We start from the raw sequence: 57,671 nt of genomic DNA, 5'->3' as shown, positions 1-57,671 counted from the left end.
GCGTCCAGCACCTTGCGGGTATCGGTCTTGCTCGTGTCGGTGGTGGTGGCGATATGATCGACCAGATCGGCAATCTTCATGAAAATATCCTTTTGCATTCGGGCCTGTGCCCGTTGCCTCTGCCGTTACGGGGGAATCATGGCGGCATCAAGCCCGCAGGGAGGGGGAAATGACAGATGCGCAGTCATGGGATGCGGGCGATCTGGCCCGCCGTCTGGCCGAGAACGCCGAGGCAGTCTGTCGTCATTACCTCTCTGCCGGGCGGCGGCATGGTAATTACTGGCTGGTCGGCGACGTGCGCAATACACCGGGACGGTCGCTCTATGTGCGCCTGCATGGTCCCTCGGAAGGGCGCGGAGCCGCCGGGCGCTGGACGGATGCCAGCACGGGTGAATTCGGGGATCTGCTCGATCTGATCCGTGAAACCCTCGGTCTTGTCGATTTTCGTGATGTTGCTGACGAGGCACGCTGCTTTCTGGCCCTGCCGCATCCCGAACCGGCCCGTGCGGGGGATCGCCTGCGGACGGGCTCATCGCATCGGCCCGAGACGGAAGGCAGCAACATGGACGCCGCGCGCCGCCTGTGGGATGCCAGCCGTTTCCTGTCCGGCGTCGCGGAAATCTATCTGCGGGGCCGCGATCTGGCCAATCGCTCAGGTCTGGCCGCATTGCGTTTCCACCCCGACTGCTACTATCGCGCCGATGCTGACAGCCCGACCGAGACCTGGCCCGCGCTGATCGCCGGCGTCACCGACCTTGATGGTCGCGTTACCGGCGTGCATCGCACCTGGCTGGCGCGCGACGGACGCGGCAAGGCCCTTGTCGAAATCCCCCGTCGGGCGATGGGCGACCTTGCTTGGCCATGCCGTGCGCTTTGGCGCGGTGTCCGACGTTCTGGCGGCAGGCGAGGGGATCGAGACGGTGCTGTCGCTCCACGAAGTCATGCCCGCTCTGCCGCTGGCCGCCTGCCTGTCCTCGGCGCATCTCGCCGCCATGGTGTTTCCGCCCACACTGCGTCGCCTTTACGTGCTGCGTGACGACGATCCGGCCGGAGACCACGCGGTAGCGACCCTGATGGCCCGGACGCAGGAGGCGGGGATCGACTGTCTTGTGTTGTCATCGCGTCTGGCGGATTTCAACGATGATCTCCGCTATCTCGGGCGTGGCGCGATGCGGGCGATCCTGCATCCCCAGCTTGCCCCGCAGGACGTGGCGCGGTTTTTGCAACCCGTCGCGCACTGAGGCGGGCCGGGAAGGGGGTGTGAGGGTCATCGTCTTTCCCTGCCGTGCGGAGGGCTGTCCCGTTTCCGGATAGGGCGCGCCCGCGGCCTTTCTGGAAGGGGAGCGGGCGTCAGCCAGGCCGGGCCTGCAATGGCGGAGCCGGCTATTTTCCGCCGCGCGGGACTGCGTCCGCGCTTTGCATCGCGAAGCAAAATAGCCGTCTCCCTGCCACCCTCCACTGCGTTCCGGCCGCGCGCTGCGCGGTTCCGGCCCGGCCTTCGTCTGCCGCTATCCGCCCCCGGAAAGGCCGCGAGGGGCGCGGCCAGAACCGGAGGACAGACCCATGACCCGCACACAGGACGATTTCGAACCTGCACACGCCACCTCTTCCACCGCCCATGTGCTGGCCGAACTCCAGCTTTACGGCCACCGTCCCTTCGAGGATGAGCCGGATCCGCGGCCCTTGCCCGACGCCAGCCAGATCGAGGGTGCGGTTGCCGATATCTTCGACGCCCTGTCCGCCACGCTGACCGACACACGGCTGGAACCCGATCTCGAACCGCTGCTCTGGTCCACCGTCAACGTCTTTCACCGCATGGTCGGGCAGGTGGAGCGTGATCTCGACCGCAACGAGGCGGCGCAGAAACGCAGCCAGCAGGAACAGGATGGCAGCGAGATCCGCTCGGTGGAACTGGAACGCCTCATCGCCGAGGGCCTGACCCTGCTGGAACGACGCAACGCGTATGAGATCTTCCGCGACCTCGCCTGCGACCAGTTCGAACGCCTGACGATGTCGCCCTGGCGGCCACGCTCCGGCTCGCTGGTCAGCCGCAGCACCCTGACGGCCTCAATGATCGACAGCCGTGATTTCCTCAACGCCCGCAGGAAGGCCGAGACCGAACTGCTGGTGCCCCCCGGACCAAAGGTCGCGGTCACCGGTGGGCTCGATTACGAGGACCATCACCTGATCTGGAACCGGCTCGACAAGGTGCACGAGAAGCACCCCGATATGGTGCTGCTGCATGGGGGCTCGCCGAAGGGCGCGGAATTCATCGCCTCCCGCTGGGCCGATCATCGCGAAATTCCACAGATTGCCTTCAAGCCCGACTGGAACCGGCACGGCAAGGCCGCCCCGTTCCGGCGTAACGACGCCCTGCTGAAAGTCCTGCCCGTCGGGGTCATGGTGTTTCCGGGATCGGGCATTCAGGACAATCTGGCCGACAAGGCCAAACAGATGGGTATCCCGGTCTGGCGGTTCCGCAGGGAGGCTGGCGCGTGAGCGCCAGTTTTCCTATCGAACATAACGGCATGATTGCGGGTTGCGGGTAACCGACTGGCCAGACAAACATGTCGGGCTTCCCGGTTCCAGCGCGTCCGATGCGCTGCAACGTGCCCATCCGTGCCCGGAAGGCCCCACCCGGAGAGATCGGGTATGGGGCGTGACTTCTCGTCCCATTCCAACTGCGAGGACGATGGATGAGGGAGCGGTGGCCCCCTTCCTCGTCGGTGAACAGGTCGAAACAGTAGTGGCGAAGGAGGGATCGTCCAGCGGGCAACCGGCTGGCCCGCCTTCGTTGGAACGACGGGTCCAGAGGATGCGGCCCGAACCGTTCGCGGCAGGGACGCGGCAGTCGGGGGCGGGTGTCAGGCCGCGATCCGCGCCACCAGCACGTGAGACGGTCGCACCGGGCAATGAGGATTTCGTCCTGTGTCGCACGTTCCCCACCTGTCGGACCGGTCATGCCGGCATCGTCTCTCCAAGGGCTGGCGGGTCCGCACACCATGGCCTCTGTCGGATGGCTGATCTAGCCGAAGACCGGCTGCGCCTCGATCGGCTGGCCGCAACGGCGTGCCAGAACTTTCTTCCCCTGACGGCTGCGCCGTCATTCCTCGCGAAATAAGAAAGTTCCGGCCCTGCCGTCCTCCGCTGCGCTGCGGCCCTGAAGGGTGCTCTGCCGCTCGCCTCCGGCTGGTCGATCGCCATCGAGGCCACGGTGGTCGCGGCCCGATAACAGCATGGAGATACGACAATGGCTAACATCGGTTCCTTCAAGAAGGTGGGCGAAGGCTTCGAAGGCGAAATCGTCACCCTGGCCCTGCAGGCCCGCAACGTCCGCCTGGTGGCCGAAACCAACCGCGCCAACGACAACGCCCCCAACTACCGCGTCTATCTCGGACGGATTGACCTCGGTGCGGCCTGGACCCGCCGCTCCAGCGAAGGCCGCACCTATCTGAGCCTGAAGCTGGACGATCCCTCTTTCGCCGCCCCGATCTTCGCCAACCTGTTCACCGACGAGGAAGGGGAAGGCTACTCCCTCATCTGGACCCGGCCCCGCAGCCGGAACGGGGACTGAAGCTTCCACGATAACCCCGCCCGGTCTCCCCGGGCGGAGCCTTCCGGGCTTTCATTTTCCCACGTGCTTTTCCGGGGCGCGGGCGGCAGCGCTGGTCGCCCGACGTGAGACGCAGGAGGAACACGAGGCTTTCCCTCAGCCTTCCCATTGTACCATGCGCGAGGGCGAACCGCGTCAAGGACGCGTGGTCCCCCCAATTTTGCCCGACGCACCCTTCGGGCGCACCGAACAAAATCGGCTCCCCCACGCGCCGGCGAGCCGGTCGCCTGCGGCGATCCCTGACCCGGTCCGCCCCGGCATGAGCCGTCCGTCCTGTCTTCGAGAAACGAAAGGAGCAGGACGATGACCACGCTACACGACCACATCCAGATGCTGCGCGCCGAACTGACCAGCTTTCACCTGAGCCGCCGCGAGCGCCGGCAGATCGAGCGCGAACTCAAAGAGGCGCTTGTGCGACGCGATGCGGAGCCCCCCGCCTGACGGGGGGACCTTGCTCTTGCGCCCCTTTTGTGGTCAGCCCGGATTTCAACGCTCACGATACCGTCAGGGTGCCCTTGTCAATGAGGATAGTGCCGCATTTTTCCAATGCGCGTGTCAGAAAAGGAAATGTCCCCGGGAAACCGCGGAATCAAAAGCAGTCTTGTAAAAACACACATGTGCCTGCCCCGGGATGCTGCCTGTGTTGCTGTCAGGACGTTACGGTAACGCATCATAAAGAAGGGCGGTGCCCTCTCCACGGTATCTATGCCCGGTCCTTGCCATCCCCGTAGTGCTGGTCGGGAATGGGAGAGAACTGCCATGGACAGCCATCCTGACTGGTACGATCCACGTTTCCGCGCCCATCTGCAGCATCTCGACGCGCCCGGACTGGCGCATGAATTACTGCGCCGGATTCCTGCCTATGTCACCGGGTACCGCGCCCTTGGGCACCAGCCGGAGACCCCGGAGAGCATGCGGCTCCATCATGAACAGGCCGGGCAGTTTGCTCGCCACTGGGGGTTATCCTGTACCGGCTGATCCGGATATCCCCGCATGGATCAAACCGGCACTCTGGACTTCCGAAGTTTATCCAGGCGTCACAATGCTGGTCGAAGTCCCCCAGGGCTTTGACGCCTGGCATATGCCCCCTACCTTTCCTGACGCCACGACCGCGACAGGGCCGGGGTGGGAGGGAACTGCCTATACCCTTCGGCATGGCGACACCCTTTTTCGTGTCGAGATCCGCAATGCGGGCGCCCGGCAACGCGCGGCGGCCCTGATCCCGCTCGATGGGGGAGAGGAACTGCGGATTGCGGAATTACGGCGGTTTATCCGGTATCTGTCCGGATTGCCTGTTCCGCCACTATCGCGGGCATTGGGGTTGCCGCTTTACCGTGCGCGATTCATCGCTGACGCCATCTGCGCCTATGCCGGACGGCGGGCCGGCGCCTCCCAGCGCGAGATTGGCGCGGTTCTCGACCCGTCCGTGCGGCAGATGAATGCACGTCAGTGGGATACGTCCTCTCAGCGCGGGCGTATAGGACGCCTGCTTCGCAAGGCGACGCATCTGGCGGATGAGCGCAAATATCTGACCCTTCTGAGACCCTCCCGTTTCCGACTCTCCCCCTGAAGGGGCTTTCCTGTGGCATCCCGGCCTGAACCGTTCGCGCATAGACGCCGGTGGTTTGCGTACGTCCCCGGCATGACAATTTCCGTCCACGCTGCGCCCTGTTACGCCCCAACCGACGGAGGCCCGCATGACGCCGTCACATTCGCGTCAGGATAATTTTCTCGACGAGCAACTGCTTACCACACCGCAGGCCGCCCATCGGCTGAACATCTCCCCACGGACGCTGGAACGGTACCGCTGCCGTGGCAGCGGCCCGGTTTTCCGCAAGATGGGCGGTCGGGTTCTCTACCATGTCGATGATATCCGCTACTGGATCGAGAACGTCGCCTGCAAATCGACATCCGAGGATTCTTATGAAAAAGCCCGTGTGATCGGAAGCCGCAGGCAGGGGTGCAGGCCATGAACGCGCATCCGGACGGCGGGGTTCTTTCCCCCTGCCTGCTGATCGATCTCATGTCATGGCCTTTCTTCAGTCTGGCCAAATCACCCCGCCATGTGCCGGTCCGTTTCGCCATGGGCCGCGTCACAGTGCAGGTGTCAGGACGCGATGATGGTCCGATGGCAACCATCTGGGATGCCGATATCCTGATCTGGGCTGTCTCCCGTCTTGTGGCCGCGCGCAGGCGGGGCGTGCCGGTTTCACCACGCGTGCATGGCAGCATGGGCGAGGTGCTGCGTTTCATCGGGCGTGACCCGGGTGCAATCCGCTATGACCGGCTTCGCGCATCGCTGGACCGGTTGCACGAAACACGGGTCACGACATCACTGCGCCAGACCCGCGAGGGGGCGCAGGGGTTTTCCTGGCTCGTTGCCTGGCAGGAGCGACGGGGCGAACTCGATCTCATCCTGCCGCAATGGGTGTGCGATGCAGCCGGGCGCCGGGGCGTGCTCACGCTCGATCCCCGCTACTTTGCCCTGACCGGGGGCTTCGAGCGCTGGCTCTATCTGCTCGTCCGCCGACATGCCGGGCAGCAGTCAGGCGGGTGGGCGTTCGACCTGCCCCATCTTTACCGGAAATCCGCATCCCGTTCTCCCTTTCCCCGGTTCGTGTTCGAGATCCGTCGCCTGGTTGCCGCTGACAACCTGCCCGGATACCGGCTGCGTCTCGAAGTGGATACCAGCAATGTGCCGGTGCTCCGCTTCTCTCCTGATCCTGGCAAGGAACCTTATCCACAGGACTCTGTGGATAACTATGTGGAGGACTCCTGATGTCAAACGACCTATCAGGAATCGGTTTCCCGACCTATCAGGAATGGGAATTTCCGATAACTAATTGTAATAAAACAACAAAAACGCGCTCTCTAAAAGTACTAAATAGTACAACTATTCTGTACTTGTATACCGCACGAGAGCGCGCGCGTAAGTCTTCGACTATCACGAAAACAGTCGTTTCCATACTGACATTTTCCGACAGTTTTACGCAGGAGCCTGAGTTTTTGCGACCAGGCACCCTGCTCGGGAAGCAATCCATCCCGATGCGCCTGTCCTGTCGGCAGTCCGCCACCACCATCGTACCATTTCCAGCCGGAGAACGCGCATGACGCATGCATCCCGCGAGGTGCTGACGCATCTCGAACTGACCTGGCTTGAGAAGCGCATCGAACAGTGGCTGCGCTTCGGGCACGCTCTGGAAACACACCCGATCGATCGCTATCGCCGTCGTCTGAGTTTTGCGCCCGGTGCGGTCTTCGCGCTGTTGCGCTGGACGCAGGCGGATTGCGGGACGACGACCTGCTGCATCGACATCATCAGGGCGCCGCTGGCGGGCGAGCCGCGCGAACGCCTGCCATTCGTGCCCACGGGTGCGCAGCGTCTGGTGGTGTTCACGGGCTGGCCGCAGGTTCGTGACGTGCTGTCTGTAATCGAGCGACTGGAACGGCAGGGCGTCAATCCCGTCGATGTTGATCCGGAATACTGGCGACATCTCGGGCGGTCACGACCAGATGGTCTGGATATTCCCCGCTATTCCGCGACCCGACACGCCGCGTGGCAGCGCAGGAGGACCGTGCCATGACACGTCGGGGCTGGTTCTTCACCACGTATTTCGCAGTAATTGGCGTCGGCCTGTCGATGGTCCTGCATCCAAAGCCGCGCCTGATCTGGAACGCCACGGCCAGTGTGCCGGTGGGGCTGTATCGCCTGCACCCGGAACGGGCTCCGCATGTCGGGGACCTGGTCGCACTCCGCCTGCCCGAAGGTGATGCGAACATGCTGGCCCGTGGCGGGTATCTGCCGCGCGGCGTGCCGTTGCTCAAGCCCGTGGCGGCAGTTGGCGGACAGAGTGTCTGCCGCTTTGGCAGTCGCGTCATGATCGACGGCCGGGCTGTGGGTGATGCGTTTTCTGTCGATCATCGCCGCCGCCCCTTGCCCGTCTGGCAGAGCTGTCACCGGCTCGATGCGCGCGAGATCTTCGTCATGAATGCGCGTGAGCCCCGCAGTCTGGATGGTCGGTATTTTGGCCCGGTGCCGGTCAGCAGCGTGATCGGGCGCGCGACACCGCTCTGGATTGGCGCAGGCCCGTCACCTTCTCATGCCGCAAAGGATCACTGACATGGCTCAGATTGGACTCTTCACGCGCACGGCCGAAGGTTTTTCAGGACGCCTGCGCACACTTGCACTGGATGCCGAACTGGCGCTGGTGCGTGTCGAGACACCGGATGGCAGTAACGCACCGGATTATCGCATTCATCTCGGTGACAGCGCCGATGGCCCGGAAGTTGGCGCAGGCTGGACACGCACTGGGGAACGGGCTGGCGAATACATTGTCGTGGTGCTCGATGATCCCTCTCTGGCACAGGGCCTGCGCGCGAGCCTGTTCCAGTCGGGGCGAGGGGGACGGGTCTGGCAGCTTGTCTGGAACCGGCCGCAGAAACGTCAGGGAGCACGCGAATGATGCGCCGGATTGCAGGGGGAGGCAGGTTTGGTTACAGCACCAGCGGTCATAACCGTTCCAGGTTTGTCCGGTTATGTTGTACGGGTCTGGCGGCATCGCTCGTGGTCCTGATGCGTCCTGCCAGCGCGCAGGATATTGACGGGATGATCCGTCTGGCGGCGGAGCGTGTCGCCCTTCCGCCCGAATGGATCCGCGCGGTGATGCAGGTGGAAAGCGGGCGCGATGCCCATGCCATCTCCGCGCAAGGGGCGATGGGGCTCATGCAGATCATGCCCGCGACATGGCAGGGGCTGCAGCGTGATCTCGGCCTTGGTGCCGATCCTTTCGATCCACAGGACAACATCCTTGCCGGTGCCAGCTATCTTCGCCTGTTGCACGACCGCTATGGGGATGCGGGGTTTCTGGCGGCCTATAATGCAGGACCGGGCCGTTATGAGGCCCATCTCGCAACGGGCCAGCCCCTCCCACACGAGACACGGGAATACGTCGCCTCTGTCACGCACCTGCTCGACCAACGCACGTTTTCTGCGGACAGCCTGCACGAAAGCGGCGTCTCCGTTGCACGCGAACAGCCTGAAGATACGCTGTTTGTCGGGCATTTCCCGCGCATGCCCCAAGCGTTGGCTGGTACGTCCGGGGTGTTGTTCGTGCCCGTCTCCATGAGGCAGGTACCATGACCGGACACGCACAGGCGCTGATGAGGCGATGGGCCGGGAAGGCGGGCAAACAGCGATTGCTTTGGGGATCGGGTCTTTGGGGCCTAATGCAAGATAAAAGCCGCAAGGTGCGGCATGGTTGGGGAGGGCGGTTTTTCAGGGTTTTTCGCAAGGTCATTTTACCGTTTCAAGGTTTCTGGCGGTCTGATTGCCCTGTTTTCAATATGTTAGCGCAAGGTGCGGCCCGTCATGGCCCGCGATGACGATTTCCGGGTCCGACCGGGCCGCATCCGCTCGCCCCGTGCCCGCGAGGGACGGTCCTTCATTGGGCGTGTGCTGGCCGCCACCAATCGGGCGGGTGGCATGGGCCGTCCAGGCTCAGGGCGTGCCGGAAAGGGACCATCCACTTTCGGGCGGGGCAGGGGCGCGGCAACCCGTGCCAACCGTCTCCTGTCCCGGCGCACCCGGCTTGCCATCGTCAAGGCACGGGTGGTCAGGCATGGCGCGCGGGCGACACTGCGTGCCCATCTCTCCTATCTCCAGCGCGAAGGGGTGACGAAAGACGGCGAGAAGGCCCGACTGTTCGGGGCTGAGCGCGACGAAGTGCCTGCGCGTGAATTCGCTGAGCGGTGTCAGGACGACCGGCATCATTTCCGCTTCATCGTGGGACCAGAGGATGCAGCCGGGATGGCGGACCTGAAAACTTTCACGCGCGAGTTGATGACGCAGGCCGAACAGGATCTCGGCACGAAGCTGGACTGGGTTGCGGTGTCGCATTGGAACACCGACAACCCCCACATTCATATCATCGTGCGGGGCAAGGACCAGGAGAGCGAGGATCTGGTCATCTCGAAGGATTACATCCGAGAAGGACTGCGTGCCCGCGCCCAGAATCTGGTCACGCTCGAACTGGGGCCGCGCACCGACCATGAAATCCACCGCAACGTCGAGCGCCAGGTCGAGGCGGAACGCTGGACCCAACTGGACCGCCAGTTGCAGCAGGACGCGAACCAGCATGGCATTATCGACATAGCGCCGTCGCCTGACCGGCAGCCTGACGCGTTCGCCGTCATGAAGGTCGGACGGCTGCGGCGTCTGGAACGGATGGGCCTTGCCCATGAGATCGGGACCGAACAATGGCGGCTGGATGAAACGGCGGAAGCCACCCTGCGCGAGATGGGCCAGCGCAATGACATCATCAAACGCATCCATCGTGGTCTGAGCGAACAGGGAATCGAACGGGCCTCGTCGTCATGGGTGCTGGCCGGGGAAGAACTGGCCGAGCCGGTGATCGGACGACTGGTCGCGCGCGGTCTGGATGATGAACTGAAGGGGAGCGCCTATGCGGTAATCGACGGGATGGACGGGCGCACGCACCATGTCCATCTGCCATCACTGGAAGCCGCCGGGGACGTGCCGCACGGCGGCCTGGTCGAACTGCGGACCCATCAGGATGCGAAGGGACAACGACGCGCTACTCTTGCTGTGCGGTCCGATCTGCCGATCGGCGAACAGGTGCGGGCACAGGGTGCGACATGGCTGGATCGCCAGCTTGTCGCCCGCGAACCGGTGGCGCTGGGAGAGGGTGGTTTCGGGGCGGAAGTTCGTGACGCGCTCCGCCAGCGTAGCGCCCACCTGATCGAGCAGGGGATCGCGCAGCGGGACGGAGCGCGTGTGCGCTACCCGCGTGGCATGGTTGCCTCCATGCGCGCACAAGAGATGCGGGACGTGGCCGGGCGTCTGGCGCGCGAAACCGGTCAGCCCATCCAGAGTGCCGAGGCTGGGGAGTATGTCACCGGAACCTAGCGGCAACGCCTGACCCTCGCCTCGGGCCGCTTCGCCATGATTGATGGCGGCCTCGGGTTCCAGCTTGTGCCCTGGACGCCATCGCTCGAAAAGCAGATCGGACGTCATGTCTCCGGCGTCGCGCGGGAGGACGGGGGTGTGGACTGGTCGTTCGGTCGGAAGAGAGACATGGGGATCGGGCTATGAAATCCGCCAGATCCCATAAAGATGGCATTGGGATAAAGACATATCTCTGTCAGGCGCTGGTTGTGCTAGACTGGCGCTGAAGAGTTGGTGAACGAATGGAGATCATCATGTCCGATTATAAAACCCGGAATTCACCTCACTATGCGTGGGCCAGCTTTGAGGCGATCCGTATTGCGGGTGAGCGGGCGCGTGAAATCCGGGCAGCGAGTGGTGAAATCGTGACCTATGTTCAGAACGGGTGGGTTGTGCGTGAATTTCCTGGCGGCCAGGTTGAACGTCTGGCGCCGTTGGACGAGTTTCGTGATGAAGATTTTCCCTATCCAGCGTGATGCGATTGCTGATTTATGCGGGGCCTAACGGCTCTGGTAAGAGCAGCCTGCGGATTGGCACCAGTAGTCAAATTGAGCCGGTCGACGTTGTTATCGATCCTGACCAGATAGCGCGGAGACTTAATCCGGGGAGCCCGCGGGATGCTGATCGGGAAGCCGGGCGCAGGGCAATCGAAATGTTCAATGCGTCGCTGGTCGCCGGGAAATCGATTTCCCTTGAAACGACATTGTCCGGTTACTCCATAATCCGTCGCATCAGGGCGGCGCGGGACGCTGGATATCATATCGAATTGCGCTACGTTGCCCTGGCTTCGGTTGAAATGAATGTTCAGCGCGTCAGGGCGCGCGCAGCACGTGGTGGGCATTTCATTGAGCCGCAAGCCATTCGCAGACGATACGTTGGTAGCCTGGGGAACCTTCCGGCTGTCATTGCCCTTGCTGACCGCGTTGTGATCTCCGATAATTCGGGATCTGTTCCGGAGCCTGTCCTTGAAATCGAAGGGGGCCGCATTGTTCGTCGAGGGGTGAATATACCCCGATGGCTGAACAGCACATGCCCGGATATCTGTCGTTAGGCCGGTTTTTCAAAACATCAGGCAAGTCTGACGTAATGTGCTTAACGGCATGTTTCGACCGACAATTTTACCCCTCTTTGCGCCTGACCGCGCAGGTTGGGCAAAAGGCGTTGAATTCAGTCATTTGTCTTCGTTTCATTTCCTCCACTGCTTATGTGGAAGAAAGTGGTTATGTCCGGATCGAGGATACTATGGACTCAGGTGAGTGTCGTTCTGCTCATGATAGTCCTCTCCTGGTGGGCGGCGACGCAATGGGTGGCATGGAATCTGGGGTTCCAGGGAGAACTGGGGCATCCATGGTTTATTCTGTTCCATCAATGGCCCGTTTACTGGCCACCCATGGTTTTCTGGTGGTGGTATTTTTACGATGCCTATGCCCCGGATATTTTTAACCAGGGAGGCTGGATCGCGGGAAGTGGTGGCGTGCTGGCTTTTGCGGCCGCGGTCACGCTTTCCGTTCGCCGGGCGCGCGAGGCGAAGCGGGCGGCAACTTATGGGAGTGCGCGCTGGGCCAGTCGTGATGAGTTGCAGGGGGCCGGGCTGCTCGATCCCGATGGCGTCATTCTTGGGCAGTATGGGCGCGATTATCTCCGCCATAACGGTCCTGAACATGTCCTGTGCTTCGCGCCAACCCGTTCGGGCAAGGGGGTGGGGCTTGTCATCCCGACCCTGCTGACCTGGCCAGGTTCCGCCATCGTCCATGACATCAAGGGAGAAAACTGGCAGATTAGCGCAGGTTTCCGCGCGCGTTTCTCTCGGGTCATCCTGTTTGATCCGACCAACCCTGCATCGGATCCTTACAACCCGCTCCTTGAAATACGCCAGGGTGAGTGGGAGGTACGGGATGCCCAGAACGTGGCGGACGTTCTGGTTGATCCCGAAGGATCGCTTGAACGCCGGAACCATTGGGAGAAAACGTCGCACTCCCTTCTGGTGGGAGCCATCCTGCACGTTCTGTATGCTGAAAAAGACAAGACCCTTTCTGGTGTCGCCAATCTGCTTTCTGACCCGAAACGTCCGATCGAGGCCACGCTCACGGCGATGATGCAGACAAAGCATCTGGGCCGTCAGGGGCCTCATCCAGTTGTGGCGTCCGCCGCACGTGAACTGCTCAACAAGTCGCCTAACGAACGCTCCGGCGTGCTCTCCACCGCCATGTCGTTTCTTGGCCTGTACCGGGATCCGGTTGTCGCGAAAGTCACCTCACGCTGTGCCTGGCGGATTGCCGATATCGTCAGGGGGGGACGTCCAGCCACGCTCTATCTCAGCGTGCCGCCCTCGGACATCAGTCGCACCAAACCATTGATCCGTCTTATGCTGAACCAGGTCGGGCGTCGGCTGACCGAGGATCTGGAGGCCCATAAACACAATCATCGCCTCCTGATGATGCTGGACGAATTCCCGGCACTCGGGCGGCTTGATTTCTTCGAAAGCGCGCTCGCGTTCATGGGCGGCTACGGTATCAAGGCGTTCCTGATCGCCCAGAGTTTGAACCAGATCGAAAAAGCCTACGGCCAGAACAACTCGATCCTCGATAACTGTCATGTCAGGGTCAGTTTCGCCACCAATGATGAACGGACCGCCAAACGGGTTTCGGACGCCCTGGGTACCGCCACGGAAATCCGGGCGCAGAAAAACTATGCCGGCCACCGCCTGTCACCATGGCTTGGGCATCTGATGGTGTCCAGGCAGGAAAGCGCGCGTCCACTCCTGACGCCAGGTGAGATCATGCAGCTTCCCCCGACAGACGAAATTGTCATGGCAGCGGGTACGCCACCTGTTCGTGCAAAAAAGGCGCGTTACTACAGTGATGCCCGCTTCAGCGCGCGTATGCTGCCACCACCCCGGCCCGGCGCGGAACCCGCACCGGTCGGCGCGCGTCCCGATGACTGGACCCGGCGTCCCCTGCCGGAAGGGGCGGCATGTGGCGTTACGCCCACGCAGCAGGCGCAGGAAGAGGAAACGCCCCTGGTTGCTGGTCACAAACGTACGCCGGATGCCGATCCCGGTGATATCCCGCCGCGCACGGAACAGGATGATACGCGGAAGCAGACCAGGTCACCTGAAGCCGGCAGCCGGGGGGCACGTTGGGACAGGGACTTTCTGGACCTTCAGAAAGTAGTCAGGCTTGCCGCTATTGATCGCGATGATGGCCTGGAGATCGGCGGACCATGAAGCGGGCGCGCAGGAAGCAGCAGATGACGGTGTATCTTGATCCCGGTCTGTTCAGGGCCGTTACCGACATGGCGACCCGCCGCCGCCAGTCGGGATCATTGGTGGTCGAGACAGCGCTTGCCGCATTTTTCTCACCTGAGGATGGGGACGGGGTGATGGCCCTGGCCCGGCGGATGGACCGGACAGACAGGAGACTGTCACGACTGGAACGTGATGCGGGGATCACCCTTGAAACACTGGCCCAGTTTATCCGTTTCTGGATGATCATGACCCCCGCATTGCCCGAAACGTCCTCGGCCGCCGCCCGCGCGCAGGCGGCGGAGCGCTATGAGGGGTTCATTGAAGCCCTTGGCAGACGCCTGGCCAGCGGCCGTCGCCTGTATGAGGATGTCCTTCCCCCTGATACGCCTGTCGGCGATCCGGATATGTCCTGATACGCCAAGGCAGCGGGTGAATTTGTCACATGACGTCTGGTGGTCCAGGGGGTATCGGTTGCGGCCTCGGGAGACGCATTGCCCCTGCATTCCTGCCGACAATTTTACGCTCCGCTCCGCCGCGCTGCGCAGTGACACAAAACACTATTGAAAAGTGCCGGAACCATCCTTTCTTAATATATCCCGCAACTGGGGCGTGATTCCCAGGTATTCAACAGAGCGGGGATTCCCATGATACTGCATCAGTCTCGGTCACCGGGAGCGGTACGGAGTTCCGCCATGCTGCGAACGGCCATGGGGCCTGCCATAGCCGGGCATCTCGCCGATCCGTCCACGATCGAGGTCATGCTTAACCCGGACGGTCGGTTGTGGACCGACCGTCTGGCAGGCGGGATGGCTGATACGGGCGAAGTCCTCTGTGCGGCCGACGCCGAACGCATCGTACGTCTGGTGGCCCACCATGCCGGGATGGAGGTTCATTCCGCCGCGCCACGGGTGTCCGCCGAACTGCCGGGTGGCGAGCGGTTCGAGGGGCTGCTGCCCCCCATCGTTACCGCCCCAAGTTTCGCCATACGGAAACCTGCTGTCGCGGTCTTCACGCTTGAGGATTACGTAGCTTCGAACATCATGACACAAGGACAGGCCGTATGGCTGCGCAAGGCCGTCATGGCGCGGAAGAATATCCTTGTGGTCGGCGGCACGTCGACCGGAAAGACCACGCTGGTCAACGCGCTTCTGGCCGAGGTCGCGAAAACCGGTGATCGTGTCGTGCTGATCGAGGATACGCGCGAACTGCAATGCATGGCGGCCAATCTTGTCGCCATGCGGACGAGGGATGGTGTCGCAACCCTGTCCGCGCTGGTCCGGTCTGCACTCCGCCTGCGGCCCGATCGCATTCCCATTGGTGAGGTTCGCGGCCCCGAAGCCCTTGATCTGCTCAAGGCATGGGGCACCGGTCATCCGGGAGGGATCGGTACGCTTCATGCCGGATCGGTTCTGGCTGCCCTGTATCGTCTGGAGCAACTGATCCAGGAAGCCGTGGTCACGGTGCCGCGCCCCATGATCGCGGACACCATTGACGTCATCGCGGTGCTTTCGGGGCGCGGTCAGGCGCGTCGCCTGTCCGAACTGGCGGAAATCAATGGTCTCGATCCTGAAACCGGAACGTATCACATCCATCCCGTCAGTCAGTCTTTTCCCGGGCCATCCTGCCCTGCCAATGGAGAAAGATCATGATGCCGCTTTTACCTCTGCGCGCCGTGATGGGCGCGCGCTCTGGGGGGCGTACGCCCGACATCCGTGTTTTTGGAACATCAGTGCTGCTGTCGTCTGTTTTTGTGTCATCGGCATGGGCGTCTGGCTCCGGGATGCCCTGGGAAGAGCCGCTCAACCAGATCCTGGAATCCGTGCAGGGACCGGTGGCGCGTATCGTGTCGGTGATCATCATCACCGTGACGGGACTGACCCTGGCGTTTGGTGAAACATCGGGGGGCTTCCGCCGCCTGGTCCAGATCGTCTTTGGCCTGTCCATTGCTTTTGCCGCGTCCAGCTTCTTCCTGTCGTTCTTCTCATTTTCGGGCGGGGCGCTGATCTGATGGCGGGATATGACGATGACGCGGTGCCGGGCTTTCATGTCCCGGTGCATCGCTCGCTGACCGATCCGATCCTGCTGGGTGGCGCCCCCCGTACTCTGGCGATTGCCAACGGAACGCTCGGGGCTGCGATCTCGCTGGGTCTGCGGCTTTGGCTGGTTGGCGCGGTGTTCTGGATCATCGGACACGCGCTCGCGGTCTGGGGTGCGAAGCGCGATCCGATGTTTGTCGAGGTGGGACGGCGGCATCTCCGCTATCCGGCCTGGCTGGGCGCATAGGAGGGCAGGGCGATGATGTCCCTTGGTGAATATCGCAATCGGAATTCCCTCCTGTCGGATTTTCTCCCGTGGGCCGCGTTGGTCGAAAAAGGCATCGTCCTCAACAAGGACGGCTCTTTCCAGCGCACGGCAAAAATTCGTGGTCCCGATCTGGATAGCGCCACACCCGCCGAACTGGTCGGTGTCACCGGACGCCTGAACAATGCGCTCCGTCGCCTTGGCTCTGGCTGGGCTGTGTTCGTGGAAGCGCAGCGCGTCCCGGCCACGCTCTATCCCGAGAGCGATTTCCCGGATGCGGCCAGCCAGATGGTCGATCTGGAACGCCGGGAGCAGTTCGAGGATGAGGGCGCGCATTTCGAGAGCCGGTATTTCCTCACTCTGGTCTGGCTGCCCCCTGCGGAATCATCAGGCCGCGCCGAACGGTTTCTCTATGAGGGCAGTGAACGTGACGGTCCTGATCCACATGGGATGCTCCATGCGTTCGTGGATCGCACGGATCGGATGCTGGCCCTGCTGGATGGCTTCATGCCCGAGGCAGTCTGGCTGGATGACGGTGAAACGCTCACCTACCTCCATTCTACGATTTCCACCCGGAACCAGCGTGTGCGGGTGCCGGAAATCCCCATGCATCTCGACGCTCTGCTGGTCGATCAGCCTCTGGCGGGCGGTCTGGAACCGAAGCTCGGCGACGCGTATCTGAAAACCCTGACCATCACGGGCTTCCCGTCGCGGACCTTTCCCGGAATTCTCGACGATCTGAACCGGCTGGCGATGCCCTACCGCTGGTCCACCCGCGCCATCCTGCTCGACAAGACCGATGCCACGAAGGTACTGACGAAAATCCGGCGGCAATGGTTCGCAAAGCGCAAGAGTATTGCGGCCATTGTCCGGGAGGTGATGACCAACGAGGCTTCGGTCCTTATGGACAACGACGCTGCCAACAAGGCGGCGGATGCTGATCTAGCCTTGCAGTCTCTCGGGGCCGATGATGTGGGCCAGGCCTATATCACTGCCACGGTCACGGTGTGGGATGGCTCCGCATCAATTGCCGCTGAGAAACTGCGGCTCGCGGAAAAGATCATTCAGGGCCGCGATTTCACCTGCATGGCGGAAAGCCTCAACGCCGTGGAGGCATGGCTCGGCTCTCTGCCCGGCCATGTCTATGCCAATGTGCGCCAGCCGCCGGTCTCGACGTTGAACCTGGCGCATATGATCCCGCTGTCAGCGGTGTGGGCGGGACCGGAACGCGATACCCATTTCCGTGCTCCACCCCTGTTTTATGGCAAGACGGCGGGGGCGACACCGTTCCGGTTTTCCTTGCACGTTGGAGATGTCGGCCACACGCTGATCGCCGGACCGACGGGGGCGGGTAAATCCGTGCTGTTGGCCCTGATGGCGTTGCAGTTCCGGCGCTATCATGACGCGCAGGTTTTCGCCTTCGATTTCGGCGGCTCCATGCGGGCGGCAACGCTCGCGATGGGCGGGGACTGGCACGATCTCGGGGGCGGGTTGTCGGACGGCGACACAGAAACCGCCGCCGTCGCCCTCCAGCCGCTGGCGCGGATTGATGACCCCGACGAGCGAAAATGGGCCAGTGAATGGCTGGGGCAGATCCTTCTCGGCGAGGGGGTAACGCTGACGCCGGACGTCAAAGCCCATCTCTGGTCGGCACTGAATTCCCTGGCGTCATCGCCCAGCCATGAACGCACGATCTCAGGTCTGGTGGCGCTGCTTCAGTCCAATGTCCTGAAGCAGGCTCTGGCCCCATACTGCCTCGGTGGTCCTTATGGCCGGTTGCTCGACGCCGAAGCCGAGCGCGTAGGTGACGCCGACGTCGTGGTGTTCGAAACCGAGGGCCTGATCGGGTCCGGGGCGGCGTCATCCGTACTGTCCTATCTGTTTCACCGCATTGAGGGTCGTCTCGACGGGCGGCCGACCCTCCTGGTCATCGACGAGGGCTGGCTTGTTCTGGATGACGGGGACTTCGCCGGCCAGTTGCGCGAGTGGCTGAAAACCCTGCGCAAGAAAAATGCCAGCGTCATCTTCGCCACCCAGTCCCTGTCCGACATCGCGAACAGCGCCATTGCTCCGGCTGTGGTGGAAAGCTGCCCGACGCGGATCTTCCTGCCCAACGAGCGTGCCATCGAGCCACAGATCATGGCGCTCTATCGGGACTTCGGCCTGAACGACCGGCAGATCGCGATCATCGCCCGCGCGGCCTCGAAACGGGAATATTACTGCCAGACGCAACGCGGCAACCGCCTGTTCGAACTGGGGCTGGGGCCGGTGGCGCTCGCCCTGTGCGCGGCGTCGGGAAAGGACGATCATCGATTGATCGATAGCGTGCTGGCGGAACATGGGCGGGACGGCTTTCTCCGAGCCTGGTTCCACGCGCGTGGTGTCACGTGGGCGGCGGACCTTCTGCGGGAAGGAGCCGTGCCATGACGGAAAAATCTTTCCGTATCCGGGCAAGACATTTGCGCCTCGGGTATGCTGCGGCTGTGGGCGCCGCTCTGCTTTTTCTCATGCCGGTTGTGCCTGCTTTTGCGCAGTGGGCGGTCTATGACGGCGCGAACCACGTCGAAAACGTGCTGATCGCGGCCCGGACGCTCCAGCAGATCGACAACCAGATCACCTCGCTGGCCAATGAGGCCCAGATGCTGGTCAATCAGGGGCGCAATCTGGCGGGCCTGCCGCTATCGACACTCTCGACGTTGCAATCGACGATTTCCCAGACGACGGCACTCCTCGCGCAGGCGCAGAACATCGCCTACAGCGTCCAGTCCGTCGAGCAGCAATATCAGCAGGCGTACTCGTCGGTATCCTCGGGCATGTCCGACGGTGCCCTGTTCAGTCAGGCGCAGACGCGGTGGCACAATTCCGTGGGCGGGTTCGAGGATGCGCTGAAATTGCAGGCCCGCGTGGTTGGGAACATCCCCAGCGACAGTTCGGCCATGACGCAACTGGTTTCGGCCAGCCAGACCTCCACCGGGGCGTTACAGGCAGCCCAGGCCGGCAACCAGCTTCTGGCCCTGCAATCCCGGCAACTGTCCGACATCCAGGCGGAACTGGCCGCGAACGGGCGCGCCACGGCCCTGCAACAGGCGCGCGATGCGGCGACGGAAGCGGAAAGTGACGCGCAGTATCAGCATTTCTCGCAGCATGACGCCTATGCGCCGGGAACGGTGTCCATGTTCGGCAGCGGCGGGGACTGACGGCCATGGCCACCAATGACGTGGGCGTTATCGACAATTTTCTGAATACCTTCACGACCACGATCGACAGCGGCTTCGGCCTGCTGAAAGGGAATGTGGTTTCGCTGGCGGGATCGCTGTCCGTGCTCGACATCGCGCTGGCTGGGCTGTTCTGGGCGTGGGCAGCGGATGAGGACATCATCCAGCGTCTGGTGAAGAAGACACTGTATATCGGGTTCTTCGCTTTCCTGATCAACAATTTCGACCATCTCGCGAAGGTGGTGTTCGACAGTTTCGCCGCCATGGGTCTCAGGGCCGGAGGTGGCAATCTGACATTGTCGGATTTCCTCCGTCCCGGCCGACTGGCCGCAACCGGGTTCGACGCGGCCCAGCCACTGCTGGAGTCCGTTCATAATCTTCTTGGTCCGGTCGCCTTCTTCAAGAACTTCATCCAGATCTTCGTGCTCTGCCTGTCCTGGCTGATCGTGCTGGCGGCGTTCTTCATTCTGGCCGTGCAGCTTTTCGTGGCCCTGATCGAGTTCAAGCTGACCAGCCTCGCCGGTTTCGTGCTGATCCCCTTTGCCCTGTTCAACCGGACGGCGTTCCTGGCGGAGAAGGTACTGGGCAATGTCGTGTCATCGGGCGTGAAGGTGATGGTGCTGGCGGTGATCTCCGCCATCGCCTCGGTGCTCTTCCGGCAGTTCAACACCTTTTACGGCGACGCGGTTCCCACGATCGGTCAGGCGGTCTCTGTCGTGCTGGCTGCGGTATCGATCGTGGGCCTGTCCATTTATGGCGGCAGCATTGCCAATGGGCTGATCTCCGGCGCGCCCCAGCTTGGCGCGGGCGCCGCTGTTGGCACAGGTATGGCGGTCGGTGCTATGGGCGCTGCTGCCGTGGCCGCACCCGCTGCGCTCGCATCCGGCGCTGGTGCCGCCCTCGGCGCGACGGCTGCTGCCGCACGGGGAGGGGCTGCGATCGCGGGGGCTGCCACGACGGCCTACAGCGCCGGAGCGGCTGGAGCTGGCGGTGCCGGAGGTGTGGCGGCCGGGATCGGTGGCATGGGCCGGGCCGTCGGTGGTGCTGCCATGAACGCCGCGAAGGGCAAGGCCAGTGCGGCAGCCTCCTCATTGAAGGAAAGCTATGCCGCCGGTGGCCGTTGGGCCGCGCGTGGAATGGGTGGGGGTGGGAATGGCGGCGGCGGTTCCGGTCCAGGGCCATCAGGGCCAGGTGGGGATGGCAATCCCGGAGGTGGTGGCCCGGCTGGTGGCAGTCCTTCGGGTAACGGCCCCTCGGGAGGTGGCGATCCCCCCGGTTCCCCGCCCGACGGCGAGCCACCCCGCTGGGCAAGGAACATGAAGCGCCGCAATGCCGCGACCCATGCCGCCGAGGCCGCGCATGTCATCCGCTCTGCCGATGGTGGCGGCGGCAGTTCCAGCATTGATCTCTCGGAAAAGGAATGAGGACGATGTTCCGTCGCTCCACCAGCCGCTACGGGGTCACGCCCGAGCCGGTCACGCCCTATCAGAAGGCAGCGCGGATATGGGATGAACGGATCGGCTCCGCCCGCGTGCAGGCGCGCAACTGGCGGCTGATGGCGTTCGGGTCGCTGTTCCTCTCAGCAGGTCTTGGGGCCGGGCTGGTCTGGCAATCCGCGCGCGGTACCATCACGCCGTGGGTGGTTCAGGTTGATCATCTGGGCGAGGCGCAGGTCGTGTCGCCCGCGACAGCAGGTTATATGCCCACCGATCCGCAGATTGCCTGGTATCTGGCCCGGTTCATCGAGGATGTCCGCAGCCTGTCCTCCGACCCCGTGGTGGTACGGCAGGACTGGCTGCGCGCCTATGCTTTCACCACGACGTCGGGCGCGCAGGCGCTCAACGATTATGCCCGCCAGAACGATCCCTTTGCCCGCATCGGACATGAGCAGGCCGAACTGGACGTATCCTCCGTCATCCGGGCGTCCCCCACGAGTTTCCGGATTGCCTGGACCGAGCGCCATTACCGGGATGGAGCTTTTACCGGCGCCGAGCGCTGGACGGCCATTGTCTCGGTCAGGCTGAGTGTGCCGCGAGATGCCGACCATCTGCGGAAAAATCCACTGGGTATTTTTGTCTCCGCCATCAACTGGTCGAAGGAGCTTGGCCAATGATCCGTCGTGCTCTTCGTGTCCTGCCGCTACTGATCCTGCCCCTGGCGGGTTGCGCGCAGCATTACCATCCTCCGGTCATCCGTTACGATGACGCTGTTCAGGCCACGCGCCTGCCGGATCCGCCGAAACCGGTGCAGGTGGTCGAAGTCCCGAAACCGCTTCCCCTCCCGGGGCAACTCAAGGCGTTACCCTCACGACGCGCGACCCATCGGCCTCCCGAGATCCCGGATCCAACCGTCCGGGTCACGCAGGCCAATCTGGCGGCGCGCATCCAGCCTACGCGGGCCGGGTTCATCAATGCGGTGCAGGTCTATCCCTATTCTTCCGGCGCCCTCTATCAGGTTTACACTGCGCCGGGCGAAATCACCGACATCATGCTCCAGCCCGGCGAGAAGCTCGTCGGTACCGGGCCGGTCGCAGCCGGTGACACCGTGCGGTGGATCATCGGCGATACTGAAAGCGGGGCGGGGGCAACAAAACGCATTCATATCCTTGTCAAGCCGACGCGTCCGGACCTGACCACCAACCTGATCGTCAACACCGACCGGCGAACCTATCTGGCGGAATTGCGCTCCACGCCTGCTACCTACATGGCGTCCGTATCGTGGGATTATCCCGAGGATGATCTGATCGCCCTGCATCGGCAGGATGTTGCTGCCGATGATGCTGCCCCGGTGGATGCGGGCCTGGACCTGAATGCGCTGAATTTCCGTTACGCCATCAAGCCGGTGAAAGGGGACACACCGCCCTGGCTACCCAGCCGGGCTTTTGATGATGGCCGCAAGGTCTATATCGCTTTTCCCGCAGGCGTAGGGCAGGGGAAACTGCCACCCCTTTTCGTGCTGGGCGCCGATGGCGGGCCGGAACTGGTCAATTATCGGGTCCGGCAGAACTGGATGATCGTCGATCGCCTGTTTGCCGCCGCCGAATTGCGCCTGGGTGACAAGCATTCCGAGCAGCGGGTACGCATCGTCCGTACTGAGGGACGGCGGACATGACGGACGGGCAGGAAGAACGCCCGGATGAGGACGGGGGCGCTACTGGAAACGGGAGCGCAGCGGGACCGGGACCAGCATCGCCGCCCGATCTGCGTCTGCGGACGGAGCAACCCCGTGTCGTGCGGTTGTCGCGTTATATCGTCTGGGGGTTGGGGGGCATGGGTATGATCGGGATCGGTCTGGCGCTGGGCTACGCGCTGCAGAATTCAGCGCGGCAGGAAGCAGCATCCGCCGTGCAGGATTCTGATGCGCGCCCCTCGGCTGTTGGCCTGGATACCCTGCCAAAGGATTATACCGGCGTGCCGAAGCTGGGGCCGCCTCTGCCCGGCGATCTGGGCAGACCGATCCTGAAAGCGCAGCGGGAGGGCCGGGCAGGGCCGGTTTCCGGCATGGGCGACCATCGCGCTGAACAGGAAATGGAGGCGGCGATCGCCAGCAAGCTGTTCGTGCAGGCACGGGAGGCCGATCGGCGGGATAGCGCGCCTGGCACCGTTGCTCCGGCAGCAGGCGGAAATGCTTCTGCCGTACCCGCTGGGGCCAATGACAGTCAGGCTGGCAACCGCGCCTTTCTGGCGGGACTGCCTGATCGTGTCACGGTCAGCCCGGATCGCCTGACCCAGCCTGTTTCGCCATATGTCATTCAGGCGGGCACTGTCGTCGCAGGCGCGCTCAACTCGAAAGTCAGTTCTGACCTGCCGGGGCAACTGATCGGGCATGTGACACAGAATGTCTATGATAGCCCCACCGGACGCTACCTGCTTGTGCCGCAGGGCAGTACCCTGTTCGGCTCCTATAACAGCAGCATTGCGTTCGGGCAGCAGCGCACACAGGTGATCTGGACCCGTCTCATCCGTCCCGATGGTGAGAGCATCGTGCTCGACAGGATTCCCGGTTCGGACGCCATAGGCCAGATCGGGCTCAAGGATATGGTGGACCAGCACTGGGGCCAGCTTTTCAGGTCGGCGCTGGTCACGACCATGCTCAGCGTCGGTTCGGAAGCCGGAACATCATGGGGTGAAAACAACCTGTTCCAGGCGATCCGCAGCGGGGCCAGCAACGGGTTTTCCATGGTAGGAAACCGCCTGATCGACCGCAGCATGGACGTGCAACCCACGCTGACAGACCGACCGGGCCTTCCGTTTACCCTGATCATCAATCGCGACCTTGTCCTGAAACCCTGGCATCCGCATGAAGGGACCGTTCCATGACCAGGCTCCGTATCAGCGTCATTCCTGACAGTCGGCCGGTCAAGCTGACGATCGAGTTGCCAGCGGAAATACATCGTGACCTGATCCTGTATGCAGAACTGGTGTCGCGCGGCGCTGCAGGCGAACCCTCGGATACCATTCCCGATGCCGCCCGACTGGTGCCGCTCATGGTCGGACGTTTCATGGAGACGGATCGGGTTTTCCAGCGGCAGCGTCGTGGGCGGACACCCCGGGCGAAGCCGGTGGGGTCAGGTCCGGATAGCGCTCCCTGAGTAACGCCAGGAAGGAGGCGAGGGGGCGGCTGGGGTTGTTGCGCAACCAGCAGGCTGCAAATCGCAGTTCACTGGGGATGTTTTCATGCCGGATTTCACGGTAGGTGACCCCGGGCAGGGTTTCGCCGGTACTGCTTTCACAATCGATCATGATCCCTCGACCTTCCCCGACGAACGGACGCAGGGACGACAGGGTGATCTCATGTTCGGTCAGTGCAGGGTGATGACTGCCCCGGTGCAGGCAGGAACGAATGATCCGTGTCAGTTCCTGTCCCGGATCAAGGCTGCTTACCAGAAAGTGTTCCGCCTTCAGCATACTCCATTCAAGGATTGCTTCCGCGGCGAGAGGATGATGCGTGGGCAGGACCGCGACACATCGCTCCGGCCAGAGGGGAAGGAAGCCCTCGGGCCAGACCAGATCGCCAGCCGTCACGATGACGATGTCAATCTGGCCGCGTCCCACTTCTGCGAGCAGTTCACGTCGTGTCCCCTCGAACAGTCGCCATTGCAGGTCAGGGTGACGGTGACGGAATTCGGATAGTGTCGCGCGCAGGTTGCCGGTGGATACGGAGGTGTAGAACCCGATGGAAATGCGCGTCCCACGTGTGTGCCGGCTGGACCGCGTGGTGGCTGTCAGACTTTCCATGTCCCGGAGGATACGTCGTGCTGCCTGCATGAAATCGCCGCCGTCATCTGTTGGGTGAACGCCATCGCGCCTCCTTGTAAACAGGGAATAACCAATGCGGTTTTCAATCGCCTCAATATGTCTGACAATCGTCATCTGCCGTACGCCAAGTTTCAGTGCGGCCTTGCGGATACTCCCCTGCTCCAGGGCGGTGATGGCGTATCGCAGATGATGGGTTTCTATAGTCATTATCAAAGGTTAGCAGGGCAATAGTGCGGAAATACAGCAATACAAGGCAATATCACCGGGACACAAATGCGAGAGGGAAAGCTTCCAGTCAGCCTGTCGCGCAACGTGTAGGACGTTATCGAGAAGTCCTGCCGACAGTGTCAGATGAGGCTGGGCGGCCTCTTTGCGGCAAATGTGGGCCGTGTCCCGAGGCGTGGTGTAGGAGCGAGTTTGGCCGTTGAGGCGGCCACCGCCGGTCTTTGATAGGGTTCGGGTATGAACTGAACCTGAAGGACCAGACGATGACCGATGAAAAGATGGCGCTACTGGAGCTTGTAGAGCAAGCATCAGACGGCGATTTTGTGCGTGAGATGCTTACTTTTGCGGCTGAACGTATGATGGAGATGGAAGTTGAGGCCCGGATCGGGGCGCCATTGGGCGCACGTTCGGCCAGCCGTTCGACGCAACGCAACGGCTACCGCGCCCGAAACTGGGACACCCGGGCGGGCACTGTGGCACTTGCGATCCCGAAACTGCGCAGGGGCAGTTACTTCCCGACCTTCCTTGAGCCCCGGAAAACGGCGGAAAAGGCGCTTCTGGCTATGATCCAGGAAGCCTATGTGCAAGGGATTTCCACGCGATTGGTCGATGATCTCGTCCGCGCCATGGGCGCTGGAGGCGTCTCCAAAAGCCAGGTCAGCCGGCTGGTCGGCGAGATCGACGAACGGGTCAACTCCTTCCTGTCGCGCCCGCTTGAGGGCGAATGGCCGTATCTATGGATCGACGCCACGTATCTGAAAGTCCGACAGGGCGGCCGGATCGTCTTGATTGCTGTGATAATCGCTGTGGGCGTGAACACGGACGGCCGTCGTGAGGTTCTGGGTGTCGCCACCGGCGCGTCCGAAGCGGAAGCGTTCTGGACCGATTTTCTGCGCTCCCTGGCCGATCGCGGTCTGCGCGGCGTGAAGCTGGTGGTCGCCGATGCTCATGCCGGGCTACGTGGCGCTGCCGGTCGCGTGTTCAATGCGACCCTGCAACGCTGCCGGGTGCACTGGATGCGTAACGCGCTTGCCCATGCCCACGCGAAACAGCGTCCTGGCATCACGGCCCTGCTGCGCACGATCTTCACGCAGGAAACCGCCGAAGACGCATCACGCCAGTGGCGGAACGTCACGGACAAGCTGCGCGATGGCTTCCCGAAACTGGCGGAATTCATGGAGCGGACAGAGGCCGATGTGCTGGCCTACATGGGCTTTCCCCAGGAGCATTGGACCCAGATATCATCGACGAACCCGATCGAGCGGGTGAACCGGGAGATCAAGCGTCGCTGCGACGTCATCGGAATTTTCCCCAACGATGCCGCTATCATCCGCCTCGTCGGTGCCCTCATGCTCGAGCAGAATGACGAGTGGGCCGTTTGCCGACGCTACATGACACTGGAAGGACTGGCCGCCATAATCCCACAATCAGCCTGCCCGCCGTGGCCGCCTGATACCCTCGCGCCCGTCGAGGACCGGTGCTGCTCCTACACCACGCCTCGGGACACAGCCCTTTTTTTCGTGAGCAAGAAGCGCTGCCGAGATCTTTTCCGAAACAAGATCGGTGGAGAGTTTCACGTTTTCTCTTTTCAGATGGGCATAACGCGAGGTCGTCTTGATATCGCTATGTCCCAGCATACGACCAATCATCGTCAGGTCCGCGCCCATTTCCAACGCATCGGACGCGAAGGAATGACGAAGATCATGAATCCGGACATCTTCCAGGCCTGCCTGTTTTCTTATACGGCGCCAGGGTTTCTGCAGGTCGGTCAGATATCCACCTTCTTTCCGGCCCGTAATGACATAAGGGTTTCCGTCGATCCTGGGGATGGTTTTGAGCACATCCAGTGCCGCAGTCCCAAGCTGGACGATTTTCGCACCTGTCTTGCTATCAGGTAGGCGCAGTTCGCTATGGCTCAGCCATACATGTTCCCACTTGAGTGTCTGGATTTCCCTGAGGCGGCAACCTGTCAGGGCCAGAAGGCGAATTGCCCCGACTGCCTCCGGCATGTCGGAAGCATTGTCCAGAGCCGTCCCCATACGGGCATATTCTTCCCGATTAAGAAAGCGCTCCCGTTTTTCTTCCTTATAACGCCTGACCCCATGGCAGGGATTAATGCCGTCTGTGCGAATGTTCCAGAGATCGGCGAGAGCGAACATTTTGGACAGGACACCAAGCGTGCGGTTGGCCTGATAAGGAATATGCCGCATATCACCATGAAATTCAGCGATATCTGCCCGTGATATGTCGGCCGTCCTCCATGTCCCAAATTTGGGGACGATGAAGAGATCCACGGATCGTTTATATTCGCTCCTGGTCGTCGGTTTGAGATGGACAGCCACATACTCGTCCAGAAAGCGTTTGCTGAACGCCCTGACGGTCATGGCCCTGCGTTCTTCAGTGCGAATATCGGCAGGATTTCCCCCTTTATGAACCTGCGCAAGAATCCTGATGGCTTCCTCACGTGCAAGGTCGGCCGTCCACGGGCTGCCGTGTTGTCCGATTGTGTAACGGCGCATCCGTCCGCCAGAACGGTAGTGAATGACGTAGACCTTTCGACCCGATGGCCATACCCGGATTGCGAAGGCCGGAATACCATCGTCCCAGAGGAAATAGTCCTTCGTCGTGGGGTCGGCTGCTGCAACAATTTTTTTGGTCAGCTTAGGCATGCTTGCCTCCATCGCAGGAAACACATAGGAAACAGATGAATGCGTAACCCGGCGTAGCCGGAACAAGAACTGCGTAGCCCGTAGTGGCTGTTTTTCAATGAAAATAAGAGGTTCTGCGCGGCTGGGCGTAGTTCTGTCGGCTGGGGCGTAGAGCGGCGTAGGGCGAAATCCCTAACTCATAACCTGAAGGCCGCAGGTTCAAATCCTGCCCCCGCAACCATGAATAAGTCCCTGATCGGATACGATAAACCCGCCCTCAACAGGCGGGTTTTTTGTTGTCTGAAATGCACCGCAGGATGCACATAGGATGCAAATGGGAGTGAAAGCGCAGCGTAGGTTCGCTTGGTTTCACGTGTGCGTGAGTATTTTTACAGACCTTCCTGGTGGCGATGACATTGCCGCTCGGGGTTTCGAAGTGACCGACATGATTCTCCTGGTAGGCCGTCCAAGCAGGAACCAAAAAAATCAGATCGCATATCAAGGAAAACTGCGGGTGACGGCACTCAGAAAAGTGTGGCCTGCTATTTTGTTTGCGCAAGACACAATATCTGGTGTCACGATGTCGCCTAAGACACAATATGAGCGACTATGGTGCTGGAGATGGGCCATACTCCCCGCAGAATGGAGCCGGTGCATGGATGGAGAATTTTCGCTGTTTACGGGTGGGCAGGGCGGCCGCGAAGCTGTTCGCAACCCGTTTGAAGAAGCATTCGGAACCCGTCCGGTCCCCACACGCCCACTGGATCGCGGTATGGGAGAGGCGGTCGGTCGCCGGACCGTGTTCCGGCCTTCCGACCGCGAAGATTTTGGGCGCGTGGCTGATCGTGTGGCCGCAGGCAATGCCGGGCTGCTGGCTACGGTCGGTGATGCGGAGATCATGCAGCTTCGTAACGCCATCGCCACAGGGGCGCTGCTCACATCGGGCCGCCATCTGCAGCATGGCGACAGCATGCAGCCGGATCGCAACATGGAGATGTTCACCAACTGCGCCACGGCCATCTGCTCCTTTGCGAAATTCTATCTGCTGCTCAACGGCTCTGGCGTCGGGCGGGCCTATGACGACGAACTCTGCGTGGTGGACTGGGGGCAGGCCCCGGATCTGAAATTCGTCCTGTCGCCTGATCATCCGGACTACCCGCATGATCGCGCCAGCCTGTTGCGTTTTGGCCTCGAGATGCAGATCCTGCCCTGGGGCACGGCGCTGGAAGCCTTCGATGCGGAGATGGAGGCACAGGTCCGTGCCTTTCTGGAAAGAACTGTGCTCGCCCGTGCTCCCGAAGGCGATGATCTCATCCATATGATTGAGGACAGCCGTGAAGGCTGGGGCAAGGCGGTCGAGACCATTGAGGCGATGGCCTTCCGTGGCGAACGTGACCGCTCACTGGTGCTGGATTTCAGCGCCATTCGCTGCGCGGGCAGTCCAATTGCAGGCATGCAGGGGCGGCCAGCTTCGGGACCGGTCTCGTTGCTGCGCGGGCTGCTCAATGTGCGTGAGCATGTGATCGAGGCCGCCCGTGCAGACGACATGCCACTATGGCAACAGGCGCTGCGGGTGGATCATTATCTGTCCGTCGAGGTGCAGGTTGGGGGCGCCCGTCGGGCCGCACGCATGGCGACCAAATCATGGCGGGATGCGGATGTGTTGCGCTTCATCCGCGCCAAGGAAGAAGGCGGGCTATGGACCGCTAATCACTCCGTCATGGTGGACGCCGAATTCTGGGATTACGTGAACGACCCGGCAAAGACCGGCTCGTTGGCCGACCATGCCCGCACGGTGTTTGCCGAGGCCACGCGGTGCGCGTGGATCAATGGCGAGCCTGACTTTATCAACGGTGACCGGCTGGAAGATAATCGAACCGGCAGCGCACGGCTCAAACAGGTGCATGCGGATGGGCGGGATTTCCGCTCGCATCGTTATCAGGCCACCGAGGGGGCGGCCCTGCTGGCGGATCTGGCGCAGCGGGCCGCCTCGGCACATTTCCCGGTCACGACCAACCCGTGTGGCGAGATCACGCTGCACGTCACGGGTGGTTATTGTGTGATTGGTGATTTCGCTCCGCTGCTGGCCTGCCCCGTGGCGCCGGAGGATGTGACGCCCGGTCAGGTGCCGGCTGAGACGGCGGCAGTATGGGATGCCCGCGTGCGGGACTCCGTGCGGCTGGGCGTACGTTTCCTGCTGCGTGCCAACCGCATGGACGCGCTATATGGTGAGGAAGTGCGGCGGACCAACCGTATCGGCATCGGCCCGACCGGCCTGCATGAGTGGGCATGGGTGCGCTTTGGTCTCGACTTCCGTGACCTGCTGGATGAGGAACGCGCTGCTCCTTTCTGGAACGCGGTGCGGGAACTCTCCACTATCGCCAAAAGCGAGGCGGATGCCTATGCGTACGAGACCGGCACCGCCCGACCGGTTACGGTCACAACCGTCAAGCCCGCGGGCACCACATCCAAGCTGTTCGGTCTGACCGAAGGAGCGCATCTGCCCGCACGGCGGCAGTATCTTCGCTGGGTGCAGTTCAAGGGCGTGCGACGCGAGGACGGCACATGGGAGGCAGGGACCGACCCGTTGCTGCCCACCTATGAGCGCAAGGGCTATCCCGTGCGTTCGCTGCGCAGTTTTCCCGGCATGAGCATTGTGGGCTTTCCGACCGTGCCGCTTATCCAGCGTCTCGGCATGGGCGAGCGTGTGGTGACAGCGCCCGAAGCCTCGCCGGAGGAGCAGTATCGCTGGCTGGAACTGCTGGAGAAATACTGGATCGGGGCGGAGCAGGGCAATCAGGTGTCCTACACGCTCAAGGTCTATACCGACCGGCATAGTCTGGACAGTTTCCGCGCCATGGTGGCTGCCAACCAGCCGCATGTGCGCTGCTGCGCCGTGCTGCCGAGCCGCCCGGATTCCGGTCTTGGTTATGAATACCTGCCGGAAGAGGAAGTGTCGGCAGGCAAATTCGCTGCCATCACCGCCATGATTCAGGATGACGAGGTGCGCGAAGTGGTGGACTGGGCGCATCTTCAATGCGCCAGTGGCGTCTGTCCGATCTGAGGAGGATACTGAGAAACCCGTTGACAGACTCTGCCTCCGGAGGCTTTGATCATGACAGCTAGTGCGGTCTTCGCTGATCGTACTTTCGTATGCGTTAACGTGAAACAACGCACAGAAACTGACAGCAGAATGCTGGCAGCCTGTGCGTCTGTGTATCCACAGTCACCGGTCTGTCGGCACGACAAGGATACACAATCATGAAACTCTTCCAGTCCTTTTTAAATCGGGGTGATGGCCCCGAGATCCGGCGCGTAAGGCATGAACTTGTCAGACGCAGTCTTGAGGTCCGTGCCGTTGAGCGCCTGACTCCGCACATGATCCGCATCACGCTGGGCGGACCCGAACTGGCCGGTTTCACCAGTCCAGCGCCGGATGACCACATCAAGGTCTTCATCCCAGGTCTGGATGGTTCACCAACCCGCCGTGATTACACGCCGCGTCGCTATGACCCGCAGAACGGTACGCTGCTTCTGGATTTCGTCAATCATCATGGTGGACCAGCGGCTGCGTGGGCGAGGGCCGCCAGACCGGGAGATCGGCTGGAAATCGGCGGTCCACGTGGATCGCAGATCATTGCCGGACCGATTGACCAGTGGCTTCTGATTGGCGATGAAACGGCGTTACCCGCGATCGGGCGTCGCGTGGAGGAACTGCCAGCCGACACGCCTGTCACAACGCTCGTGGCTGTGCCGGGACCAGAAGATGAGCAGGTCTTCGCCACGGTCGCGCGCCATGCTGCCCGCTGGGTTCACCGTTCCATGGATCAGGCGGATGAAGCCACGGGCATTCTTGCTGTTCTGAAAAATCTGGAGATCCCTGACCGTACTTTTGTCTGGGTCGGCGCTGAGGCCCGCGTGGCGAAGGCCGTGCGTCAGTATCTTCTGGATGAGCGCAAGGTTCCGGCCCAATGGGTCAAGGCATCCGGCTACTGGGTGAAGGGACAGGCCGATGCTTCCGTCAGGGATGTCGGAGATGTGCGCTGAACGAGATGAAGATGACTGGTTATTTATGCTTTTCAGTAATGAGGTGATTCGAGTGACCTAATTTAGCGATGTCCGGTTCACAGATTATGGAGGCATTTCAGGAAAGCTCAATGAACTTCTGTAATGCTGGCGAGATCTGCTCTCTGTTCCACAATAGAAACAGGGTTGATTCTGCGTCAGGTTCACTCAGGGGGAGGGCGCTCAGACCGGCAGGGAGAAGTGCTGTCACACTCTCGGCAACGATTGACAGGCCAAAACCTGCGTGAACCATTCCGAAAATGCTGCCGATATTGGTAACTTTCCATGATGGCTCAAGGGAGAGGCCGTTTTTTTCGGCTATCTGTTGCACAATACGTGCGATGCCGACTTCGTCCGGATCCTGAAAACCAATCAGGGGAGTGGCATGGATTGCCCGTATGGAAAGGTCGGTTCGGGATGCAAGGGGATGGTTTTCCGGAAGTAGAACAAATAGCTTTTCCGTTATGTACCGTCGTGTGCTGCAGATGGAAGGAACAGTTTCAAGATCTCGTACCAGAGCAACATCGATGTCCTTTTTTGTGACAGCACTGACAAGATCCGAGATGGATTTTTCAGCCAACGTGATCTGCACCTCAGGGAAGTGCTGTTTCATTCTCTGTAGATGGTTGGGGAAAATCCGCCCCGCCAGAGCCGATCCGACATGACCCAGAACAAGCTGGCCCATCTCACCACGGGCAATGCTTCGCACCCCGTCGATCAGGTTGTGATGGCTCTTTAGGAGGTGCTGTGCCGCCTCCCGGCAGGCATGGCCAGCACTGGTCAGGTCAATGCCCCGCTTGCGACGATGGAACAGCTGGGCACCAAGAGCCTCTTCCAGAGCCTTGATCTGCTGGCTGAGCGCGGGCTGTGCGATGTCGAGCTTTTCAGCCGCACGAGCGACGTGGAGGGTTTCGCACACAGTGAGAAAGACAGCCAGCCGGCGTAGAGAAACAGACGTTAGATGTTCATCCATAATATTTAACTTATTAATAATGCCGCATGGTGAATATGGAACATATTATGGTGGCCGGATAGCCTTCCTTTTGCGACAGGAAGGACAATGTCATGGACAGGACGGATCACACAGCCAACCCATCGGTCATCGACCTACGCTCCGCTCTGGTTAGACTTGAGCAGTCTCCAGATGAACTGATTTCAACAGACCATGAGATCGACCCCCGCTCCGAACTGGCGGGTGTTTATAAACGTGTCGGGGCTGGGGGTACCGTCATGCGTCCGACCAGAACCGGTCCGGCGATGATGTTCGAGAATGTGAAAGGCTACCCCGGTGCACGCGTACTGGTTGGCCTTATGGCAAAACGCGAGCGCGTGGCCTTACTGCTTGACAGCAGACCCGAAGAGCTTGGGCGGCGGATGGGCGAGGCGGTCCTTAACGGGATTGCTCCGGTCGTCCTCAAGGGGCAGTCCGCTCCGTGTCAGGAACAGATCTTTCGGGCTGATGACCCGCACTTTGACCTGCGTAATCTTCTCCCGGCCCCAACCAATACGGAAGAGGATGCTGGCCCGTATTTCTGCCTCGGCCTGCTACTGGGTAGCGATCCGGATAACGGCCATACAGACGTGACTATTCATCGTCTGTGCGTGCAAGGGCGCGATGAACTCTCGGTCTTTTTCGCGCCCGGACGCCATATTGATGCCTTCCGTGCCAAGGCGGAAGAGCGAGGCGAAGCGCTGCCTATCACCATCAATATGGGACTGGATCCTGCCATCCCGATCGGCGCATGTTTTGAGGCTCCTACCACACCGCTGGGGTTTGATGAACTGACCGTAGCTGGCGGACTGCGTGGTAGAGCGGTTGAACTCGTAGATGCTGTGACGGTGAAAGAACGTTCCATCGCCCGGGCCGAAATCGTGATTGAAGGCGAGATCCTGCCGGGACGGCGGATACAGGAGGACGTCAATACCAATACCGGACATGCGATGCCAGAATTTCCCGGTTATAACGGTCCTGCCAATCCGTCCTTGCCGGTGATCAAGGTCACGGCGGTGACCATGCGGAAGAACGCTATTTTGCAGACATTGGTCGGGCCGGGTGAAGAGCATGTGAATCTGGCAGGCATTCCAACGGAAGCCAGTATTTTCAACGCTTGTGACAAGGCGCTGCCGGGGTTTGTAAAAAACGTTTATGCGCATAGCGCGGGTGGAGGAAAGCTGCTGGCGATCCTTCAGGTCTGCCAGCGTAGTGCGGGCGATGCGGGTAAGGCGCGTCAGGCCGCGCTGATTGCGCTGGCAGTTTATCGCGAACTCAAGAACATCATCATCGTGGATGATGATGTCGATCTGTTTGACAGTAACGATGTGCTCTGGGCCATGCAGACCCGGTATCAGGGCAATGTGGATACCATGTTTCTGCCCGGGGTGACGGGCCATGTGCTCGATCCCTCGCAGGTGCCGGAGTACGATCCCTCAATCCCTGCAAAAGGCGTGTCGTGTAAGACGATCTTTGACTGCACCTATCCGTGGAAACTGAGAGAGCATTTTGTGCGTGCGCAGTTCCGAGAAGTCGATCCGCATCCGTTCGCACCTTCGATCTTTCCCAAAGCGGGCATGTAATGCCGCAGGAACCTGTCTGCCGATCCGTCATCCCGCGCAGGCAGACAGGCTCTGTACTTCTGCCGTCATCAGGAAACATCTTCAGAACGGGAGCTTTCAATGACCCGAAAACGGATTGTCGTCGGTATTACGGGGGCATCGGGCTTCCAGTATGGGGTTGATGTCCTGAGCCTGCTGCGGGACGCGGATATCGAGAGCCATCTGGTCATGTCCCGTGGCGCGCAATTGACGCGTGAGCATGAAACAGGTCTGTCGGCTGAGGACGTGTATGCCCTTGCCACCTATATCCACTCACCAGGTGCGCTGGGCGCGCCCATTTCAAGCGGGTCCTTCCGCACCGAAGGCATGATTATTGCTCCGTGCTCCATGCACACGCTTGGTGCAATTGCATCGGGGGTGACGGATAATCTTGTCACGCGCGCGGCCGATGTCGCGCTCAAGGAGCGGCGGCGTCTAGTGCTGATGACGCGTGAGGCGCCGCTTCATCTGGGTCATTTGCGCAACATGCAGGCCGTGACCGAATATGGCGGTATCATTTTTCCGCCGGTGCCTGCCATTTACGCGGCGCCGCGCACAAGTGCCGATATCATCCGCCATAGTGCCGCGCGCGCCCTGTCCCTGCTGGGTGTGGAAGTCCCTGACATGCCCCGCTGGGGCGAAACACTGTCTGCCGTCTCAGCAGAAAAATAGGGAAACGGTCATGCTGATCGGCTCATATACAGATGCAGGCGTGGTGCTGACGGGCGGCATCCTCGGCGCGGCCCTGAGTGGGCATATTCCACAACGCCTGAAAGATGGTCTGCCTATGATGTTTGGTCTGGCATCCATGGGAATGGGTGTTTCGCTGATTGTCCACGGCCATGCCGTTGCCGTGATGGTCTTATCCCTGCTGCTTGGTGTCATCATAGGGGAAAGTTGCGCTTTGGAGACTCATCTGGGCGCGGTTTCCACATGGGGGAACCGGTTACTGGGACGCTTTGTGCCTATGCCTGCAGATCTGACGCCAGAGGTATTTCTTGAACGCTTCGTTGCCCTTACCGTTCTCTTCTGCGCAAGCGGAACTGGCATATTCGGTACCATTCACGAAGGTATGACGGGAGATCCCTCCATCCTGCTGGCCAAATCTGTTCTGGACTTCCTGACCGCCGCCATTTTTGCAACAACGCTGGGCTTTGCCGTTGCGGCCATATGCATTCCTCAACTGGCAGTTCTGCTGGCCCTTGCGACAGGTGCGACTTACCTTGCCCCGCTGACAACCCAGTTGATGAACGACAATTTTGCAGCCGTAGGGGGTGTGCTGATGCTGGCAACCGGCTTCCGGATATGCGGCATTGTCAAATTCCCGGTTGGTAATATGCTGCCCGCACTGGTGCTGGCCATGCCCATGACCACCATATGGCTAAGGTTTGTCGGACCATGACCATATTTACCCCCCGGATTGATGCCCTGATAGCAGAATTCCATGTCATGTCTCTGGCGGTTTGCGCCGGGCATCAGCACTGGGCAGCGCCTATATTCTATGTTTTTGACCCACTACGTGCACGCCTGCTGTTTGTGACAGACCCTTCGACCCGCCACGGCATTCTGCTGGGGCAGGCAGGGCGAGGGGTAGCAACAGTCAGTGGTCAGGACAGCTCCATTCCTCTCCTGCGAGGATTGCAGATGGAGGGGGCTGTGCGGAGGCTGGGCATTGAGGACCGGGAACTGGCAGCAAATCTTTATATGGCCCGGTTTTCTATTCCAGCCCATCTTCAGCCTGTCTACTGGGCGTTTACGCCGCTTTACATCAAGGCGACCGATAACAGGAACGGGTTTGGCTACAAGGAAGAATGGAGGGCGGAGTAACGGGTTGCCAAGTGTTCTGAATAGTTGGCTTTATTACAAATCCATACATTCTGTTCGACGCGCCATCGCGTGAATCCGGTTAATGAACCGCATCGAACGATTGACTGAACGGGGCATCTTACCTGCGATGAAAAGAATACTTCTAAAGCTGACCGCCTTTTTGTGGATTGTGGGACCGGCAATCAGCCTCCTCTCTGTGCTCTCGAACCCGGCGCGGGCCTCGGATATCGCCAGCCTGTCGGAGGTAAAGCCCGTTACCTCCTGTGAGGCGCTAGGCAATGTCGATCTTGCGCCCGCCGTGGGCGCTGCCGTTCACGGCCAGAAAGCGGCTGTGCTGGACACTCCAAAGGGTAAATTCTGCAAGGTCACGGGGCAGATCGCGCCTGCGATTTCCTTTGAAGTCGATCTGCCCATGGAGCACTGGACCCAGCGCTTTCTGCTCGGCGGTTGCGGTGGCCTGTGCGGAATGACGCAAGTGGGCGTCAGCAACGCGGGAGCATGTGTTCCGGCGCTAAATGGCGAATTCGTCATGGCGGGCGATGATATGGGCCATACTGGCTCCATGATGGGGCTGGCGCAGGGCGAATTCGGTAAAGACCCGCAAAAACGCATCGATTTCGCCTATCGCGCCAACCATGTCACCGCTCTGGCGGCCAAGGCCCTGACGGCGGCCTTCTACGGCCAGGCCCCGAAATATTCCTACTTTGTAGGATGTTCCGATGGCGGGCGTGAAGCCCTGATGGAGGCGCAGCGCTACCCCGAGGATTTTGACGGGATTTCCGCAGGGGCTCCGGCCGCACTGTTTACCGTGCAGAACTCCTTTTACCATGCGTGGAACGTGCGCGGGAACCAGCGTGCCGATGGCACCAATATCCTGCTGCAAAACCGTGTGGGGGTGCTGCATGACGCCGTTATCCGTCACTGCGATACGCTTTCGGGTGTAAAGGACGGCATTCTGGAAGAACCTCGCGCCTGCCATTTCGATCCCGTGTGGGTACAGTGCGCGGCAGGCCAGAGTGACACATCGGACTGCCTGACAGCGGAAGAAACGCAGGCGGCGCTACGGCTTTACAAGGGGGCCACAGATGCGGCGGGGCGCCCATACATCATCGGTGGTCCACTGCCGGGTTCAGAACTGCAATGGGCGCTGCCTGCCACAGCACGCGGAGAGTCCATGAGCCAGGGTATTGCCGCTTCCGCCATTGCCTATGTCATTCCGCTGCAGGTGGATGAAAAAGCGGCTGACCTGACCCGCTTTCATTTTGATGACGCGTCCTTCGCCACCATGACCAAGCTGGCACCACTGTATAATGCCGAGAACACAAACCTCCGTACGTTCCACCAGCACGGTGGCCGCTTGATCCTGTGGCACGGGTTGGCGGACCAGTCGATCTCGCCCCTGAACACCATCGCGTATTATCAGGGTGTGCAGCGGGAAATGGGTGTGGAGCAGACTGACAGTTTCCTGAAATTCTATCTGCTGCCCGGTGTGGGACATTGTGGAAACGGTGAGGGCTTCCCGCAGGTCGATTTTCTGTCCCCGCTCATGGCTTGGACGGAATCTGGCATTGCGCCCAACGCTATTCGTACGGAAAAGACAGCCCAAGGTGATGGGCCGATGGGACCGCCGCCCGGAGGGCACGGCAAGCCGCCGGCTGGTGGCCAGATCCACATGGCCCCCATGCCCAGCCAGCCTTACGCCCGGCCGGATGCGGTAGCGATCGCCAGCCGCCCGGTTTATCCCTACCCCTACATTGCGCAGTATGTCGGGGCAGGGGATGTGAATGATGCAGGGAATTACCGCCCCGTAAAGTCACCCGTCTTCCTGCCCATGACGTTTGCAAGCCATGCCTCGTTGCTGATCGGTCCGGATAATCAGAAGCAGTATGGCGTCCGGGACGGAAAGCTTGCCGTAGAAGACACGAAGTAACCGGAACAGTTTGCCACCTGGCGTCAGATGCCGGGTGGCGTGAGGCAGGCGACAGGCGCGATAGTCACGCCGGTTCCTGTGCACTGACCTCAATCAGCAGGTCGTCACCTGCGGGGTGATAGAACAGGGTCCAGCGGTCACGCCCACGCGTCATGACTTCCACCGGTCCTGGCAGATAGCCGTCAGCGCACAGGCTGGCATGTCGGGTGCGCACCTCCTGCGGATCATCGAGAATGAACCCGATATGGAAATTGCGCGGGTAGGGCTGGGGCATTTTGCTCATGTCCATCAGGACCAGCGTCATGCCATCCGTGCCCGTAAGCTGGGCAAAAGCGTGCTGTCCGCGTGTTTCTTCAAGAACAAACCCGAAGTGTTTTTCGAGCAGGGAAGACAGTGCCAGCACGTTGCTGGTGCAGAGGTTGATATGGTTCAGCTTCATCCGAAAAGCCCTGTATCATGCGTTGCAGGCGGACCTGTGAACGGGTGATCCATCCTGTTCCCCTTGAGGACAGGACGCGCGACAGCCGTCACATCATGGCGTCTGAACCATGTGATCCGGCCGCGGGATCTGCTCTGGCAGGAGAGCATGATCAGAACCATGTTCAGGGCGTCGGGCTTACCAAACCGACATACGTCTTTTTCGGCGCTCTCTTTCTGCCAGACTGCGTTCTGGCCGTAAAGCCGGAGGCTGGAGCAAAGACGTGGGCCACTTTCAGGCTTGTATGTGTGCCTTGGCTGGAAACCGGTATAATATCTTTTGGAAAGTTGGAGATCACAGGTGGCGCTGGACCGCCATATGGAAAGCACGCACCTGATGACATGTGAGCAAGGCTCGGGCGGTTCTCCTGTCTCCCTGCCTGTCGCGGCCATTACGCTCTCGCCAGCGTTTGACACACGTCCGGTCAAGGACGGGTCTTGCCCAGATCAACCAGTTGTGTGGGAGTATGTCGGTAACGCGAGCGCCTAGTTGGGACGAGTAGAGACGCCACTGGCCGGAACCAGGCTTTCCTGCGGCCTGATGCAGGGAATTGGCCGACTGGCTCCGCTTGCGCGGGACTGGAAACACGATTAATTCGTCACATTGCTTGTTCGCGTTTTACGGAGTGGCATGACCGATCGTCCCAAGCCTCGAATTTCGGCCCGAAAACAGCCCAAGCAAACCCGCTCCGCCGGGCTTGTGGCAACCATTCTGGAAGCCGCAACACTGGTGCTGGCGGAGGAAGGTGCCACCCGCTTTACGACAGCGCGCGTTGCCGAGAAGGCAGGCGTAAGCGTTGGTTCACTGTATCAGTATTTTCCCAACAAGGCAGCGATCCTGTTCCGGCTCCAGGCCGACGAATGGCGGCGAACGACAGGAATGCTGCGCGATATCCTTGAGGATAAGCGTCATCCGCCCCTGGAGCGTTTGCGCGCGGTCACTCATGCCTTCATACGCTCCGAATGCGAAGAGGCGGCAGTTCGCGTGGCGCTGGGCGATGCGGCTCCTCTTTATCGGGATGCGCCCGAGGCCTCGGAAGCACGGGAATCCGGCGACCGGATCATGCTGCGTTTCATGCAGGAGCTTCTCCCGGACGCGCCCGACCGAACGCGTGAGCTGGCGGCTGATCTGATCACGATGACCTTCAGCGCGGTCGGCAAGGAATTTTCCGGGACTGCCCGGACAATCGCGGAAATCGATGCCTATGCGGACGCCATGGCCGACATGTTCTGCGCCTGGCTTGTGAAGATCTCGGCCGACTATACTGTTTGACCGAGAGCGGTAACTGCTCTGCCTCCCGTGTGGGAAATGCGAACCCGCTCGATGAGCCCGGCGGCGCGCTCCCAATATTTCTGATGAAAAACACTGAGTATTTCAAAGCCGTTCTGTGGGCGGCGCAATGCGAATAGTGGAAATGACGGATTCGTCGTATTTTTGTAGGGCGCACGGAAAGCGCGAAACCTAGTGCGGAGATCACCCCATGACCGCCCCCGTGACCCTCGAAAAGACCTCGACGCTGACCAGCGCGCCTGTTGCGCCTTTGCTGGATCGCCTGTTTGCTGAGGCAGACGCCGCAACAAGCCCTGCCATCTCGGAATTGCCCAGTGAGGAATTGCAGCGCCTTGCCGGAAGCCGGACCGACTATCGGAAATTCTATGGTCTCGCAAAAGACCTGTGGCTCCCTGTTTCGCGTGAGACGGGTACGCTGCTTTACATGCTGGCACGCGCCAACTGGGCGAAAGGCATTGTTGAATTTGGAACGTCCTTCGGTCTTTCCACCATCCATCTCGCCGCCGCGCTGCGCGACAATGGCGGTGGCAGGCTGATTACCACCGAGTTTGAACCCTCCAAGATTGCTCGCGCCCGACATCATCTTGAAGAAGCGGATCTGGCCGATCTTGTGGAGTTCCGCGAGGGCGACGCCCTGCAGACGCTGGCGACCGGTCTCCCCGAGAGCATCGATCTCGTACTGCTTGACGGTGCCAAGCCGCTCTACCCCGATATTCTCGATCTTCTGGAGGACAGGCTGCAGACCGGCGCGCTGATCGTCGCGGATAATGCCGATCACAGCCCTGCGTATCTGGCGCGCGTCCGCTCTCCTGCCGCCGGGTATCTCTCCGTACCGTTCGCCGGGGATGTCGAACTGTCCGTAAGGCTTGGCTGAACATAATTCCAATATCTGAAGAGGACGGAACCATGCATGTCTTCGTAACAGGGGCCACCGGCTGGATCGGTTCCGCCGTGGTTCAGGATCTGATCGGTGCCGGGCATCAGGTGACCGGCCTGGCCCGGAATGATGAAAAGGCGGCTCGGCTGGCCGCGTCCGGTGCGACGGTCTTACGCGCCACGCTCGATGATCTGGACGCGCTGAAAAACGCCGCCTCAACAGCAGATGCGGTCATTCACACGGCGTTCAACCATGATTTCTCGAAATTCCCCGAAAGTGCGGCGCAGGATCAGCGTGTGATTGAGGCGTTGGGCAGTGCGCTGGAAGGATCGGAACGCCCGCTTCTCGTCACATCCGGTCTGTCGGGCCTGTCTGCCGGCGCAACGGAGGCGGACCTGCCTGATCCGGCCTCTCCGCGCAGGTCTGAGGTGGCCGCGCGGGCGCTGAAGGAACGTGGTGTCCGTGTTGCCACGGTGCGGCTCGCGCCGTCAGTACACGGCATCGGCGATCACGGGTTCATTCCGATCGTCATTCGCCTGGCGCGCGAAAAGGGGGTATCAGCCTATATCGGTGACGGCCAGAACAAATGGTCCGGCGTCTATCGACTGGACGCGGCAAAAGTCTATCGGCTTGCGCTCGAACAGGGCGTAACCGAACCCGTCTATCATGCTGTTGCCGATGAAGCCGTGCCGTTCAGGGACATTGCCAGCATCATTGGTCGTCGGCTCGGCTTGCCGGCCGAGCCGAGAGAACGGGAGCATTTTGGCTGGTTCGCCACCATGGCGGGCGGTAACATGGCGGCTTCCAGTGCGCGAACGCGTGCGCTTCTCGGCTGGAACCCGACAGGCCCTTCACTGCTCGCTGATCTCGAACAGCCTGCTTACTACGCCTGACGTCCATCAAACGGGCCGCTCATGGCCTGTACGGTGCCTCGGATACCGGCGTAATCTGGAACCGCATGATCGGTATTGACTTCAGCAACCTGTTCTACGGACTCAAATATGAAATCCCGCGATTTTGGCCGTGGACGGGGGCGTAATCGTCAACGTCTCCAGTGTGTTCGCCGATTGTGGTGGCCCTGCTTACCCGAATTGCACATGGGTAACCTGTTCGGAGATATCCCACAGGCGGGCAGCATCCTGCCGGTCGAGCGCTGCGGGGGGCATTTTGGCGGCGGTGGGATACCCCCGCGTCTCGCTCAGTTTATCGGGGCCATAATAGCAGCCCCCTTTTGCCTCCGATGACGTCGCGGCGAAAAGTGTCGGGAGTGCGCCCTGGGCGGCTGGCTGGAAGAGAAACCACAATATCCGCCGCGCAAGGCCCAATATGCTCGAAGCCCCAGCCCCGTTCGGAAGCAGATCCGTACGCGAAATGCCGGGATGGGCGGCGATGCTGGTGATCCCCCAGTTTCCCGCTTCGCTGCGACGCTGGAGTTCCAACGCAAACATCAGGCAAGCCAGCTTGGACTGGCTGTAGACCGGCATGGGCTTATAGTTACGTGTTGCCTGAAGATCATCAAACGTGATCCGACCGTCACGCGCTGCAATGCTGGAGAGTGTTACAACGCGCGGATGGTCCCCCTTGCGAAGCAGGGGCAGCAGATGCGCGGTGAGGGCGAAATGTCCAAGATAATTGGTTCCAAACTGCAGTTCGAAACCATCCGAGGTCACTTTACGTGTGGGTGGCATCATCACGCCAGCATTGTTGATAAGCACGTCGAGATGATCATGTTGGCTACGCAGACGTTCGCCAAACGCGGCAATTGACGCAAGATCAGCCAGATCAAGAGCCTCAAAGCTGATGTCTGCCTTGGGAGTGTCCCTTTTGATCCGGACGACAGCTTCTGCGCCTTTGCTCGGGTTTCGTCCGGCGAGAATTACCGTTGCTCCGGCGCGCGCGAGCGCCAGCGCATCCTCAAACCCAAGGCCGCCGGTCCCAGTCACGACGAATGAACGGCCACGTGTGTCTGGAATGTCTGATGTCGTCCATTTTCTCATATTCGGTTCCTGTAAAAGCAACAAATTCTCTTTGGGGAGTAATGGTCGATAGTCCGATGGCGCTCGCCATTGATCTCGGCAGCTGCTCGATATTTAGCTGTGCCTGTCGGGAGGACGAATGCCCGAACTGCCAAATTTCTTGCCCGATCCTGCAATGGTCTGGCTCAGGCCATGCGCAGGGTGTAGATTGGAGCCGTTGGAATTTGGGCCGGAGCAAGGCATGTCTTCATCTCTCGCCAGAGCTGTAACCTGCTATCTGGACGCGCAGGGTTGTGGCGCGAATGGGCTTTGCACGACGTCGTTCGACGGTCTGAATATCATCAGACTGAGCGAAAAGACGCCGCCGAGTGGCATGGTCTACAAACCGTCGCTCTGCATCACCCTTCAGGGTGCGAAGGCGGTGGAGTTTGGCGATGCCATTTTTGAGTATGGCGCCATGGCGTTCCTGCTGGTCAGCATCGAAATACCCGCTCTTGGCCGTGTGACAGAAGCGAGCTCTGAATGTCCCTATATCGGCATCACCCTGGATCTGGACGCAGGGATCCTGCGTGAAGTTATGGCGGAACTCGCTCAGCCGCCCGTTCCCTCGAATGATCAGGGTATCGGGGTCTTCGTCGCCGACCTATCTGAAGATCTGGCGGATTGCATCCGACGACTTGTACGACTGCTTGATAATCCTGCGGCGCCCCCGATCCTCTGGCCTGCGATCATGCGGGAAATCTGTTTCTGGCTGTTAACAGGGCCTCATGCGGGCGAGGTCTGTAAACTCGTCCTGCCCGACAGTCACATGCAACGGGTTGCAGAGGCCATTCATCTGCTGCGCGCCAACTTTACGAAGCCGGTAAGGATTGAGCATCTTGCCGCCGTTGCACGCATGAGCCTCTCGTCTTTCCATCAGCATTTCAAGACACTGACGTCTATGACACCGCTCCAGTATCAAAAACAGTTGCGTCTGCTTGAGGCGCGCCGCCTGATGGTATCAGAGGACGTCAACGTCTCGCACGCGGCGTTTGAAGTTGGTTACGAAAGCCCGTCGCAGTTCAGTCGGGACTATGTTCGCAGGTTCGGGACAGCACCCAAACGCGACGTGATGGAACTTCGGTCCTTTATCATCTGATCATGCGGCTCCGTGTGTGAGGCTCTGCCCATCGGACTATGTCAGATTTTGTGGTTCCAGCAATCGCCGATTCACCGGCCAAAGATGCCTGTCCACCGGGTGAATTTAGCAGACAGGCAGCAGAGCCTCCATGGCGGACGTCCACTCCCATGGTTGTGATGCCGGAATGCGGGCGTTCCGTCCATCGGCACGATGCGATCGACGCGCTCCGTTTACCGTCGTCTCATCATGTTTTACCACGCCGTGGCGATGAACGCGCGCCGCGTCGCTCGGGCGCTTCCGTCGCGAGTGATCGTGGAGGGAGAGAGCCTCGGGAAAGTTGGCGACCGATACGCGAGAAAGTCCTGCCGAGACGTGGGCGAAACGCACGGCCGGTCGGGTGTCGGCATCAACCATGCATCGGCTCGCCTCACTCCGCAGCGACGGCGACGCCCTGCGCCGGGGACCGCCTGATCCGCAGCGCCATCAGAGCCGCGACCACCCCGGCGATCCCAGCCATTACCAGCATGTCACGATAGCTTCCCTGTGCTTGGCGCAGCACACCCGCGAGCGACGCCGCGAGGGCCGCGCCGATTTGATGACCGAACACGATCCATCCAAATACGACCGGTGCGCGTGCCTCGCCGAAGGCGGCGTTGGCGAGCCGAAGCGTTGGCGGCACCGTTGCGATCCAATCCAAGCCGTAGAACACGCCGAACAGCGCCAGACTGACGCCGTGGAAGTCTACGAATGGCAGCGCCATCAGCGACAGGCCGCGCAGTCCGTAATAGGCGAAAAGCAGCCGCCGCGCATCCATCCGGTCGGTGAGCCAGCCCGAGGCGGTGGTGCCGAACAGGTCGAAGAGCCCCATGAGCGCGAGATACCCCGCTGCCGGGACTTCATCGACGCCGTGATCAGCGCAGATCGCGATGAAATGCGTGCCGATCAGCCCGTTCGTCGTGAAGCCGCACACGAAGAACGTCAGGAACAGCAACCAGAAATCCCGCGTCGTCATAGCTTCGCGCAGCGCCGACACCGCGATGCGCAGCGGATGGCGCGACGGGCGTGCGGAAGGGGCATAACCCTCCTGCGCCCCGTGCGGCACCAGTCCCAGACGCTCGGGGTGCTCGGGTAAGAATAGCACGACGAGCGGTACGAGGCCCAGGCAAACGACCGTCACGGCGATGATCGGCCCTCGCCAGCCATGCGTCTGTGCGAGGGAAGCCAGTGCCGGCAGGAACAGCAGTGACCCCGTCGCCGTGCTCGCCGCGAGCAGCCCCATGACCGTGCCGCGACGCGCCACGAACCAGCGATTGACGACCGTCGCTCCGAGCACCATTGCGACTGCCCCAGTGCCGAGACCGGTCAGCAGGCCCCAGGTGAGAAAGAATTGCCACGGCGCGGTCATGAACAGCGAAAGTGCGGACGATGCGCTGATCAGCAGAAGCGCACCGATCAGCGTGCGCCGGATACCGATCGACTGCATCAGCGCCGCCGAGAACGGTCCCACGAAACCGTAGAGGAAAATGCCTAACGCGGCGACCGATGAGACCGTGGTCCGGCTCCACCCCAACTCCATTTGCAGGGGCATCATCAGGATGCCGGGTGTCGCGCGCACGCCGGCCGACACCAGCAAGGAAAGAAAGGTGAGCGCTACGACCGCCACGAAGACGGTACCCTTGCGGATGTGAAGGTTTCTGCTCATATGACTGACCGGTAAGTTACAATACATTCAGCGTAGGTACCGGTCGGTAACATCGTCAAGCGGAAATATGTCATGAAGCGACCCACCAGCGGCGTCAGCGCCGCCGAACGTATCCGGAAATCAGCTCGCGAACTGTTCTACAGCAACGGAATACGCGGCGTCGGTGTCGACGAGATAGTGCAGAACGCGGGTGTCACCAAGCCGTCGCTCTATCGTGCCTATGAGTCCAAGGATGGCCTGGCTGCGGTCTATCTCGATGAATTCTTCCGGACCTGTCGTACGCGCTTCGAGGAGGCCGAGGCCGCCTGTCCTGACGATCCGCGCGGCCAACTCCTCGCCTATTTCGACGGTCTGGCTGAACGGGCCTCCCGTCCGGCCTATCGCGGCTGCGGGCTGACAAACGCAATTCTGGAGTTCCCCGATCGCGACCACCCGGTCCGCCAGGAGGCCGCGCGACTGAAGCAGGCGATGGCTGACTGGATCGCCTCGCGCGTCGCGCTTCTGGACGCACGTGACCCTGAGCCTCTGACCTCCGGTCTGGTGCTGCTGATGGAGGGGGTATTCGTCGCGGGACAGGCCTTCGCGCCGCCCGGCCCGGGCGCTCACGCCGGCATGGTGGCCCGTCTCCTGCTTGATGTGTAAACGTTATGAAGCGCCTCTGAGCATTGGGCTCTAAGCTTCTGCTCTCGCCTTCATCCTTGTCATTCAATCAGGCTTCATGGCTTTGCAAAACCGGATGTGGCCCGAAATTATCCTTCCCGATCAGGTTACTCTGTTAGGTTCTGTTGACAAAGATCTTTTCAGACTGGCTTGGACGTGATTCAACGTTGGTCTTTGCGGAGGCCTGTGGATGCGTGGCGACCTGACGGACGAGGAATGGGCGATCATTGGCGGCCTGCTGCCGCCTGAACGTGGCCGTTGGTCACGACCGGCACAGGATAACCGTCTGTTTCTCAATGGAATGCTTTATGTCCTGCGTGTTGGTTGCCCATGGCGGGACATGCATGAGCGCTACGGAAAATGGAACTCGGTCTATGTGTGGTTCCGTCGATGGGCAGAACAGGGCGTCTGGGACGCTCTGCTGGAAACGCTGGTTGAACTCGGTCTGACCGATGACTGGCAGCACATGATCGACAGCACGGTCGTTCGGGCTCACAGCCAGGCAGCTGGCGCAAAAGGGGGACGCATAAGGAAGGCTTTGGTCGAAGCCGCGGCGGCTTTACGAGCAAGAACCACGCCCGTGCTGACGGTCAGGGACGCCCTCTTGGCTTCGACCTGACGGGGGGTGAAGTTTCTGATTATTCCGGCGCTGATGCCCTGATGGACCTGCCGGTCGCAACACCGCGCCGACTTCTGGCCGACAAGGGGTATGATAGTGACAGGATACGAGAGAACCTGCTTTTTCGAGGCATTCTTCCCGTAATCCCACCGCGTTCAAATCGCACAGAGGATATTCCCTGCGACTTCCGTCGTTATCGGGATCGAAACCGTATCGAGCGGATGTTCAACAAACTGAAGCAGTTCCGACGTATCGCCACACGATATGACAAGACAAGAAAATCGTTCCTCGCCTTTCTTAACCTCGCAGCCGTAAAATTGTGGCTACCATCTTTTGTCAACAGAACCTAGTTGTTTAGTTCCGTGGTTTGATGAGTTGGTTTGGTGATGAATCTTTCTGGCTCTGCACTCCAGATCTTGCAGATGTATTCATAGGGTGTGAGACCGTTGAGGGTCCTGAGCCTTCGCCCGCACTTATAGGCGGCCATGAAATCATTGAGTGCGTCCTCAACTGCTCATGACTGGTATAATGGAACCGTTTAACGGTTGCTTCCCTGACTGTACGACACGTCCGTTCGACCTGCCCATTGGTGCAGGGGCAATTGGGTTTCGTCAGGTGATGCTCGATCCCGTTGGTCTTGCAGATCATGTCGAAACACATGGAACGTGACCATGCCATACCGCGGCTACGAGGCTGCTCGGCGAACTGGATGTCATTGTCGGTCAGGATGGCATGAATCCGGTAGGGCACGACACGCAGAAGATGTTCGAGAAACTCCCAGTCTGTTCTTCTGTTCGCCTTGTCCGCGAGCTGCACCACCGCAAACTTGCTTGTCCGGTCTATGACGACGAAAAGATGCTGTTTGCCTTCAGTGGTCTGGACCTCGGCGATGTCGAGGTAGAAACCCGATCGGGTAGCGTTTGAAGCGCTGACACTTCGGTTTGTCCCCTTCAATGTCAGGCAGGCGTGAAATCCCGTGACGCTGAAGACAGCGATGCAGCGCTGAGCGTGTCAGATGCGGGATGGTGGCCTGCAACGCATAAAGACAATCATCCAGAGGCAGTAAAGCATGTCGACGAAAAGCCACGATCATCGTTTCGTCCGTCTCGGACAGGACCGTTGAGTGCGGCTCTCTGGGATCGGTCTTCTGATCTCCGCCAGTCTGACGCTTCCGCCACTTCGCCACTGTTTTTGGATTGATCCCGAATTCCGCGCTCAGCACCGTGAGCGAGGTTTTCGATCGCTGTATTGCTGCTCGCATGGCGTGCGTATAGGAAAAAACAAGGATGTGTATAGGATGCAGTTGGGAAGTGTGTTCCCGCGTAAGCAAGGGTGGAGCACCGTAGGCGCGACAAGTTCGACCGAAAAGTCATCTCTAAAAAGTGATGATGGTGGTGTAAAATTGGTGGTTTTGGCGTAAATCAGGCGATCAGGTCGTAGATCGGGACTAAAGGCTCATAACCTGAAGGTCATAGGTTCAAATCCTATCCCCGCAACCAAGCATAAATGTCTGAAAAGACAGAAAAAAAGCCACCCAATCGGGTGGCTTTTTTTGTGCCTGAATCACTCCGCAGGATGCACATAGGATGCAAATGGGATGGAAAGCGCAGCGTAGAGACGACTGATCGCAGGCGTTTCACGATCGCGTGTTGGGTGTGATGGAACCCGGCGACGGTCAGTGGTGCGATCCCATGTTACGGTGGATCATGGTGTCTGATCCTCTCGATTCCGTGCTGGCAGGAGAGTCCCGTTGAGCGGCGCGGTTGCGTCGTCCGAGGCGCTGGCCGGCCTCGTGGAGCGGGTGACGTTCCACAACGCCGAAAATGGTTTCTGCGTCCTGCGCGTGAAGGTGCGGGGGCAGCGTGATCTGGTCACCGTTGTCGGCCATGCCGCCATGATTTCGGCGGGCGAGTTTGTGCAGATGTCGGGGCGCTGGTTCAACGACCATACCCACGGCCTCCAGTTCAAGGCCGAGTTCCTCAAGGCCAGCCCGCCGACCACGGTCGAGGGCATCGAACGTTATCTTGGCTCTGGCATGATCCGGGGCATTGGGCCGGTTTATGCGAAGAAACTGGTGAAAGCGTTCGGCGAGGCCGTGTTCGATCTGATCGAGCAGGAACCGCATCGCCTGCGGGAGGTGACGGGTATTGGCCCGAAGCGCGCCGAACGGATTGTCGGTGGCTGGGCGGATCAGAAGGTGATCCGCGAGATCATGCTGTTCCTGCACAGCAACGGCGTGGGCACCTCGCGGGCAGTGAGGATCTTCAAGACCTACGGGCAGGACGCGGTCAGACTGATCAGCGAGAACCCCTATCGGCTGGCGAAGGATATTCGCGGGATCGGATTCAAGACCGCTGACCAGATAGCCCGGAAGATGGGGATCGCACCCGACGCCATGATCCGGGTGAGGGCCGGGATCTCCTACGCGCTCGGCGAGGCGATGGATGAAGGGCATTGCGGCCTCCCGGTGGGGGAATTGCTGACCAGCACCGCCGAACTACTGGAGGTCGCGGCCCCCCTGATCGAGACGGCCCTTGCGCTGGAACTGGAAGCAGGCGACGTGGTTGCCGACAGCGTGGGCGAGACGGGCTGCATCTTCCTTGCTGGTCTTTATCGCGCGGAGCAGAGCATCGCCGAGCGATTGCGCGCCTGCGCCATTGGCCGTCCGCCCTGGCCTGACATCGACGCGGAAAAGGCCATGACCTGGGTGGAAGGCAAGACCGGGCTTGCCCTGGCCCCCAGCCAGCAGGAGGCAGTGCGCCTTGCCTTGCGCAGCAAGGTGCTGGTGATCACCGGCGGTCCCGGCGTGGGCAAGACCACGCTGGTCAACGCCATCCTCAAGATTGTGACGGCCAAGGGTACGGACGTACAGCTCTGCGCGCCGACGGGACGGGCAGCGAAACGCCTCTCGGAAAGCACCGGACTGGAGGGCAAGACCATCCATCGGCTGCTGGAGACCGATCCGGCCAATGGCAGTTTCAAGCGGGATGACACTAACCCGCTGACCTGCGATCTGCTGGTCGTGGACGATTCTGATGCGGTCCCTGCTACGCGCGTTGCCTGACAGCGCAGCGCTGCTGATTGTCGGCGATGTGGACCAGTTGCCATCGGTTGGGCCGGGGCAGGTGCTGGCCGATATCATCGGCTCGGGCGCCGTACCGGTGGTGCGGCTGACCGAGGTGTTCCGTCAGGCGGCGCAGAGCCGGATCATTACCAACGCGCACCGGATCAATGAGGGCAGGATGCCCGAACTGAGCGCGGAAGAGGGTTCGGATTTCTACTTCGTGGAGGCGGCCGACCCAGAGATCGGACTGCGCAAGCTGTTGGCTGTGGTGAGGGACCGCATTCCGGCCCGGTTCGGGCTGGACCCGGTTCGGGACGTGCAGGTGCTCTGTCCGATGAACCGGGGTGGACTTGGCGCACGGTCGCTGAATATCGAATTGCAGCAGGCGCTGAACCCACCAGGCGAGGTGAAGGTCGAGCGATTTGGCTGGACCTATGGGCCGGGCGACAAGGTGATGCAGATCGCCAACGATTATGACCGGGATGTTTTCAATGGCGATCTCGGCGTTATCGACAGGATCGATATCGAAGAGGGTGAACTGACGGTCTCATTCGATGGACGGGAGGTCGTTTATGGCTTTGGCGAGCTGGACGAACTGGTGTTGGCTTACGCCACGACCATCCACAAGAGCCAGGGATCGGAATATCCGGCCGCCGTCATCCCGTTGGTGACGCAGCATTACGCCATGCTCGCGCGGAACCTGCTCTACACGGGGGTGACACGTGGCCGGAAACTCGTCGTGCTGGTGGGCCAGAAGAAGGCGCTGGCCATCGCCGTGCGTAATCAGGGCGGAAGGCGGCGATGGTCGAAGCTGAAAGAGTGACTGGCGCAGGGAGCGATATGACGCAGCGATGCTTTCATGTCGGCTTCCGCCTCAAGTCAGGCATCTAAGTGATGACGGCGATTGCCCGGAAGCCGACGTTTTTAGGTGAAGGGGATGCGGTGGAGGACCGTATCCTGCGCCGCGCGATCGAACTGCGTGTTGGTCGCCCATACATCGCGGTGCTGGAAGCGCATCGGCGACGTCGGTTCGCAGCGCAATATACCAAGGCGGCGAACGATGCGGCGAGGCTGGCCCCTTGGTCGGATCAGGACGCGGCGTAACTTCGCTATGGGCGCAGCAGCCAAAGCAGCGCCCCGCATTCTGATAGTCGACCCACTGAATGATGCTGACGCGTCGCAATTGATTGCCGCTCTGGCGAAAAAGGGCGGCAGTGGTATCATGCCTCTGTCGTGATGAATGCGTGGCTGCTAATCCTGCAGTCCAGAGAAGGAGAGCAGGCCAGCGTAATGGAATCCAATATCGAAGCACTTGAAAAACGCCTGTGGACGGCGGCGGATCAACTGCGCGCCAACAGTGATTTTGCCAGTAACGAGTATTTCTTGCCCGTCATGGGTCTGATCTTCTTGCGCCATGCCTACAGCCGTTATCTGGCGGTGAAGCCTGAAATTGAAGCGGGCCTGCCGAGCCGTGGCGGTGTAACCCGGCCGCTGACCAAGGAAGACTTCACCAGCCGGGGCGCGATCTTCCTGCAACCCGAAGCGCAGTTCGATCATCTTGCCAGCCTGCCGGACGGTGCGGATCGTGCAAAGGCGATCATTGCTGCCATGGAGGCGGTGGAAGGTGACTATGCCACGCTGGCGGGCGTGCTGCCTAAAAACGAATATCAGCAACTGGAAAACGACGTTCTGGGCGATGTGCTGCGCATCTTCAACGATCCAGCACTTCAGAATGCAAAGGGTGACGTGTTCGGACGCATCTACGAATATTTCCTGACGCAGTTTGCTGATCAAAGCGCGCATGACGGGGGCGAGTTCTTCACGCCCCCATCCATCGTGCAGATGATTGTCAACGCGATCGAGCCGGATCATGGCAGCGTGTTGGACCCCGCCTGCGGTTCGGGTGGCATGTTCGTCCAGAGCGCGCATTTCATCGAGAAGATGCAGCAAGACCCGACCAAGGTCGCCACCTTCTACGGTCAAGAAAAAAACGCAACGACCATCCGGCTCGCCAAGATGAATCTTGCCGTTCATGGGCTGGAAGGGCGGATTGAACCCGGCATCACCTATTATACCGACGCGCATGAACTGGTGGGCAAGGCCGATTTCGTGATGGCCAATCCCCCGTTCAACGTGGACGAGGTGGACGCGGTGAAGATCAAGAACGACCCCCGCCTGCCCTTTGGTCTGCCCGGCGTGAACAAGAGCAAGAAAGTTTCTAACGGCAATTATCTGTGGATTAGCTATTTCTACAGCTACTTATCGGATGCGGGCCGCGCGGGGTTTGTCATGTCGAGCCAGGCATCGAGCGCGGGCGGGGAGGAAGCCAAGGTTCGGCAAAAGCTGATCGAGACTGGCCATGTCGATGCGATGATCGCGATCCGGGGTAATTTCTTCTATACCCGCACCGTCCCCTGCGAATTGTGGATGTTCGACAAGGCGAAGGCGGCGGAGCATGCCGACAAGGTGCTGATGCTCGATGCACGGCAGGTGTTCCGCAAGGTGACTCGCAAGGTTTTCGACTTCTCCCCCGAACAGTCGCAGAACTTGACGGCGATCTTCTGGCTTTATCGTGGGCAGGAGGAGCGATTCCGGGAACTGGTCGCCGCCTATCTGGACCGGGCGATGGCTGAGGCGCTGGCAGGCGACGCGGCGATGGAGCCGTTTTTGGATGCGCTAGACAGACTGATCGAGACGCTGGATGAAGGCGCGCCCGATAAGTTGACCGACGCCCGCGCAGTTTTTCAGGTGGATTGGGACACCTATGTCGCAGCGACCAAATCACTGGGCGACGAATGGATCGATGGCACGGTCGCCATTGCCGAACTACATGAAGGCCGTGACGCTCTGGAACCACTGGCGGAAACCAGCCGTGATCTGGTGAAGCAGATCGACCAGTTGTTCAAGCTGGCGGAGAAGGCGCATCGCGATACGGGCGGCAAGCGGGGCAAGACCAGCCCAGTCAAGGCGCTGGAGGAGGCGCGGATCGATGCAGTCGATCAGTTAAAGCTGGTGCGCTATTTCCACCGGCAGGCGCACTGGCTGCTGAGCCGCTTTCCTGATGCACGGCTGGTCGCGGTGCCGGGATTGGTCAAGCTGGTAGATCGGACGGAACTGGCGGTAAACGACTGGTCGCTGACACCAGGCCGCTATGTCGGCGTTGCTCCGGAAGAAGAGGATGAGGATTTCGATTTTGAAGGCGTGATGCGCGATATTCACATCGAGCTTGCCGGGTTGAATGAGGAAGCAGCTGCGCTGGCTGTGCAGATTCAGGCAAATTTTGCGGGATTGGGGCTGTGACTTTTATAGAACTTCCCCTTTCCAAAGTTCTTAGCTTTCATAACGGAAAGAAGCCTCCAGAACTTGTAAGTGCAGGTTATCCAGTTTTTGGTTCGAACGGCCCAATTGGTTTGACAAAAGCCTTCAATCACGAAAATGCTGTCATCCTTGGGCGTGTAGGCGCTTACTGTGGGTCGGTTGAGTATTGCGAAGGGCGTTTCTGGGCTTCTGACAATACCATTGTCGTTAAGCCGCTGGATGGCTTTGATGCAAAGTATCTCTACTATAGTTTGAAGAACCAGCCACTCCGTAGTTACGCAGGCGGCGCAGCGCAGCCACTGATAACCCACGGTATTCTGAAGCCGATAAAAGCGAAATATCACGGACAAGGAGATCAGAAGCGGATTGCCAACATTCTCTCTGCCTATGATGATCTCATCGAAAATAACCGGCGGCGGATTGCCTTGTTAGAGGAGGCCGCGCGGCAGCTTTACAAGGAATGGTTCGTCCGCTTTCGCTTCCCCGGCCATGAACATGTCAAAATTATCGACGGCGTGCCGGAGGGATGGGAGCCGACTAGGCTGGGTAACCTCGTCTCAACGAATAGCCGATCATACTCGGCAAAGAGCATACCCGAGCATTTGCGTTACATCGACATATCGGCAGTGAACAAAGGCGAAATCACGCTCAACTCCCCAATATCATCTGAAGAAGCGCCGGGGCGGGCGAGGCGGATAGCCAGGCATGGCGATGTGATTTGGTCCAACGTGCGGCCGAACCTCCGCGCATATGCGCTGGTGATGAATCCTGATGAAATCGATGTTTTTTCGACGGGTTTTACCGTGCTGAGCAGCGCAATTTTGCCATTTTCGTTCCTGTATTTACATACGACAACAGATGCTTTCGTGAATTATTTGATGAATCATACGACTGGTGCGAGTTATCCTGCCGTACGACCAGATGATTTCGAAAGAGCAGAGATGATCATGCCGCCAGAAAACCTGCTTATCGCTTTCCACGAACTATGCGAACCAAACTTCGAAATGATGGCTGTCCTCAGGCAGCAAGCGGACCAGCTCGCCAAAGCCCGCGATCTACTTATTCCCAAACTCATGAGCGGAACCCTAACTGTATGAAGCCGTTGAACGAAGACACGCTGGTTCAGGCGACTATGGCCGACTATCTAGCCGACGCGCTGGGCTGGGACAGCGTGTATGCGTTCAACACCGAAATATTGGGTGCGGAAGGGACGCTGGGGCGGGCGTCCGAACAAGATGTCATCCTCACCCGCCATTTGGGCGAAGCGCTGATCCGGCTGAATCCCGGCCTGCCGGACTCCGCCTATGTCGACGCGCTGCGCCAGATTACCGATGCGCCGCTTGGGTCGAGCCTGATGGCAATCAACCGGGACGCCTATGCGCTGGTCAAGGATGGCGTGCAGGCCAGCTTCCGCAATGCGAAGGGCGAACTGGTCAAACAGCGGCTGCGCCTGATCGATTTCGACACGCCCGAAAACAACCATTTCCTATGTGTGCGGGAATTGTGGATCAAGGGTGACCTGTATCGCCGCCGCGCCGACATTGTCGGCTTCGTCAATGGCCTGCCGCTGCTGTTTGTCGAGTGCAAGGCAGTCCATAAGGACATCCGCCACGCCTATGAGCAAAATCTGTCCGATTATAAGGACACGATCCCTCACCTATTTTACCACAACGCCTTCATCATCCTGACCAACGGTCATGAGGCGAAGATTGGTTCGCTCTCCAGCCGTTATGAGCATTTCAACGACTGGAAGCGGTTGGAAGAGGATGAACCAGGCGTTGTCGATCTGGAGACGATGCTGAAGGGCGTCTGCGCCAAGGCCAATTTCATCGACATCCTGGAAAATTTCATCCTGTTCGATGATGGCGGCGAACGGCTGGTCAAGATTGTGGCGCGCAATCACCAGTTTCTGGGTGTCAACCGGGCCATCGCGGCGGTGAAGGATCGCAAGGCGCGAAGCGGTAAGCTGGGCGTGTTCTGGCACACGCAGGGATCAGGTAAGAGCTATTCCATCGCCTTCCTTACGCAGAAGGTTCATCGGAAGATCGGGGCGAATTTCACCTTTCTGGTGTGCACCGACCGCATCGACCTGGACAGTCAGATTTACGGCACCTTTGCCGGATGCGGCCTCGTCAACAACGACAAGGCGCAAGTACGGGCCGGGACCGGCGCGGAGCTGAAATCGCTGTTGGCGGTGCAGAAGCCCTATGTCTTCACGCTGATCCATCGCTTCAATCAGGATGTAAATCCCAACAATCCCTATTCGGATCGCGACGACATCATTGTCATCACTGACGAAGCGCATCGGACGCAAAACGGCCTGCTGTCGCTCAACATGCGCAACGCCTTACCAAATGCCAGCTTTCTGGGCTTTACCGGCACGCCGTTGATGACAGGCGACGAGACGACGAAGCAGACGTTCGGCGACTATATCTCCACCTATGATTTCCAGCGGGCGGTGGAAGATAATGCCACTGTGCCGCTTTATTATGATGCGCGCGGTGACAAGCTAGGCGTTGCCACCAACGACCTGAACGAGAGGATCGCAGCCAAGCTGGAAGAGCTGGAACTTGACGATCCCAATGTGACCGAACGGCTCGAAAATGAGCTGAAGCGCGAATATCACATCATCACCGCCGAGACCCGGCTGGACACCGTCGCGGCGGATTTCGTGGAGCATTACACGACCGGCTGGGAAAGCGGCAAAGCCATGCTGGTCTGCATCGACAAGGTGACGTGCGTCCGCATGCACGCGCTGATCGCAAAGCATTGGGATTTGCGGATCGCCAGCCTTGAAAAGGCACTGGCGCAAGCCACTGACGAACAGGACCTGGCCGACCGGCAGCGCCAGCTTGCATGGGTCAAGTCCACCAGGGCGGCCGTGGTAGTTTCGGAGGAGCAGGGCGAAGTCGACAAATTCCGGAAATGGGATTTGGACATCGTGCCGCACCGGGCGCTGATCAAGAATGGCTTTGAAACGGACGACGGCAAGCGCATCGATCTGGAAACGGCCTTCAAGAAACAGGATCATCCATTCCGTATAGCCATCGTCTGCGCCATGTGGCTGACCGGTTTCGATGTGCCGAGCCTTTCGACCCTGTATCTGGACAAGCCACTGAAAGCGCACACGCTGATGCAGGCCATAGCGCGAGCCAACCGGGTAAGTGCAGGAAAGAACAACGGCCTGATTGTTGATTATTGCGGGATATTGAAGAACCTCCGCAAGGCGCTAGCCACCTATGCCGGGACGCCTGGGGGTGGGCTGGGCAATCCGGGCGATCCACCGCCGGAAATCGACCCAGTCCGACCACCCGAAGAACTGCTGGCTGATTTGGAGGAGGCCATCGAAGCGGCGGAAGGCTTCCTGTCCTCGCGTGAATTCCGGTTGCTCGATATATTGGAGAAGGTCGGATTTGATCGAAACAAGGCGATTATCGACGCCAAGGAAGCTGTCAACGAAAATGACGAAAGCCGTAAACGCTTCCAGATCATGGCGCGCGAGGTGTTCAAGAAATTCAAAGCATGCGTGAACTTCCGCGCCGTAAATGCTTACCGCCAGCGGTTTGCGGCGATCAAGGTCATCTACAACAGCCTGGAGGAGGATGTGAAAAAGGCCGACATTTCCGACATCATGCGCGAACTGCATGCTGTAGTGAATGCGAGCATTGAAACGCATGTTGATCCCGACGATCAGGATGATCGGCTGTATGACATTAGCCGGATCGATTTCGAGAAGTTGAAGAAAGAATTTGAACGCAGCCCCCGCAAAAATACGACCGTGCAAAGCCTGAAGGATGCCATCCAGAAAAAGCTGGAAATGATGCTGCGCCAAAATCCATTACGCACCGATTTCCAAAAACATTATGAGCAATTGGTCTCGGATTATAACAGCGAGAAGGATGCCGTGAACATCGAGCGGACCTTTGCGGCCCTGCTGGTACTGGCAGAGGAACTGGATGGCGAACAGCGTCGTGCAGTGCGCGAGGGATTGGACGAAGAAACATTGGCCCTGTTCGATTTGCTGATGAAGCCTGACTTGGAAAAGAGCGATATTGCCAAGCTGAAAAAGGTCGCCGTTGGACTATATGAAGTTCTGAAGCAGCAATTGGACGCCGTGCAGGATTTTGCCGGGAAGCAGGCGACGCGCGATGCAGTTCGCGTGGCGATAACGAACTTCCTCTACGATGAACGAACCGGCCTTCCCCAGAGCTATGGGTTGAACGAAGTGGATTTGAAGGCGCAAGCGGTCTTTGCCCACATGCTGACCAGGCGTAGTCTGGATCTTCATCCCGCGTGATGCTTCGACGATGGAGGTAATCTGAAGGGGCACGCGGGCTCTGTCTGAATGGATCGACCAGTTCCGGTGAGAACTGACATTCGGAGGCCCTCATCGGAACCGCTCATATTGGTTGGTAGGCGTCATGAACATCGGCGCAGGGTACGGCTGCTTTCGGTTATCGCTTGCCGATAACCGACATTCCGCTTTCCCCCGATAGTGTTGAAAAAGTCGCGCTTGCTTTGAGAGTGAAGCACTGATTCACTCTTCGCAGGAGGAACCTGCAAATGATGGGTGATCGAACGAAAATACAGGAGGCACTGTTCTACGAGTTCCGTCTTGAAGATCATGTGCCAGCTGGCCACCTTTTGCGTTCAATTGATCGCTTTGTCGATCTGGATGGCCT

General features: G+C 60.2%; 48 protein-coding genes and 6 pseudogenes (1 of these 54 running past the window's edge). 46 read left to right on the top strand and 8 right to left on the bottom strand.

The genetic code is table 11. From position 1 onward, the window contains the following. Nucleotides 1–80, bottom strand: the 5' portion of a protein-coding gene (locus ACBR42_RS13630; RefSeq protein ID WP_371208357.1) for an HU family DNA-binding protein. 196 nt of this gene lie to the left of the window's left edge; the window shows 80 of its 276 coding nt (coding positions 1–80); it begins with the start codon at nucleotides 78–80; the stop codon falls past the left edge of the window. An 89-nt stretch (nucleotides 81–169) separates the two neighbouring features. Here ACBR42_RS13630 and ACBR42_RS13625 point away from each other — a divergent pair. The 27 genes and pseudogenes from ACBR42_RS13625 to ACBR42_RS13495 all read left to right on the top strand — a co-directional run bounded on the left by ACBR42_RS13625 (nucleotide 170) and on the right by ACBR42_RS13495 (nucleotide 23,931). Beyond that, nucleotides 170–1,241 (top strand): annotated as a pseudogene (locus ACBR42_RS13625) (toprim domain-containing protein). Between the two features lie 322 nt (nucleotides 1,242–1,563). Continuing rightward, nucleotides 1,564–2,499, top strand: coding sequence for a DUF2493 domain-containing protein (locus ACBR42_RS13620; protein WP_371208356.1), 936 nt, complete (start codon nucleotides 1,564–1,566; stop codon nucleotides 2,497–2,499). Between the two features lie 751 nt (nucleotides 2,500–3,250). Then, nucleotides 3,251–3,574, top strand: a complete 324-nt coding sequence (locus tag ACBR42_RS13615; RefSeq protein ID WP_217319867.1) for a DUF736 domain-containing protein — start codon at nucleotides 3,251–3,253, stop codon at nucleotides 3,572–3,574. Between the two features lie 342 nt (nucleotides 3,575–3,916). Further along, nucleotides 3,917–4,054: a hypothetical protein gene (locus tag ACBR42_RS13610; protein ID WP_217319868.1), complete on the top strand. Its 138-nt coding sequence runs from the start codon at nucleotides 3,917–3,919 to the stop codon at nucleotides 4,052–4,054. 318 nt (nucleotides 4,055–4,372) lie between these two features. Further along, nucleotides 4,373–4,591 (top strand): transcriptional regulator domain-containing protein, encoded by a 219-nt coding sequence (locus tag ACBR42_RS13605; protein ID WP_217319869.1) that lies wholly within the window; start codon nucleotides 4,373–4,375, stop codon nucleotides 4,589–4,591. Between the two features lie 64 nt (nucleotides 4,592–4,655). Continuing rightward, the gene (locus ACBR42_RS13600) at nucleotides 4,656–5,183 is read left to right on the top strand and encodes a DUF2285 domain-containing protein (protein ID WP_371208355.1); all 528 of its coding nucleotides are present in this window, start codon (nucleotides 4,656–4,658) and stop codon (nucleotides 5,181–5,183) included. A 127-nt stretch (nucleotides 5,184–5,310) separates the two neighbouring features. Next, nucleotides 5,311–5,586, top strand: coding sequence for a helix-turn-helix transcriptional regulator (locus ACBR42_RS13595; protein WP_371208354.1), 276 nt, complete (start codon nucleotides 5,311–5,313; stop codon nucleotides 5,584–5,586). Next, nucleotides 5,583–6,392 (top strand): replication initiator protein A, encoded by an 810-nt coding sequence (locus ACBR42_RS13590; protein WP_371208353.1) that lies wholly within the window; start codon nucleotides 5,583–5,585, stop codon nucleotides 6,390–6,392. The genes ACBR42_RS13595 and ACBR42_RS13590 overlap by 4 nt, the downstream gene beginning before the upstream one ends. Before the next feature lie 328 nt (nucleotides 6,393–6,720). Beyond that, nucleotides 6,721–7,197 (top strand): DUF2840 domain-containing protein, encoded by a 477-nt coding sequence (locus tag ACBR42_RS13585; RefSeq protein WP_217319873.1) that lies wholly within the window; start codon nucleotides 6,721–6,723, stop codon nucleotides 7,195–7,197. Next, entirely contained in the window at nucleotides 7,194–7,733 is a 540-nt protein-coding gene (locus ACBR42_RS13580; protein WP_371208352.1) for a S26 family signal peptidase, read from the top strand. The genes ACBR42_RS13585 and ACBR42_RS13580 overlap by 4 nt, the downstream gene beginning before the upstream one ends. Before the next feature lies 1 nt (nucleotide 7,734). Next, nucleotides 7,735–8,076 carry a DUF736 domain-containing protein gene (locus tag ACBR42_RS13575; RefSeq protein WP_371208351.1) on the top strand — a complete coding sequence of 114 codons (342 nt, stop codon included), beginning with the start codon at nucleotides 7,735–7,737 and terminating at the stop codon, nucleotides 8,074–8,076. Nucleotides 8,077–8,186: 110 nt separating this feature from the next. Then, nucleotides 8,187–8,753: a lytic transglycosylase domain-containing protein gene (locus ACBR42_RS13570; RefSeq protein ID WP_371208365.1), complete on the top strand. Its 567-nt coding sequence runs from the start codon at nucleotides 8,187–8,189 to the stop codon at nucleotides 8,751–8,753. 228 nt (nucleotides 8,754–8,981) lie between these two features. Next, nucleotides 8,982–10,724 (top strand): annotated as a pseudogene (locus tag ACBR42_RS13565) (relaxase/mobilization nuclease domain-containing protein). Between the two features lie 107 nt (nucleotides 10,725–10,831). Continuing rightward, nucleotides 10,832–11,053, top strand: coding sequence for a hypothetical protein (locus tag ACBR42_RS13560; protein WP_217319878.1), 222 nt, complete (start codon nucleotides 10,832–10,834; stop codon nucleotides 11,051–11,053). Further along, nucleotides 11,053–11,628: a zeta toxin family protein gene (locus ACBR42_RS13555; protein ID WP_371208364.1), complete on the top strand. Its 576-nt coding sequence runs from the start codon at nucleotides 11,053–11,055 to the stop codon at nucleotides 11,626–11,628. The genes ACBR42_RS13560 and ACBR42_RS13555 overlap by 1 nt, the downstream gene beginning before the upstream one ends. 171 nt (nucleotides 11,629–11,799) lie before the next feature. Then, the gene (locus tag ACBR42_RS13550; protein WP_371208350.1) at nucleotides 11,800–13,803 is read left to right on the top strand and encodes a conjugal transfer protein TraG; all 2,004 of its coding nucleotides are present in this window, start codon (nucleotides 11,800–11,802) and stop codon (nucleotides 13,801–13,803) included. Beyond that, entirely contained in the window at nucleotides 13,800–14,237 is a 438-nt protein-coding gene (locus tag ACBR42_RS13545; protein WP_371208349.1) for a CopG family transcriptional regulator, read from the top strand. Before ACBR42_RS13550 ends, ACBR42_RS13545 begins: the two co-directional genes overlap by 4 nt. A gap of 279 nt (nucleotides 14,238–14,516) precedes the next feature. Next, nucleotides 14,517–15,473 (top strand): P-type conjugative transfer ATPase TrbB, encoded by a 957-nt coding sequence (gene trbB, locus ACBR42_RS13540; RefSeq protein WP_371208348.1) that lies wholly within the window; start codon nucleotides 14,517–14,519, stop codon nucleotides 15,471–15,473. A gap of 26 nt (nucleotides 15,474–15,499) precedes the next feature. Continuing rightward, nucleotides 15,500–15,832, top strand: coding sequence for a TrbC/VirB2 family protein (locus tag ACBR42_RS13535; protein ID WP_217319911.1), 333 nt, complete (start codon nucleotides 15,500–15,502; stop codon nucleotides 15,830–15,832). Next, on the top strand, nucleotides 15,832–16,107 hold the full coding sequence (locus tag ACBR42_RS13530; RefSeq protein ID WP_217319883.1) for a VirB3 family type IV secretion system protein: 276 nt from the start codon (nucleotides 15,832–15,834) through the stop codon (nucleotides 16,105–16,107). Before ACBR42_RS13535 ends, ACBR42_RS13530 begins: the two co-directional genes overlap by 1 nt. Nucleotides 16,108–16,119: 12 nt before the next feature. Then, complete coding sequence (gene trbE, locus ACBR42_RS13525) at nucleotides 16,120–18,552, top strand: conjugal transfer protein TrbE (protein ID WP_371208347.1); 2,433 nt, start codon at nucleotides 16,120–16,122, stop codon at nucleotides 18,550–18,552. Further along, nucleotides 18,549–19,322 carry a P-type conjugative transfer protein TrbJ gene (trbJ, locus tag ACBR42_RS13520; protein WP_371208346.1) on the top strand — a complete coding sequence of 258 codons (774 nt, stop codon included), beginning with the start codon at nucleotides 18,549–18,551 and terminating at the stop codon, nucleotides 19,320–19,322. The genes trbE and trbJ overlap by 4 nt, the downstream gene beginning before the upstream one ends. Nucleotides 19,323–19,327: 5 nt before the next feature. Then, nucleotides 19,328–20,764, top strand: coding sequence for a P-type conjugative transfer protein TrbL (gene trbL / locus ACBR42_RS13515; protein WP_371208345.1), 1,437 nt, complete (start codon nucleotides 19,328–19,330; stop codon nucleotides 20,762–20,764). A 5-nt stretch (nucleotides 20,765–20,769) separates the two neighbouring features. After that, nucleotides 20,770–21,453: a conjugal transfer protein TrbF gene (gene trbF, locus ACBR42_RS13510; RefSeq protein ID WP_371208344.1), complete on the top strand. Its 684-nt coding sequence runs from the start codon at nucleotides 20,770–20,772 to the stop codon at nucleotides 21,451–21,453. After that, nucleotides 21,450–22,451, top strand: coding sequence for a P-type conjugative transfer protein TrbG (trbG, locus tag ACBR42_RS13505; RefSeq protein WP_371208343.1), 1,002 nt, complete (start codon nucleotides 21,450–21,452; stop codon nucleotides 22,449–22,451). Before trbF ends, trbG begins: the two co-directional genes overlap by 4 nt. Continuing rightward, nucleotides 22,448–23,659: a TrbI/VirB10 family protein gene (locus tag ACBR42_RS13500; protein ID WP_371208342.1), complete on the top strand. Its 1,212-nt coding sequence runs from the start codon at nucleotides 22,448–22,450 to the stop codon at nucleotides 23,657–23,659. Before trbG ends, ACBR42_RS13500 begins: the two co-directional genes overlap by 4 nt. Continuing rightward, entirely contained in the window at nucleotides 23,656–23,931 is a 276-nt protein-coding gene (locus tag ACBR42_RS13495; protein ID WP_371208341.1) for a DUF2274 domain-containing protein, read from the top strand. The genes ACBR42_RS13500 and ACBR42_RS13495 overlap by 4 nt, the downstream gene beginning before the upstream one ends. Here ACBR42_RS13495 and ACBR42_RS13490 read toward each other — a convergent pair. Beyond that, nucleotides 23,840–24,805: a LysR substrate-binding domain-containing protein gene (locus ACBR42_RS13490; RefSeq protein WP_371208340.1), complete on the bottom strand. Its 966-nt coding sequence runs from the start codon at nucleotides 24,803–24,805 to the stop codon at nucleotides 23,840–23,842. The two genes, ACBR42_RS13495 and ACBR42_RS13490, sit on opposite strands and share 92 nt — an antisense overlap. Before the next feature lie 281 nt (nucleotides 24,806–25,086). Here ACBR42_RS13490 and ACBR42_RS13485 point away from each other — a divergent pair. Further along, nucleotides 25,087–26,276 (top strand): annotated as a pseudogene (locus ACBR42_RS13485) (IS256 family transposase). Here ACBR42_RS13485 and ACBR42_RS13480 read toward each other — a convergent pair. Next, entirely contained in the window at nucleotides 26,251–27,492 is a 1,242-nt protein-coding gene (locus ACBR42_RS13480) for a tyrosine-type recombinase/integrase (RefSeq protein WP_371208339.1), read from the bottom strand. The pseudogene ACBR42_RS13485 and the gene ACBR42_RS13480 overlap by 26 nt on opposite strands. A gap of 634 nt (nucleotides 27,493–28,126) precedes the next feature. Between ACBR42_RS13480 and ACBR42_RS13475 the strand changes: the two genes are divergently transcribed. Then, complete coding sequence (locus tag ACBR42_RS13475; RefSeq protein WP_371208338.1) at nucleotides 28,127–30,535, top strand: recombinase; 2,409 nt, start codon at nucleotides 28,127–28,129, stop codon at nucleotides 30,533–30,535. Between the two features lie 197 nt (nucleotides 30,536–30,732). After that, a complete protein-coding gene (locus tag ACBR42_RS13470) occupies nucleotides 30,733–31,518 on the top strand; it encodes a siderophore-interacting protein (RefSeq protein WP_371208337.1) in 786 nt (261 codons plus the stop codon). A 97-nt stretch (nucleotides 31,519–31,615) separates the two neighbouring features. On the opposite strand, the gene ACBR42_RS13465 is transcribed toward ACBR42_RS13470, so the two are convergent. Continuing rightward, on the bottom strand, nucleotides 31,616–32,509 hold the full coding sequence (locus tag ACBR42_RS13465; RefSeq protein ID WP_371208336.1) for a LysR substrate-binding domain-containing protein: 894 nt from the start codon (nucleotides 32,507–32,509) through the stop codon (nucleotides 31,616–31,618). A gap of 92 nt (nucleotides 32,510–32,601) precedes the next feature. Here ACBR42_RS13465 and ACBR42_RS13460 point away from each other — a divergent pair, with 92 nt between their 5' ends. The 5 genes from ACBR42_RS13460 (at nucleotide 32,602) to ACBR42_RS13440 (ending at nucleotide 37,885) form a co-directional block, all read left to right on the top strand. Beyond that, entirely contained in the window at nucleotides 32,602–34,110 is a 1,509-nt protein-coding gene (locus ACBR42_RS13460) for a UbiD family decarboxylase (protein WP_371208335.1), read from the top strand. Between the two features lie 99 nt (nucleotides 34,111–34,209). Continuing rightward, nucleotides 34,210–34,800, top strand: a complete 591-nt coding sequence (locus tag ACBR42_RS13455) for a UbiX family flavin prenyltransferase (RefSeq protein WP_371208334.1) — start codon at nucleotides 34,210–34,212, stop codon at nucleotides 34,798–34,800. 10 nt (nucleotides 34,801–34,810) lie between these two features. Next, entirely contained in the window at nucleotides 34,811–35,530 is a 720-nt protein-coding gene (locus ACBR42_RS13450) for a DUF554 domain-containing protein (protein ID WP_371208333.1), read from the top strand. Beyond that, complete coding sequence (locus ACBR42_RS13445) at nucleotides 35,527–35,955, top strand: pyridoxamine 5'-phosphate oxidase family protein (protein ID WP_371208332.1); 429 nt, start codon at nucleotides 35,527–35,529, stop codon at nucleotides 35,953–35,955. The genes ACBR42_RS13450 and ACBR42_RS13445 overlap by 4 nt, the downstream gene beginning before the upstream one ends. A gap of 127 nt (nucleotides 35,956–36,082) precedes the next feature. Then, nucleotides 36,083–37,885: a tannase/feruloyl esterase family alpha/beta hydrolase gene (locus ACBR42_RS13440; RefSeq protein ID WP_371208331.1), complete on the top strand. Its 1,803-nt coding sequence runs from the start codon at nucleotides 36,083–36,085 to the stop codon at nucleotides 37,883–37,885. 64 nt (nucleotides 37,886–37,949) lie between these two features. Here ACBR42_RS13440 and ACBR42_RS13435 read toward each other — a convergent pair whose 3' ends face one another. After that, complete coding sequence (locus tag ACBR42_RS13435; RefSeq protein WP_371208330.1) at nucleotides 37,950–38,324, bottom strand: VOC family protein; 375 nt, start codon at nucleotides 38,322–38,324, stop codon at nucleotides 37,950–37,952. Nucleotides 38,325–38,993: 669 nt separating this feature from the next. Here ACBR42_RS13435 and ACBR42_RS13430 point away from each other — a divergent pair. The 3 genes from ACBR42_RS13430 (at nucleotide 38,994) to ACBR42_RS13420 (ending at nucleotide 41,423) form a co-directional block, all read left to right on the top strand. Next, nucleotides 38,994–39,635, top strand: coding sequence for a TetR family transcriptional regulator (locus ACBR42_RS13430; RefSeq protein ID WP_371208329.1), 642 nt, complete (start codon nucleotides 38,994–38,996; stop codon nucleotides 39,633–39,635). A 208-nt stretch (nucleotides 39,636–39,843) separates the two neighbouring features. After that, nucleotides 39,844–40,527, top strand: coding sequence for an O-methyltransferase (locus ACBR42_RS13425; RefSeq protein WP_371208328.1), 684 nt, complete (start codon nucleotides 39,844–39,846; stop codon nucleotides 40,525–40,527). 32 nt (nucleotides 40,528–40,559) lie between these two features. After that, a complete protein-coding gene (locus ACBR42_RS13420; RefSeq protein WP_371208327.1) occupies nucleotides 40,560–41,423 on the top strand; it encodes an SDR family oxidoreductase in 864 nt (287 codons plus the stop codon). Between the two features lie 189 nt (nucleotides 41,424–41,612). Here the strand turns inward: ACBR42_RS13420 and ACBR42_RS13415 are convergent, their stop codons facing one another. Next, the gene (locus ACBR42_RS13415; protein ID WP_371208326.1) at nucleotides 41,613–42,527 is read right to left on the bottom strand and encodes an SDR family oxidoreductase; all 915 of its coding nucleotides are present in this window, start codon (nucleotides 42,525–42,527) and stop codon (nucleotides 41,613–41,615) included. Nucleotides 42,528–42,747: 220 nt separating this feature from the next. On the opposite strand from ACBR42_RS13415, the gene ACBR42_RS13410 reads away from it, so the two are divergent. Further along, a complete protein-coding gene (locus tag ACBR42_RS13410; RefSeq protein ID WP_371208325.1) occupies nucleotides 42,748–43,644 on the top strand; it encodes an AraC family transcriptional regulator N-terminal domain-containing protein in 897 nt (298 codons plus the stop codon). Nucleotides 43,645–44,053: 409 nt separating this feature from the next. Here the strand turns inward: ACBR42_RS13410 and ACBR42_RS13405 are convergent, their stop codons facing one another. Then, nucleotides 44,054–45,328, bottom strand: coding sequence for an MFS transporter (locus tag ACBR42_RS13405; RefSeq protein ID WP_371208324.1), 1,275 nt, complete (start codon nucleotides 45,326–45,328; stop codon nucleotides 44,054–44,056). A 72-nt stretch (nucleotides 45,329–45,400) separates the two neighbouring features. Here ACBR42_RS13405 and ACBR42_RS13400 point away from each other — a divergent pair, with 72 nt between their 5' ends. Together ACBR42_RS13400 and ACBR42_RS13395 are read left to right on the top strand one after the other, a co-directional pair. Beyond that, nucleotides 45,401–45,970, top strand: a complete 570-nt coding sequence (locus tag ACBR42_RS13400; RefSeq protein ID WP_132305497.1) for a TetR/AcrR family transcriptional regulator — start codon at nucleotides 45,401–45,403, stop codon at nucleotides 45,968–45,970. 232 nt (nucleotides 45,971–46,202) lie between these two features. Then, a pseudogene (locus tag ACBR42_RS13395) lies at nucleotides 46,203–46,957 on the top strand (IS5 family transposase); the annotation flags it as partial. Here the strand turns inward: ACBR42_RS13395 and ACBR42_RS13390 are convergent. Continuing rightward, a pseudogene (locus ACBR42_RS13390) lies at nucleotides 46,954–47,868 on the bottom strand (IS481 family transposase). The pseudogenes ACBR42_RS13395 and ACBR42_RS13390 overlap by 4 nt on opposite strands. A gap of 633 nt (nucleotides 47,869–48,501) precedes the next feature. On the opposite strand from ACBR42_RS13390, the pseudogene ACBR42_RS13385 reads away from it, so the two are divergent. The 5 genes and pseudogenes from ACBR42_RS13385 to ACBR42_RS13365 all read left to right on the top strand — a co-directional run bounded on the left by ACBR42_RS13385 (nucleotide 48,502) and on the right by ACBR42_RS13365 (nucleotide 57,286). Next, a pseudogene (locus tag ACBR42_RS13385) lies at nucleotides 48,502–50,494 on the top strand (ATP-dependent RecD-like DNA helicase). A gap of 68 nt (nucleotides 50,495–50,562) precedes the next feature. Next, nucleotides 50,563–50,775: a hypothetical protein gene (locus ACBR42_RS13380; RefSeq protein ID WP_371208323.1), complete on the top strand. Its 213-nt coding sequence runs from the start codon at nucleotides 50,563–50,565 to the stop codon at nucleotides 50,773–50,775. Between the two features lie 186 nt (nucleotides 50,776–50,961). Beyond that, entirely contained in the window at nucleotides 50,962–52,971 is a 2,010-nt protein-coding gene (locus tag ACBR42_RS13375; RefSeq protein WP_371208322.1) for an N-6 DNA methylase, read from the top strand. Beyond that, nucleotides 52,968–54,086 (top strand): restriction endonuclease subunit S, encoded by a 1,119-nt coding sequence (locus ACBR42_RS13370; RefSeq protein WP_371208321.1) that lies wholly within the window; start codon nucleotides 52,968–52,970, stop codon nucleotides 54,084–54,086. Before ACBR42_RS13375 ends, ACBR42_RS13370 begins: the two co-directional genes overlap by 4 nt. Further along, entirely contained in the window at nucleotides 54,083–57,286 is a 3,204-nt protein-coding gene (locus ACBR42_RS13365; protein WP_371208320.1) for a type I restriction endonuclease subunit R, read from the top strand. Before ACBR42_RS13370 ends, ACBR42_RS13365 begins: the two co-directional genes overlap by 4 nt. Nucleotides 57,287–57,671: the final 385 nt, after the last annotated feature.

Source organism: Komagataeibacter sp. SM21, assembly GCF_041402665.1.
In the GTDB taxonomy this organism is placed as follows: domain Bacteria; phylum Pseudomonadota; class Alphaproteobacteria; order Acetobacterales; family Acetobacteraceae; genus Komagataeibacter; species Komagataeibacter saccharivorans.
This window is presented reverse-complemented; position numbering and strand designations above follow the sequence as displayed.

Coding starts and splice junctions, on each gene's coding strand:
- ACBR42_RS13430 (WP_371208329.1), top strand. CDS start 38,994: ATGACCGATCGTCCCAAGCCTCGAATTTCGGCCCGAAAACAGCCCAAG.
- trbF (WP_371208344.1), top strand. CDS start 20,770: ATGTTCCGTCGCTCCACCAGCCGCTACGGGGTCACGCCCGAGCCGGTC.
- ACBR42_RS13410 (WP_371208325.1), top strand. CDS start 42,748: ATGTCTTCATCTCTCGCCAGAGCTGTAACCTGCTATCTGGACGCGCAG.
- ACBR42_RS13415 (WP_371208326.1), bottom strand. CDS start 42,527: ATGAGAAAATGGACGACATCAGACATTCCAGACACACGTGGCCGTTCA.
- ACBR42_RS13620 (WP_371208356.1), top strand. CDS start 1,564: ATGACCCGCACACAGGACGATTTCGAACCTGCACACGCCACCTCTTCC.
- trbG (WP_371208343.1), top strand. CDS start 21,450: ATGATCCGTCGTGCTCTTCGTGTCCTGCCGCTACTGATCCTGCCCCTG.
- ACBR42_RS13500 (WP_371208342.1), top strand. CDS start 22,448: ATGACGGACGGGCAGGAAGAACGCCCGGATGAGGACGGGGGCGCTACT.
- ACBR42_RS13590 (WP_371208353.1), top strand. CDS start 5,583: ATGAACGCGCATCCGGACGGCGGGGTTCTTTCCCCCTGCCTGCTGATC.
- ACBR42_RS13570 (WP_371208365.1), top strand. CDS start 8,187: ATGCGTCCTGCCAGCGCGCAGGATATTGACGGGATGATCCGTCTGGCG.
- ACBR42_RS13595 (WP_371208354.1), top strand. CDS start 5,311: ATGACGCCGTCACATTCGCGTCAGGATAATTTTCTCGACGAGCAACTG.
- ACBR42_RS13450 (WP_371208333.1), top strand. CDS start 34,811: ATGCTGATCGGCTCATATACAGATGCAGGCGTGGTGCTGACGGGCGGC.
- ACBR42_RS13580 (WP_371208352.1), top strand. CDS start 7,194: ATGACACGTCGGGGCTGGTTCTTCACCACGTATTTCGCAGTAATTGGC.
- ACBR42_RS13460 (WP_371208335.1), top strand. CDS start 32,602: ATGGACAGGACGGATCACACAGCCAACCCATCGGTCATCGACCTACGC.
- ACBR42_RS13365 (WP_371208320.1), top strand. CDS start 54,083: ATGAAGCCGTTGAACGAAGACACGCTGGTTCAGGCGACTATGGCCGAC.
- ACBR42_RS13585 (WP_217319873.1), top strand. CDS start 6,721: ATGACGCATGCATCCCGCGAGGTGCTGACGCATCTCGAACTGACCTGG.
- ACBR42_RS13575 (WP_371208351.1), top strand. CDS start 7,735: ATGGCTCAGATTGGACTCTTCACGCGCACGGCCGAAGGTTTTTCAGGA.
- ACBR42_RS13440 (WP_371208331.1), top strand. CDS start 36,083: ATGAAAAGAATACTTCTAAAGCTGACCGCCTTTTTGTGGATTGTGGGA.
- ACBR42_RS13545 (WP_371208349.1), top strand. CDS start 13,800: ATGAAGCGGGCGCGCAGGAAGCAGCAGATGACGGTGTATCTTGATCCC.
- trbB (WP_371208348.1), top strand. CDS start 14,517: ATGCTGCGAACGGCCATGGGGCCTGCCATAGCCGGGCATCTCGCCGAT.
- trbE (WP_371208347.1), top strand. CDS start 16,120: ATGATGTCCCTTGGTGAATATCGCAATCGGAATTCCCTCCTGTCGGAT.
- ACBR42_RS13400 (WP_132305497.1), top strand. CDS start 45,401: ATGAAGCGACCCACCAGCGGCGTCAGCGCCGCCGAACGTATCCGGAAA.
- trbL (WP_371208345.1), top strand. CDS start 19,328: ATGGCCACCAATGACGTGGGCGTTATCGACAATTTTCTGAATACCTTC.
- ACBR42_RS13470 (WP_371208337.1), top strand. CDS start 30,733: ATGAAACTCTTCCAGTCCTTTTTAAATCGGGGTGATGGCCCCGAGATC.
- ACBR42_RS13605 (WP_217319869.1), top strand. CDS start 4,373: ATGGACAGCCATCCTGACTGGTACGATCCACGTTTCCGCGCCCATCTG.
- ACBR42_RS13445 (WP_371208332.1), top strand. CDS start 35,527: ATGACCATATTTACCCCCCGGATTGATGCCCTGATAGCAGAATTCCAT.
- ACBR42_RS13420 (WP_371208327.1), top strand. CDS start 40,560: ATGCATGTCTTCGTAACAGGGGCCACCGGCTGGATCGGTTCCGCCGTG.
- ACBR42_RS13610 (WP_217319868.1), top strand. CDS start 3,917: ATGACCACGCTACACGACCACATCCAGATGCTGCGCGCCGAACTGACC.
- ACBR42_RS13405 (WP_371208324.1), bottom strand. CDS start 45,328: ATGAGCAGAAACCTTCACATCCGCAAGGGTACCGTCTTCGTGGCGGTC.
- ACBR42_RS13555 (WP_371208364.1), top strand. CDS start 11,053: ATGCGATTGCTGATTTATGCGGGGCCTAACGGCTCTGGTAAGAGCAGC.
- ACBR42_RS13425 (WP_371208328.1), top strand. CDS start 39,844: ATGACCGCCCCCGTGACCCTCGAAAAGACCTCGACGCTGACCAGCGCG.
- ACBR42_RS13535 (WP_217319911.1), top strand. CDS start 15,500: ATGGGCGCGCGCTCTGGGGGGCGTACGCCCGACATCCGTGTTTTTGGA.
- ACBR42_RS13480 (WP_371208339.1), bottom strand. CDS start 27,492: ATGCCTAAGCTGACCAAAAAAATTGTTGCAGCAGCCGACCCCACGACG.
- ACBR42_RS13495 (WP_371208341.1), top strand. CDS start 23,656: ATGACCAGGCTCCGTATCAGCGTCATTCCTGACAGTCGGCCGGTCAAG.
- ACBR42_RS13490 (WP_371208340.1), bottom strand. CDS start 24,805: ATGACTATAGAAACCCATCATCTGCGATACGCCATCACCGCCCTGGAG.
- ACBR42_RS13475 (WP_371208338.1), top strand. CDS start 28,127: ATGGATGGAGAATTTTCGCTGTTTACGGGTGGGCAGGGCGGCCGCGAA.
- trbJ (WP_371208346.1), top strand. CDS start 18,549: ATGACGGAAAAATCTTTCCGTATCCGGGCAAGACATTTGCGCCTCGGG.
- ACBR42_RS13530 (WP_217319883.1), top strand. CDS start 15,832: ATGGCGGGATATGACGATGACGCGGTGCCGGGCTTTCATGTCCCGGTG.
- ACBR42_RS13550 (WP_371208350.1), top strand. CDS start 11,800: ATGTCCGGATCGAGGATACTATGGACTCAGGTGAGTGTCGTTCTGCTC.
- ACBR42_RS13455 (WP_371208334.1), top strand. CDS start 34,210: ATGACCCGAAAACGGATTGTCGTCGGTATTACGGGGGCATCGGGCTTC.
- ACBR42_RS13560 (WP_217319878.1), top strand. CDS start 10,832: ATGTCCGATTATAAAACCCGGAATTCACCTCACTATGCGTGGGCCAGC.
- ACBR42_RS13600 (WP_371208355.1), top strand. CDS start 4,656: ATGCTGGTCGAAGTCCCCCAGGGCTTTGACGCCTGGCATATGCCCCCT.
- ACBR42_RS13375 (WP_371208322.1), top strand. CDS start 50,962: ATGGAATCCAATATCGAAGCACTTGAAAAACGCCTGTGGACGGCGGCG.
- ACBR42_RS13435 (WP_371208330.1), bottom strand. CDS start 38,324: ATGAAGCTGAACCATATCAACCTCTGCACCAGCAACGTGCTGGCACTG.
- ACBR42_RS13465 (WP_371208336.1), bottom strand. CDS start 32,509: ATGGATGAACATCTAACGTCTGTTTCTCTACGCCGGCTGGCTGTCTTT.
- ACBR42_RS13615 (WP_217319867.1), top strand. CDS start 3,251: ATGGCTAACATCGGTTCCTTCAAGAAGGTGGGCGAAGGCTTCGAAGGC.